54 protein-coding genes and 4 pseudogenes (1 of these 58 running past the window's edge) are annotated in these 56,145 nt (G+C 55.8%); 27 read left to right on the top strand and 31 right to left on the bottom strand.

Annotated features, from left to right (window positions below; genetic code table 11):
* From mreC to ACEWZM_RS05080, 5 genes are all read right to left on the bottom strand, one after another.
* Positions 1–649, bottom strand: the 5' portion of a protein-coding gene (gene mreC / locus ACEWZM_RS05100) for a rod shape-determining protein MreC (protein WP_414005409.1). Its footprint begins 290 nt before the window's first position; only the first 649 of its 939 coding nucleotides appear in the window; the start codon lies at positions 647–649; the stop codon falls past the left edge of the window.
* 52 nt (positions 650–701) lie between these two features.
* Complete coding sequence (locus tag ACEWZM_RS05095; protein ID WP_414005408.1) at positions 702–1,748, bottom strand: rod shape-determining protein; 1,047 nt, start codon at positions 1,746–1,748, stop codon at positions 702–704.
* Positions 1,749–2,327: 579 nt separating this feature from the next.
* Positions 2,328–3,395 (bottom strand): tricarballylate utilization 4Fe-4S protein TcuB, encoded by a 1,068-nt coding sequence (gene tcuB / locus ACEWZM_RS05090; RefSeq protein ID WP_414005407.1) that lies wholly within the window; start codon positions 3,393–3,395, stop codon positions 2,328–2,330.
* On the bottom strand, positions 3,379–4,773 hold the full coding sequence (gene tcuA, locus ACEWZM_RS05085) for an FAD-dependent tricarballylate dehydrogenase TcuA (RefSeq protein ID WP_414005406.1): 1,395 nt from the start codon (positions 4,771–4,773) through the stop codon (positions 3,379–3,381). Before tcuA ends, tcuB begins: the two co-directional genes overlap by 17 nt.
* Positions 4,770–5,453 carry a GntR family transcriptional regulator gene (locus tag ACEWZM_RS05080; RefSeq protein WP_414005405.1) on the bottom strand — a complete coding sequence of 228 codons (684 nt, stop codon included), beginning with the start codon at positions 5,451–5,453 and terminating at the stop codon, positions 4,770–4,772. Before ACEWZM_RS05080 ends, tcuA begins: the two co-directional genes overlap by 4 nt.
* A 77-nt stretch (positions 5,454–5,530) precedes the next feature.
* On the opposite strand from ACEWZM_RS05080, the gene ACEWZM_RS05075 reads away from it, so the two are divergent.
* Entirely contained in the window at positions 5,531–6,583 is a 1,053-nt protein-coding gene (locus ACEWZM_RS05075; protein WP_414005404.1) for an AbrB family transcriptional regulator, read from the top strand.
* Here ACEWZM_RS05075 and ACEWZM_RS05070 read toward each other — a convergent pair.
* From ACEWZM_RS05070 to ACEWZM_RS05050, 5 genes are all read right to left on the bottom strand, one after another.
* Positions 6,558–7,532 carry a D-2-hydroxyacid dehydrogenase family protein gene (locus ACEWZM_RS05070; RefSeq protein ID WP_414005403.1) on the bottom strand — a complete coding sequence of 325 codons (975 nt, stop codon included), beginning with the start codon at positions 7,530–7,532 and terminating at the stop codon, positions 6,558–6,560. The genes ACEWZM_RS05075 and ACEWZM_RS05070 overlap by 26 nt on opposite strands.
* Positions 7,533–7,682: 150 nt before the next feature.
* Positions 7,683–8,498: a universal stress protein gene (locus ACEWZM_RS05065; protein WP_414005402.1), complete on the bottom strand. Its 816-nt coding sequence runs from the start codon at positions 8,496–8,498 to the stop codon at positions 7,683–7,685.
* 1 nt (position 8,499) lies between these two features.
* On the bottom strand, positions 8,500–9,588 hold the full coding sequence (locus tag ACEWZM_RS05060) for a 4-oxalomesaconate tautomerase (protein ID WP_414005401.1): 1,089 nt from the start codon (positions 9,586–9,588) through the stop codon (positions 8,500–8,502).
* Positions 9,589–9,620: 32 nt separating this feature from the next.
* Positions 9,621–11,651, bottom strand: a complete 2,031-nt coding sequence (locus ACEWZM_RS05055) for a tripartite tricarboxylate transporter permease (protein WP_414005400.1) — start codon at positions 11,649–11,651, stop codon at positions 9,621–9,623.
* Between the two features lie 92 nt (positions 11,652–11,743).
* Positions 11,744–12,820: a tricarboxylate transporter gene (locus ACEWZM_RS05050; protein ID WP_414005399.1), complete on the bottom strand. Its 1,077-nt coding sequence runs from the start codon at positions 12,818–12,820 to the stop codon at positions 11,744–11,746.
* Positions 12,821–12,969: 149 nt separating this feature from the next.
* On the opposite strand from ACEWZM_RS05050, the gene ACEWZM_RS05045 reads away from it, so the two are divergent.
* From ACEWZM_RS05045 to ACEWZM_RS05035, 3 genes are all read left to right on the top strand, one after another.
* Positions 12,970–13,641, top strand: a complete 672-nt coding sequence (locus tag ACEWZM_RS05045) for a response regulator (RefSeq protein WP_414005398.1) — start codon at positions 12,970–12,972, stop codon at positions 13,639–13,641.
* Positions 13,638–15,023: an ATP-binding protein gene (locus ACEWZM_RS05040; RefSeq protein ID WP_414005397.1), complete on the top strand. Its 1,386-nt coding sequence runs from the start codon at positions 13,638–13,640 to the stop codon at positions 15,021–15,023. The genes ACEWZM_RS05045 and ACEWZM_RS05040 overlap by 4 nt, the downstream gene beginning before the upstream one ends.
* Before the next feature lie 234 nt (positions 15,024–15,257).
* Entirely contained in the window at positions 15,258–16,217 is a 960-nt protein-coding gene (locus ACEWZM_RS05035) for a bifunctional helix-turn-helix transcriptional regulator/GNAT family N-acetyltransferase (RefSeq protein WP_414005396.1), read from the top strand.
* Between the two features lie 5 nt (positions 16,218–16,222).
* On the opposite strand, the gene ACEWZM_RS05030 is transcribed toward ACEWZM_RS05035, so the two are convergent.
* Both ACEWZM_RS05030 and ACEWZM_RS05025 read right to left on the bottom strand, forming a co-directional pair.
* Positions 16,223–16,510 (bottom strand): hypothetical protein, encoded by a 288-nt coding sequence (locus ACEWZM_RS05030; protein ID WP_414005395.1) that lies wholly within the window; start codon positions 16,508–16,510, stop codon positions 16,223–16,225.
* Positions 16,503–16,757, bottom strand: coding sequence for a hypothetical protein (locus ACEWZM_RS05025; protein WP_414008084.1), 255 nt, complete (start codon positions 16,755–16,757; stop codon positions 16,503–16,505). Before ACEWZM_RS05025 ends, ACEWZM_RS05030 begins: the two co-directional genes overlap by 8 nt.
* On the opposite strand from ACEWZM_RS05025, the pseudogene ACEWZM_RS05020 reads away from it, so the two are divergent.
* The 8 genes and pseudogenes from ACEWZM_RS05020 (at position 16,698) to ACEWZM_RS04985 (ending at position 20,783) form a co-directional block, all read left to right on the top strand.
* Positions 16,698–17,027, top strand: a pseudogene (locus ACEWZM_RS05020) (hypothetical protein). The gene ACEWZM_RS05025 and the pseudogene ACEWZM_RS05020 overlap by 60 nt on opposite strands.
* The gene (locus ACEWZM_RS05015; RefSeq protein WP_414007959.1) at positions 17,018–17,212 is read left to right on the top strand and encodes a hypothetical protein; all 195 of its coding nucleotides are present in this window, start codon (positions 17,018–17,020) and stop codon (positions 17,210–17,212) included. Before ACEWZM_RS05020 ends, ACEWZM_RS05015 begins: the two are co-directional and overlap by 10 nt.
* On the top strand, positions 17,212–17,778 hold the full coding sequence (locus tag ACEWZM_RS05010) for a TRAP transporter small permease (RefSeq protein WP_414005394.1): 567 nt from the start codon (positions 17,212–17,214) through the stop codon (positions 17,776–17,778). The genes ACEWZM_RS05015 and ACEWZM_RS05010 overlap by 1 nt, the downstream gene beginning before the upstream one ends.
* An 11-nt stretch (positions 17,779–17,789) precedes the next feature.
* Positions 17,790–17,939 (top strand): annotated as a pseudogene (locus ACEWZM_RS05005) (TRAP transporter large permease); the annotation flags it as partial.
* A gap of 97 nt (positions 17,940–18,036) precedes the next feature.
* Positions 18,037–18,609, top strand: a complete 573-nt coding sequence (locus ACEWZM_RS05000) for a TRAP transporter large permease subunit (RefSeq protein ID WP_414005393.1) — start codon at positions 18,037–18,039, stop codon at positions 18,607–18,609.
* Between the two features lie 11 nt (positions 18,610–18,620).
* Positions 18,621–18,806 carry a TRAP transporter large permease subunit gene (locus ACEWZM_RS04995; protein ID WP_414007958.1) on the top strand — a complete coding sequence of 62 codons (186 nt, stop codon included), beginning with the start codon at positions 18,621–18,623 and terminating at the stop codon, positions 18,804–18,806.
* Positions 18,807–18,839: 33 nt separating this feature from the next.
* Positions 18,840–19,917 (top strand): annotated as a pseudogene (locus ACEWZM_RS04990) (IS3 family transposase).
* A gap of 68 nt (positions 19,918–19,985) precedes the next feature.
* The gene (locus tag ACEWZM_RS04985) at positions 19,986–20,783 is read left to right on the top strand and encodes a 23S rRNA (adenine(2030)-N(6))-methyltransferase RlmJ (RefSeq protein WP_414005392.1); all 798 of its coding nucleotides are present in this window, start codon (positions 19,986–19,988) and stop codon (positions 20,781–20,783) included.
* Positions 20,784–20,922: 139 nt separating this feature from the next.
* Here ACEWZM_RS04985 and ACEWZM_RS04980 read toward each other — a convergent pair whose 3' ends face one another.
* The 3 genes from ACEWZM_RS04980 to ACEWZM_RS04970 all read right to left on the bottom strand — a co-directional run bounded on the left by ACEWZM_RS04980 (position 20,923) and on the right by ACEWZM_RS04970 (position 25,214).
* Positions 20,923–21,255, bottom strand: a complete 333-nt coding sequence (locus ACEWZM_RS04980) for a sulfotransferase (protein WP_414007957.1) — start codon at positions 21,253–21,255, stop codon at positions 20,923–20,925.
* 456 nt (positions 21,256–21,711) lie between these two features.
* Positions 21,712–23,283 carry a 2-isopropylmalate synthase gene (locus tag ACEWZM_RS04975; protein ID WP_414005391.1) on the bottom strand — a complete coding sequence of 524 codons (1,572 nt, stop codon included), beginning with the start codon at positions 23,281–23,283 and terminating at the stop codon, positions 21,712–21,714.
* A gap of 461 nt (positions 23,284–23,744) precedes the next feature.
* Entirely contained in the window at positions 23,745–25,214 is a 1,470-nt protein-coding gene (locus tag ACEWZM_RS04970; protein WP_414005390.1) for an MORN repeat-containing protein, read from the bottom strand.
* Positions 25,215–25,384: 170 nt separating this feature from the next.
* Between ACEWZM_RS04970 and ACEWZM_RS04965 the strand changes: the two genes are divergently transcribed.
* A complete protein-coding gene (locus tag ACEWZM_RS04965) occupies positions 25,385–27,043 on the top strand; it encodes an NAD+ synthase (RefSeq protein ID WP_414005389.1) in 1,659 nt (552 codons plus the stop codon).
* 72 nt (positions 27,044–27,115) lie between these two features.
* Here ACEWZM_RS04965 and ACEWZM_RS04960 read toward each other — a convergent pair whose 3' ends face one another.
* Positions 27,116–28,633, bottom strand: a complete 1,518-nt coding sequence (locus tag ACEWZM_RS04960) for a diguanylate cyclase (RefSeq protein ID WP_414005388.1) — start codon at positions 28,631–28,633, stop codon at positions 27,116–27,118.
* Positions 28,634–28,828: 195 nt separating this feature from the next.
* On the opposite strand from ACEWZM_RS04960, the gene gltX reads away from it, so the two are divergent.
* A complete protein-coding gene (gene gltX / locus ACEWZM_RS04955; RefSeq protein WP_414005387.1) occupies positions 28,829–30,154 on the top strand; it encodes a glutamate--tRNA ligase in 1,326 nt (441 codons plus the stop codon).
* Positions 30,155–30,318: 164 nt separating this feature from the next.
* Here the strand turns inward: gltX and ACEWZM_RS04950 are convergent, their stop codons facing one another.
* Positions 30,319–30,906, bottom strand: coding sequence for a gamma-glutamylcyclotransferase family protein (locus ACEWZM_RS04950; protein WP_414005386.1), 588 nt, complete (start codon positions 30,904–30,906; stop codon positions 30,319–30,321).
* A gap of 175 nt (positions 30,907–31,081) precedes the next feature.
* On the opposite strand from ACEWZM_RS04950, the gene ACEWZM_RS04945 reads away from it, so the two are divergent.
* Positions 31,082–31,546 carry an RrF2 family transcriptional regulator gene (locus tag ACEWZM_RS04945; RefSeq protein ID WP_414005385.1) on the top strand — a complete coding sequence of 155 codons (465 nt, stop codon included), beginning with the start codon at positions 31,082–31,084 and terminating at the stop codon, positions 31,544–31,546.
* Between the two features lie 123 nt (positions 31,547–31,669).
* On the opposite strand, the gene ACEWZM_RS04940 is transcribed toward ACEWZM_RS04945, so the two are convergent.
* Positions 31,670–34,195, bottom strand: coding sequence for an ABC transporter permease (locus tag ACEWZM_RS04940; protein ID WP_414005384.1), 2,526 nt, complete (start codon positions 34,193–34,195; stop codon positions 31,670–31,672).
* Positions 34,192–34,908: an ABC transporter ATP-binding protein gene (locus ACEWZM_RS04935; protein WP_414005383.1), complete on the bottom strand. Its 717-nt coding sequence runs from the start codon at positions 34,906–34,908 to the stop codon at positions 34,192–34,194. The genes ACEWZM_RS04940 and ACEWZM_RS04935 overlap by 4 nt, the downstream gene beginning before the upstream one ends.
* A 51-nt stretch (positions 34,909–34,959) precedes the next feature.
* Here ACEWZM_RS04935 and ACEWZM_RS04930 point away from each other — a divergent pair, with 51 nt between their 5' ends.
* Positions 34,960–35,601, top strand: a complete 642-nt coding sequence (locus ACEWZM_RS04930; protein ID WP_414005382.1) for an arylesterase — start codon at positions 34,960–34,962, stop codon at positions 35,599–35,601.
* A gap of 79 nt (positions 35,602–35,680) precedes the next feature.
* Here ACEWZM_RS04930 and ACEWZM_RS04925 read toward each other — a convergent pair whose 3' ends face one another.
* A complete protein-coding gene (locus ACEWZM_RS04925; protein ID WP_414005381.1) occupies positions 35,681–35,887 on the bottom strand; it encodes a cold-shock protein in 207 nt (68 codons plus the stop codon).
* Positions 35,888–36,170: 283 nt separating this feature from the next.
* A complete protein-coding gene (locus ACEWZM_RS04920; protein WP_414005380.1) occupies positions 36,171–36,722 on the bottom strand; it encodes a L,D-transpeptidase in 552 nt (183 codons plus the stop codon).
* 422 nt (positions 36,723–37,144) lie between these two features.
* Here ACEWZM_RS04920 and ACEWZM_RS04915 point away from each other — a divergent pair, with 422 nt between their 5' ends.
* Both ACEWZM_RS04915 and trxC read left to right on the top strand, forming a co-directional pair.
* Positions 37,145–38,356, top strand: a complete 1,212-nt coding sequence (locus ACEWZM_RS04915) for a hypothetical protein (RefSeq protein ID WP_414005379.1) — start codon at positions 37,145–37,147, stop codon at positions 38,354–38,356.
* An 86-nt stretch (positions 38,357–38,442) separates the two neighbouring features.
* Entirely contained in the window at positions 38,443–38,868 is a 426-nt protein-coding gene (gene trxC, locus ACEWZM_RS04910; protein WP_414005378.1) for a thioredoxin TrxC, read from the top strand.
* A gap of 77 nt (positions 38,869–38,945) precedes the next feature.
* Here the strand turns inward: trxC and ACEWZM_RS04905 are convergent, their stop codons facing one another.
* The 5 genes from ACEWZM_RS04905 to ACEWZM_RS04885 form a co-directional block, all read right to left on the bottom strand.
* Complete coding sequence (locus ACEWZM_RS04905; protein WP_414005377.1) at positions 38,946–39,164, bottom strand: hypothetical protein; 219 nt, start codon at positions 39,162–39,164, stop codon at positions 38,946–38,948.
* Positions 39,165–39,382: 218 nt separating this feature from the next.
* Positions 39,383–39,562 (bottom strand): hypothetical protein, encoded by a 180-nt coding sequence (locus ACEWZM_RS04900; RefSeq protein ID WP_414005376.1) that lies wholly within the window; start codon positions 39,560–39,562, stop codon positions 39,383–39,385.
* Positions 39,563–39,757: 195 nt separating this feature from the next.
* On the bottom strand, positions 39,758–40,009 hold the full coding sequence (locus tag ACEWZM_RS04895) for a hypothetical protein (RefSeq protein WP_414005375.1): 252 nt from the start codon (positions 40,007–40,009) through the stop codon (positions 39,758–39,760).
* A 199-nt stretch (positions 40,010–40,208) separates the two neighbouring features.
* Positions 40,209–41,876, bottom strand: a complete 1,668-nt coding sequence (gene ettA, locus ACEWZM_RS04890) for an energy-dependent translational throttle protein EttA (RefSeq protein ID WP_414005374.1) — start codon at positions 41,874–41,876, stop codon at positions 40,209–40,211.
* Between the two features lie 67 nt (positions 41,877–41,943).
* Positions 41,944–43,248 carry a reverse transcriptase family protein gene (locus ACEWZM_RS04885; protein WP_414005373.1) on the bottom strand — a complete coding sequence of 435 codons (1,305 nt, stop codon included), beginning with the start codon at positions 43,246–43,248 and terminating at the stop codon, positions 41,944–41,946.
* A 331-nt stretch (positions 43,249–43,579) separates the two neighbouring features.
* Here ACEWZM_RS04885 and ACEWZM_RS04880 point away from each other — a divergent pair, with 331 nt between their 5' ends.
* Positions 43,580–44,194: a nicotinate-nucleotide adenylyltransferase gene (locus ACEWZM_RS04880; protein ID WP_414005372.1), complete on the top strand. Its 615-nt coding sequence runs from the start codon at positions 43,580–43,582 to the stop codon at positions 44,192–44,194.
* Here the strand turns inward: ACEWZM_RS04880 and ACEWZM_RS04875 are convergent.
* Positions 44,174–44,980, bottom strand: coding sequence for a DMT family transporter (locus ACEWZM_RS04875; protein WP_414007956.1), 807 nt, complete (start codon positions 44,978–44,980; stop codon positions 44,174–44,176). The genes ACEWZM_RS04880 and ACEWZM_RS04875 overlap by 21 nt on opposite strands.
* Before the next feature lie 142 nt (positions 44,981–45,122).
* On the opposite strand from ACEWZM_RS04875, the gene dacB reads away from it, so the two are divergent.
* A complete protein-coding gene (dacB, locus tag ACEWZM_RS04870; protein ID WP_414005371.1) occupies positions 45,123–46,607 on the top strand; it encodes a D-alanyl-D-alanine carboxypeptidase/D-alanyl-D-alanine endopeptidase in 1,485 nt (494 codons plus the stop codon).
* A 237-nt stretch (positions 46,608–46,844) separates the two neighbouring features.
* Positions 46,845–47,249: pseudogene (gene fosX / locus ACEWZM_RS04865) on the top strand (FosX/FosE/FosI family fosfomycin resistance hydrolase).
* Between the two features lie 101 nt (positions 47,250–47,350).
* Here fosX and ACEWZM_RS04860 read toward each other — a convergent pair.
* Both ACEWZM_RS04860 and ACEWZM_RS04855 read right to left on the bottom strand, forming a co-directional pair.
* Positions 47,351–47,641, bottom strand: coding sequence for a DUF1330 domain-containing protein (locus ACEWZM_RS04860; RefSeq protein ID WP_414005370.1), 291 nt, complete (start codon positions 47,639–47,641; stop codon positions 47,351–47,353).
* A 229-nt stretch (positions 47,642–47,870) separates the two neighbouring features.
* Positions 47,871–48,293, bottom strand: coding sequence for a tellurite resistance TerB family protein (locus ACEWZM_RS04855; RefSeq protein ID WP_414005369.1), 423 nt, complete (start codon positions 48,291–48,293; stop codon positions 47,871–47,873).
* Positions 48,294–48,679: 386 nt separating this feature from the next.
* Between ACEWZM_RS04855 and ACEWZM_RS04850 the strand changes: the two genes are divergently transcribed.
* The 3 genes from ACEWZM_RS04850 to ACEWZM_RS04840 all read left to right on the top strand — a co-directional run bounded on the left by ACEWZM_RS04850 (position 48,680) and on the right by ACEWZM_RS04840 (position 53,337).
* Positions 48,680–50,323 carry a lysine--tRNA ligase gene (locus ACEWZM_RS04850; protein WP_414005368.1) on the top strand — a complete coding sequence of 548 codons (1,644 nt, stop codon included), beginning with the start codon at positions 48,680–48,682 and terminating at the stop codon, positions 50,321–50,323.
* Positions 50,324–50,489: 166 nt separating this feature from the next.
* On the top strand, positions 50,490–50,903 hold the full coding sequence (locus ACEWZM_RS04845) for a DUF4864 domain-containing protein (protein WP_414005367.1): 414 nt from the start codon (positions 50,490–50,492) through the stop codon (positions 50,901–50,903).
* 148 nt (positions 50,904–51,051) lie between these two features.
* The gene (locus ACEWZM_RS04840; protein WP_414005366.1) at positions 51,052–53,337 is read left to right on the top strand and encodes a glycosyl hydrolase family 28-related protein; all 2,286 of its coding nucleotides are present in this window, start codon (positions 51,052–51,054) and stop codon (positions 53,335–53,337) included.
* A gap of 27 nt (positions 53,338–53,364) precedes the next feature.
* Here ACEWZM_RS04840 and ACEWZM_RS04835 read toward each other — a convergent pair whose 3' ends face one another.
* Positions 53,365–54,012, bottom strand: coding sequence for a hypothetical protein (locus tag ACEWZM_RS04835; RefSeq protein WP_414005365.1), 648 nt, complete (start codon positions 54,010–54,012; stop codon positions 53,365–53,367).
* Positions 54,013–54,249: 237 nt separating this feature from the next.
* On the opposite strand from ACEWZM_RS04835, the gene ACEWZM_RS04830 reads away from it, so the two are divergent.
* From ACEWZM_RS04830 to ACEWZM_RS04820, 3 genes are all read left to right on the top strand, one after another.
* Positions 54,250–54,567 carry an antibiotic biosynthesis monooxygenase family protein gene (locus ACEWZM_RS04830; RefSeq protein WP_414005364.1) on the top strand — a complete coding sequence of 106 codons (318 nt, stop codon included), beginning with the start codon at positions 54,250–54,252 and terminating at the stop codon, positions 54,565–54,567.
* Positions 54,568–54,665: 98 nt separating this feature from the next.
* Positions 54,666–55,073, top strand: coding sequence for a universal stress protein (locus tag ACEWZM_RS04825; protein ID WP_414005363.1), 408 nt, complete (start codon positions 54,666–54,668; stop codon positions 55,071–55,073).
* A 108-nt stretch (positions 55,074–55,181) separates the two neighbouring features.
* Positions 55,182–55,448, top strand: coding sequence for a TFIIB-type zinc ribbon-containing protein (locus ACEWZM_RS04820; protein ID WP_414005362.1), 267 nt, complete (start codon positions 55,182–55,184; stop codon positions 55,446–55,448).
* Between the two features lie 153 nt (positions 55,449–55,601).
* Here ACEWZM_RS04820 and ACEWZM_RS04815 read toward each other — a convergent pair whose 3' ends face one another.
* The gene (locus ACEWZM_RS04815) at positions 55,602–55,778 is read right to left on the bottom strand and encodes a PLD nuclease N-terminal domain-containing protein (RefSeq protein WP_414005361.1); all 177 of its coding nucleotides are present in this window, start codon (positions 55,776–55,778) and stop codon (positions 55,602–55,604) included.
* Positions 55,779–56,145: the final 367 nt, after the last annotated feature.

Genomic DNA, 56,145 nt, shown 5'->3' with positions numbered 1-56,145 from the left:
CAGGGTTTTCAAGGAAGTCGATAACAGGCGTTGGGCTGTTATCGCCGGCCACAAGTGTGCTTTGCCCGGAGGGTTGAATGAGAGCAGGTACGGCGCTTGCGGCATCGGTCAACAGGATCACGCGCGCGGTATCCCGCCCGGTGCCGGAGATCCGGCCCACAAGTCCGATGCCATCCATAGTTGCCCACCCGTCACGTACACCGTCACGCGCACCGACGTTCAGGATTACTGACTGGCGGAACGGCGATCCACTGTCGGCCATCACGACGCCGGTTACATAGGTGAGACGTGGATCTAGTCGCACATTGTTGAGATCCAGAAGGCGGGCGTTTTCCTGTTCTAGCTGCAAGGCCGCCTCTTTCCAGGCGCGCATCTGGCGCAACTCACTGCGCAGCTCGCGGTTCTGTTCGGCAAGACGCTGGTAGCTTTGAAAATCGCGGAACAGATTTATTGCGCCTTCGACCGGGATCATGGCCCAGTCCATACTGGGTACAACGGCATCCACGACTTGAGCCCGGAACCGTTCAACTCTCGGGCTGTCGATACGCCATACAAGGAAAACACCCAGAAGGCATAGGCAGATGACCCCGGTCAGCAGGCGTCGCAGCGGGGCGGCGTAATCATCTCGCTGGGACCGATCTTTGGCCAAGGTATTCCTTCCCGGCGCTGAACGTCGGCCATCTTAGGGACGGCCCGACGGCTCAGCTGTCGTAGTCGATGGCGTGTGCCAGCTGTTTTTCGTATTCCAGCGCCTTGCCGGTGCCAAGGGCCACACAGTTCAGGCTCTCATCCGCGATGGAGACGGCCAGCCCTGTCTGCTCGCGCAGTGCCAGATCCAGATCGCCAAGAAGAGCCCCGCCGCCGGTCAGCATCACGCCCCGGTCGACAATATCGGCCGCAAGATCCGGCGGAGTGGTTTCCAGCGCGGTCATCACAGCTTCGCAAATTTGCTGAACTGGCTCCGCCAACGCTTCAGCCACTTGGGCTTGGCTGACTTCGATTTCTTTGGGGACACCATTTAGCAGGTCGCGACCCCGGATTTGCATGGACTGTCCACGGCCGTCATCGGGCATCCGCGCGGTGCCGATGGAGGTTTTAACACGCTCTGCGGTAGATTCCCCGATCAACAGGTTTTGCTGGCGACGCAGGTAGCTGATGATCGCCTCATCCATACGGTCGCCGCCGACCCGAACAGAGCGCGCATAAACAATGTCGCCAAGCGACAGGACTGCAACTTCGGTGGTGCCGCCACCGATGTCGACAACCATGTTGCCAGTTGGGTCGGTGATAGGCATGCCTGCCCCGATTGCCGCAGCAATTGGTTCCGCAATCAGACCGGCACGGCGGGCTCCGGCAGAGAGAACGGACTGACGGATCGCTCGTTTTTCAACAGGGGTCGCACCATGAGGCACGCAAACAATGATCTTGGGTTTGGAGAAGGTGGAGCGTTTGTGAACCTTGCGGATGAAATGTTTGATCATTTCTTCGGCGGTATCAAAATCGGCGATCACCCCTTCACGCATGGGGCGGATAGCTTCAATGGAGCCGGGCGTCCGACCCAGCATCAGCTTAGCGTCTTCGCCGACTGCGAGGACTTTTTTCACGCCGTCTTTGACGTGGTAGGCCACAACCGAAGGTTCCGACAGGATGACACCGCGACCCTTAACATAGACCAGCGTATTCGCCGTGCCGAGATCGATTGCCATGTCAGACGTGAACAACCCGCCGAGATTTCCGAAGATCGACATATATTAGGACCCTGTAAAACTGCCACCTGTCCCGCGACTCTGCCGAGAGCGGGCTTTATGTCTTATAAGCAGCGCTGAGAGGTGGCGAAAGAGCGTATTCGGATCCAAGGGCGCCTTTTCGCCGCCTAACGCGGGTATCGTTGCGCAATTGATTGGGCGGTTTCTCTTTAGTCAGAGCCGGGGGCTGTCGACTTAATGTGACAAGCGGATCGTACGCAGGAAACGCACACGGGCGCAACGGATGAGTATGTCGTGCCCAAATCACCCAATGCCGGGGGCTATGCTAGTAGACTATTTCTCCGAGGCCATTCGGTTTCCATCGTGGTCTGCAAAACAAAGGCTCTTAAGCCCCGTCTTTGTCATGCAATATCCTTGAAGTTACGGATCCATGCTTTTCGCACCCTCGGTAGGCCGCGTTGGGATTGGAAAGCACAATAGTGTTTGCCCGGCACTACGGCCATTCGATTCAGCTTAGTTATTGCTCGGTTTATGAACGTCGCCTGTGGAAGCTGAACTGCAGGTCTGATGATTTTCGTGATGAACGGAAGGGGGAGCCGTACGGCCTCTCCATGGCCCTGTTTAGGGTGATCGTTGCGCATCCGCTGCAAGAGCGGCCAGCCTGTAGAACCCGTGCGCCATTTTTGTAAAGGGTGTTAGCATAAAGAACGCCAGCACCGCCCCCAGATGGAGGACCAGCATCAATGGCATCATCGCGGACTGACCGAGCGTATAAAGGGCGAGACCGCTAAGACCGATGAACCCCAGAAGGCCAACAAAAGCCAATTCACCACCAAATGCTGACGAGGCCCCCAACTTGCGGTCAGAGCACAGCTTGAGCCAAATCATAATGAAGCAGCCGATAACGAGTAAGAGCCCCCCAGAGATGCCGAATAGTTTCGGGAGGGAAAGCAGCCCGTATGGCGCAGGCAGGTCGAACACATAGTGCATCATGGTGGCAACGCTGGTGGACGCAAAGCACAGCAATAAGCCGTACATTACAGCCTGATGAGCCACACGTCGGGCGTGTGTAAACCGGTCTTCATCTTCGAAATTGCAGCCGTCACTATGGCCGCCCTTGAGGTTTTTCATATTCGCAGCCTGCCGTAGAGCCTGTGTCAGATGTGCTATCTTCAATGGCTTTGCGCCGATCTTGCGCCAATAGCAGCGCAGGCTGATACCGATACTGAACAATGGAAACAGGAAGGCGGGCAGGAAGATGGCTACCATCGCATTGTGCGACAATACCGCATAAAAACCATCGCCGCCTGATGAGGCCAGCGCCCGTGCTGCCCAAAACAGTAGTGCGAAACCAACCGCGGTGGCCACAGCGATCAGTACGCCATTCTTTTGGAACGCCCTGCCTGCCGAGCGTGGAACGGCGAGATCTTCCCAGCTGTCCTGCCGGACATTGGCCAGTGCTTGTGGCAGGTTCAGATCAAATTCATGTGGAGCGGTGTATTGACAGGCGTAGTAGCAGCCCCGGCAGTTGTGGCAAAGGTTGGCCAGTTGCGTCAGATCACCATCTGAGAATGCGCGCTGTGCATGGAGTGCCGGAAAGACGGTACAATAGCCCTCGCAATAGCGGCAGGCGTTGCAGATTTCGGCTTGGCGGCGGGCTTCGTTCAGAAGATCAGTTTGCATTGGCATAAGCAGCGGCCTCCTTGCCTGCGATGCGTCCATAGACGGTTCCGATGGTCATGCCGAACCCGGCTAGATAGCCTTGGCCCAGAATGGACCCGGCCATGGTTTCTCCCGCCGCCCAGAGATTTCTGACGGGGCGATTGCCACGGGAACACTGAGCACGCTCGTCGACTTTCAATCCGAGATAGGTGAAGGTCACGCCGGTGCGCAGCGAATAGCCATAGAATGGTGGCTCAGTAATTGGGCGTGCCCAGTTTGTCTTTGGCGGAGTGAGCCCAGTTGTTGATACCGCATCCAGTTCCGTGGGATGGAAATTAGATGTGTCCCCGCAGGCGGTGTTGAATTCGTCAACTGTTTGCAGCAGTGTATCCGCTGGCAGGTCTAACTTTCCCGCCAGTTCTTCTAGTGTGTTTGCCTTGATGGGGGGGAATACTGAGGGCATGAACAGGTTCAACGACTTGGCGTCGATGATAACATAGCCGATCTGGTCGGGCTGTGCGGCCACCAGTCGGCCCCAGATGGCGTAGCGCTTGGGCCAAACGTCTTCGCCCTCGTCATAGAACCGTAGCGCGTTTTTGTTGACGACTATCGAGAACGGAACGCAGTCAAGCCGAGTGACGATACCACCGTCAAATTTTGGTGCGCGACCATCGATTGCTACGGCATGGCATTGGGTTGGATCGCCGACTTGTTCGATCCCTTGCTCCAGCAAATCCGCCAAGACTACTCCGCGGTTATAGGGCGTGCCGCGGATGAGAAAGTTTTTCGCAGCGGGACCCCAGGCACGGGCGAGCCACTCGGTATCTGCTTGAAAGCCGCCAGATGCCACGACCACGGATTTTGGCGCGACCCGATGGGTCTGTCCCTTCTGCGAGTATTCGACAAAGGCCACGTTGTCGTCACTCATCTTTATGCGTGTAACAGCCGCGTCGTATTCCACCTGAACGCCAAGGCGCTCTGCAGTGCGGTAATAGGCGTTGACCAAGCTTTTGCCTCCGCCAAGGAAAAATGCATTGGTCCGAGCCAGAGACAAAGTGCCTGACAGGGGCGGTTGGAATCGCACTCCGTGCTCCTCCATCCAAGGCAGGCACTCTTCAGACGCCCGAATGGCGAGCCGCGCCAGCCGCTCGTCGGTCTTGCCGTCCGTTACTTTCATAAGATCGGCGAGGTATTCTTCCTCGGTATAGCTGTCGACAAGCGGTCCAAGTGGACCACGGTGCATGCAGCGAAAGTTGCGGGTATGCCGGGAGTTGCCGCCCCGATAGGGTTTGGGCGCAGTTTCCAAGATCAGAACGCGTGCGCCTTCCTCGGCGGCAGTGATCGCGGCACAGAGCGCGGCATTGCCACCGCCGATGACGGTAATATCCGGGCGATCGGCAGTCAAATGAGATCCCCATCGTAATTGATGGGTTGGTCGGGCCGGGCGCGAAGCGCGCGTACGCGAACACGCTGTGCCGCTTCGATATGGGCGCGCATTGCTGCCTCGGCGAGCAATCCATCCCGTGCTTTTATGGCGTCGAGCACGCCAAAATGTTCTTCTACAGCCTTACCGCCGCGATCGGGTTGGGTCAGCGTGGTCGGCCCGAGGATCATCAACGCCTTTTGAAGGGCGTGGATTGATCGGGCGAGGAAGCGATTCTTGGCCGCGTCCAGAAGTCCTGCATGAAATTGGCGATTTAGGATGAACGCCTCCGGAACGTTTCCAAGTGTTGCCATCTGCTGGTTCATCTCGTAGAGCTCTTCGATTTCGATGTAGGAGGCGGCCCGTGCGGCCAGCCGCGCGGCGGTGCCTTCGAGCACAGCCCGCATCTCGTAGAGCTCCATAACTTCGGCATAACCAAGCGTACGGATGCTGGCGCCCTGACGCGGCACATGGGTGACGATCCCATCAGCCTCCAGCTGGCGGATTGCCTCGCGTACTGGAGTGCGTGACATGCCGAGGCGCTCCGCAAGGTCTGTTTCGCGCAGGCGATCACCGGGATTGAGCCGTCCCTCGCGCAGTTCAGTCAGCAATCGCGCATAGGCACTATTGCCCTGTGGTGTGCTGTCGTCATCGCTGGTCATGGTCTCTCCAGAATCTACTTGTATACACTTGGATACAAGAGTATTCATTGAGACGTCAAGACAGTCAGGAGACCGGTTTGCACAATTTTCTTTCTCATTCTCTAGCGTGCCGTGCCCTGACGTTTGTACTAGCAAGCGTCGGAACGTTGCTGTTTTGGATGCTGGATCTGCCATTGGCTTTCTTGTTCGGCCCCATGACCTTTTGCCTCGTGGGAGCATTGCTGCATTTTCCGCTGAAGGGGTTTGGCCAGGTGTCAATCGCCGCGCGCACGATACTTGGGGTGGCGGTTGGGGCGTCGATCACGCCGGAGGTCATAGCCGAACTGCCGCGCATGGCACTGTCGATGACGCTGATCCCTGTGTTTATTGCCGTGATCGCCTTTGTAGGGGTGCCGTTCTTTCGCCGGCTCTGGGGGTTTGACGCGGCCACTGCTTATTATGCGGCCATGCCAGGGGGGCTGCAGGATATGGTGATTTTTGGCACCGAAGCAGGCGGCGACGCACGTGCCTTGTCATTGGTTCATGCAACACGTGTCTTGATCATTGTAACGCTTGCGCCCTTCTTCCTGAGCCATTTCTACGGTTCGGCCCTGACCAACCCGATCGGTGCACCGGTGTCGGATCTGCCGCTGCATGAAATCCTGATCATGGTTGCGGCGGCGGTGGTTGGTTGGAAGGGTGGCGAGCGTCTGGGCCTGTTCGGGGCATCAATCCTTGGCCCAATGATCATAACCGCAGCGCTGTCACTTGCGGGTGTGATCCATTTCCGTCCACCAGCCGAAGCGCTGCTTATCGCGCAGTTCTTTATCGGTTGTGGGATCGGCATCCACTTTCTTGGCGTGACCGCAAGAGAGCTGACTCGCATTGTCGCTGCAGGCGTAGCTTATGTTCTGGTCCTGATGGTGCTGGCGGCTGGATTCACGGGGTTGGTAACCGGGCTCGGTCTTGGCGATCCGGTGGCGGTATTTCTTGCCTTTGCCCCGGCCGGGCAGGCCGAGATGACAGTGTTAGCCATCGTCACTGGTGCGGACTTAGGGTTTGTGATTACCCATCATTTGACCCGTATCGTTATTGTGATCGTTGGGGCGCCAGTTGTGGCAGGGTTTATTGCCCGAAGACGAGCGGGTTGACCATGTGGATCGGATGGCCGTTGGCATAGGCAGTCACCTGTTCGAAGATATCCGCAAACTGCTTGTCGAATTCGTCCTCGGTGACAAAGCCGATATGCGGCGTAGCGATCAGGTTAGGATGTGCCAGCAACGGATCAGTTGGGTCCATCAGTGGTTCGCTATCGAACACATCAACGGCGGCCATTCCGGGGCGGCCGGCATCCAGCGATGATAGCAGCGCGCCGGGCTCGATTAACCCGGCACGAGAAGTGTTCACGAGCAGTGAGCGAGGCCTCATCAACGCCAGGTCCTGCGCGGTAACGATCCCGGATGTCTCAGGCGTTAGCCGCATATGTAGAGATACGACGTCGCTTTCGGCAAAGAACGCAGTGCGGCTCTCGGCCAACTGCTTGCCGTCCGCTATCGCGCGTGCGCGACCTGCGTCAGAGGACCACCAGATGACTTCCATGCCAAATGCACGAGCGTAGTCCGCAACAGCACGCCCGATGCGACCATATCCGTAGAGGCCCAAACGCCGCCCACGCAGTGTGCGGCCCACACCCATCTGCCAACCCCCCGTCTTAATGCTGGCCATCTGTTGGGGCAGTTGCCGCATGGCGGATAAGATCAGTGCGAAGGTCAGCTCGGCTGCGGCGTAGTTCGCGCCATCCGCACCCTTGTTTGAGCACAGCAATACGCCGCGATCGGTGCAGGCCCCCACGTCCACGTGTGGCCACGCTCCTCGCTGAGAGATCAATCGTAGATTCGGTAGCCGCTCAAGCAGGCTATGCGTTACCAGTGTCCGCTCGCGGAATAAGACCACGCAGTCGGCATCGGCAAGACGCGCAGCTAGGGCATTCTCATCGGCTTCGTGATCGGTCCAGACTGTGACGTCGTGCTCATTCAGCAGGTTAAAGCAGGGCAAACCCCGCAGTGTGTCGAACCAGTCATCGAGAATATGAACCTTCATGATCACCTCCGCAGAGTCAGCTATGATACGGCCACGCCTTGGATGCCGGGTTGCGCGTTCACGCAAGTTAGCCAGGCCTGCCTGAGTCACGTCAGGGTCGCTGTGTGCGTGTTGAGGCCTTCGCTACCGGACACAAGGCCTCAACCGACGTTAGTGGGACAAGAGCACTGGGATCTTGGTTCGGGACAGGATTTCGGAGGTTACACCGCCAAAAAAATCTTCGCGAAACTTCGAATGCTCATAGGCACCGAGCACCAAGAGCGAGGGATCGTGTTTGCCGCACCACGTCAGGATGGTATCAGCTACGGGATGGGTAAGAGGCCAATCCTCGTGGATTGGTTCCACACCATGCCGTTCAAGATGGAGCATCAGATCTTCGATGGGCCACTGCGCGCGGGGGCCAACTGTCAGCACGCTGACACGGCCTTCGTCCTCGAGCAGGCGCAGGCTGTCGGACAGCGCACGAGCAGCGGCGCGCCCTCCGTCCCAAGCTAGTGCAGCATGGTTGTGGTCGGCACCTGCGTCATATCCTGCCGGGACCACTATCACGGGGCGTCCGGACATCAGCGCTATGCGATCAGGGTGCAGGGTGACGTGTTCGTCATCGCTGTCAGAGTGGGTCCCGACAATCATGATGTCGTAGTGGCGCGCGGCTTCAGCCAGTACTGTATCGACGCGGCCCGTGACCTCCTTCAGTTGCAGGGAATTGGCAAGGTCCAGGGCGGCGCGCTCTGCCTCGAACCTGACCTCAATCTCCTGCAAAACAACGGTGTTGGCGGCCTCCAGTAAGGCGCGCGCCTCTTTCGGGATCCAACGCGAACGGCGATCGATCACCTCGTGACCTGATTGAGCCAGAAGAGCCGTGACATGGGCATCAAAGCGTTTCGCCAGGGCGGCGGCGTAGCGTAGCGCGGCCACGGAACCCTCCGACCCGTTGAACGCCACCAGCAAATTCATCATCGGCATATCAGTGACCTTTCCAGACACTTTGGGGCACGTAAACCCGGCCATCCGCTAGCTTGCGGGCTGTCCGCAAAAGGCCAGCGGAATTCAGGCTGAAACCATTGTTCATCTCAAAATCCACCAGCACCTCGATTGTGCCAGAGGCATGTTCCAGTACCACATTGGCAGGGCTCTCACTGGGACGCTTCAACAGACCGTCGGCCACAGTGCCGGGGGTCAGCGCACAGGATGCGAGGCATTGTGCGCCGGTCACCGCCATTGAGGGATGTGTGTTCCAGGGCATGAAATAACGGGTGCAGATGGTGCCGCCGTCTTTTGCTGGTGCCAGGAGGCCGAACTTGGGCGTAACGGATTTCGACACATCCCCCATGCCCATCGCCGCGCCGGCCTGAAGCCGTATGGATTCCATACGGTCAAAGAAGTCTTTATGATTGTTCAGTTCCTGCACCGTCTCATAGCCCGTGAGGCCAAAGTCGGCGGCTCGTGCGATGGCCATGGGCATCGCCACGTCCATGCAGGTGACCTCGATCCCATCAAAACTGTCGCGCAAGTTGTCTGTCGGCAGGAAAGCCCCGGTGGAAGACCCCACCACACCCATAAAGTTCAACGCAATGGGCGCGGCGGTCCCCGGCACGCCAGCAATTTCTGTTAGGCCATCATATTGCATGGCACCCCCGGGCGTCTGGACCCGCGCCAAAACCTGTGCTCCGGTATTGACTGAGCGAATCTTGATCTCAGTCTCGTCACCTCTGGGCTTTACCAGCCCCATCTCGATTGCCGCCGGGCCGACGCCAGACAGGATGTTACCGCATGTGGGCTTGAAATCTACCAGCCTGTCCTCGACCGAGACCTGTGCGAAGAAATAGTCCACATCTGCCCAGTCATCGTCGGATAGCGACAGCATGGCGACCTTGGTGGTTACAGCCACGCCGCCGCCGATGCCATCTATATTGATTGGATGACCAGACCCGAGGGCGGTCAGCAAGACCGCGGCAAGGGTCTCTTGTTCTGCGGGCAGGTCGGCTCGGTTGAAATACGGCCCGCGTGAGGTGCCGCCGCGCATGAAGACATAGGGTATGCCTGTCTGTGTCATGTCATTGTCTCCTGGGAATTACGTCAGCGGCTTCATTTCAGGGGCCATGGTAGATCGACGGCGTCTTGAAGAAGACCCGGAGGGAAGTCGCGGTTCAACGCGCCGGCCATGACGCACATCAGGGCAATACCAGCGGCGGCCAGGATCAGAGTTTTTGGCCATGGGGCTTGGGCACGAACCCGAAGGAACGAGATCAGGAAACCGCAAAGTGCAAGGATGAAGCCCAGAAAATACGTCGTTACGATCAGGCCCACGAACCAGGCCAAGGTGCTCCAGAGGCCATAAGGCGCGTCTGCGTCCTCGCCCGCCAGTTCCTTGTCGGCAAAGATTGCATCGGTTTCAGGGCGTAGGATCATCTGTACAAGCAGGATCAGAAGGGCAGCAAGCGTAATGCCTCCGATCACCAATGGCACAATCTTGTCGGTCATATTGTACTCTGGGATCATGTTTGCGTTGATCAGAGCCGCGACGACATAGGCCGAGATCACCAACAGGAAAATCAACGGCGCACGCTTGGATCCGGATTGTACGTCACCCTCAGCCATAATCGATTTCGCCTGACGCAGACCCAGAACCACGGAAACGAGAGTCACGACCAGCAGTACGATCACTATGGGGGAGAACAGATAGTCCATTCCCTCTTCAAAGGATTTGCGAAAGCGGAACGATGCGATCTGGAATGCCTGGTTAGAGAATTTCTCAACCGGGTTGGACAGAACAAAGCCAATTAGGAAAGCCGGGCGAGACCAGTCAAAACGGCGCAAGAAAATGCCGATCAAGCCAATCACGAACAGCGCGAGGATGTCCTCGAAGTTCTGACCTGACTGGAACGCCGCAAAGCTGATCAGCATAAAGAGAAAGGGTGCGAGGTAGGTGAAGCGTATCGTTGTCAGTTTTGCGATACCGCCCGACGCCGCGATGCACAAAAGCGTACCAACAACATTCGCAAGCGCCAGCAGCCAAACGATGGAATAGGTGATATCCAGATTGTCACGCAGCATAGAAGGGCCGACTTCGATGTCGCCCGAACCCAAGAGCGCAATCGCACCGATGAAGATCGCCATCGATCCGGAGCCGGGGATGCCGAACAGCAATGTCGGCACCAGCCCGCCGCCTTCTTTGGCGTTGTTAGAGCTTTCCGGACCAACTACACCACGGATCTCGCCTTTGCCGAAGTTTGATTTGTCCTTGGTTGTCTGCACCGCGTGGCCATAGGCGATCCAGTCCACAACTGAGCCACCAAGGCCGGGGATTACACCAACCACAACGCCGATCAGGGAACAGCGCAGAGAGAGCCATTTATTTGCGAACCAATCGCGTACGCCATCACCCCAGCCCGCGCCCAGGGTGGCGTCCTTTGCGATTGCGCGGTCCTGTCGCAGCAGCGAGATGATTTCCGGCACGGCAAAGATGCCGAGGCCCACGATCACCAGTTTCAACCCGTCTGTAAGGTATGGGATATCATAGGAGGCCATGCGCAAACTGCCACCGGCATCGGCCTCACCAATGGTGCCAATCAGCATGCCGAGACCGGCCGCCGCCAGACCTTTCAGCGCCACACGCCCGGCCAAAACGGCCACCATCGATAGGCCGAGAACCGAAATCATCAACATTTCCGGCAGGCCAAAGGCCAGCACCAGCGGCCGTGCCACCACGATGAACATCGTAAGGAATGCTGCGCCGACCAAGCCGCCGAATAGCGAAGATGTAAACGCCGCCGACAGCGCTCGTGCTGCTTGCCCCTTTTTCGCTAGTGGAAAGCCATCCAGCACCGTCGCCTGTGATGCTGACGATCCGGGGATACCCATCAGCACCGATGCAAAAGTGTCGGATGTTGGTACAACGGCCACCATCCCGACCATCAGGGCAAGGCCCAGCACCGGATCCATGCCAAACATGAACGGCAACAGCAACGAAAGGCCCGCGATGCCGCCGAGGCCGGGGAATACACCAACAGCCAGCCCCATCACGACCCCAAGCACGAGGTACCCTAGGACAGAAGGTTGCAAAATCATGGCCCATGCCTGGCCAAGCGCAGGTAGGGCGGTGGCGAATAGGTCCATCGCACCGGCTTTCGTAAGAGTAGATTTTCAGAAGGATAAGCTGCGGCCCCAGCGCCGTATTAGGTTCGGGGCAGGGCCGCTATGTAAGGCGCTTACTTCAGCGATACGCCATATGCATCCTGCAACCAGCTGGTCACAAATGCTTTGGCTTCGGATGACACGGTTGTGCCAGTCGTTGTCGCGTTTTTGGCACCGTTGCCGACAAACACTTCGTATTTCCCTACGCGTTTGGCGGCGATTTCTGGAAAATCTTCGCGCTTGCGTACAGCATCAAAAGCGCTCGCAAAGGTGTCGCGGACATCATCTGGGGTGCCTGCAGGCAGGAATGCAATTTTCTGAACTGGGAAGCCTGCGACGAAGAATGCTTTCCAAGCGTCCCAGGCTTCACCGGAGGTATCACAACCGTCGGTCGCTTCACAGACTTCTTTAAAGGTCGGGATGTCGGGGAAAGTCGGGTCGCGCATGATGTTGCCATCAGTATCTAAAGCGCCCCAAGTCATCATGGGCACAGCCTTGCCTTGCGCGACCAGATCAGCAGAAGATCCGAGATAGCCAGAGGAGGTTTGATAGTCGATCGTTGCTTCGCCGCGTTCGAACATCAGGCGGCCGTCTCCACGCCCTTTGATCCCGAATACGGGCTCCACGTTCATACCCAGCATTTCCCAGGCAAGCAGCGGCACCAGATCAAGACGGGTGGCTCCTTGCGAACCGTAGATGAAATCTACCTCCTTGAGGCCGTTCGCGGAACCGTCGAACTTCGCGCCGTCATCTGGATTTAGATATGCGACACCACCGGTGCCCGAGGCCATAACCGGGGTCCAGTCAGTGTATTCGTAGCGCACACGTGGGTCACCCAGCAAATAGGGGAACTGAGTTGAACCCGAGGTTCCAAAGAGCAGCGTTCCATCTTCATGTTCTTGTTCTTGAAACCAATTGGCTCCTTTGGTTGATCCAGCACCGGGCATAAACTTCACCACAACAGTGGGGTTGCCGGGCAGCTCTTCGGATAACAGTGGCGCAAAGAAGTTGGCCCACTTTGCGGATCCGCCGGTTTCCGAAAATGGAATGATCCATTCGATTGTCTTACCGGACATATCGACGTCTGCCAGTGCAGGTGAGGCCAGAAGTGCGGCTGCTGCAACCGAAGTTGCAAGTTGCTTGATGGTCATTGGTTTCCTCCCGTAGACCTGAAACGCCAGGCCGTCGGCCCAATGTTCCATCTATTCTTAACTAAAGGGATGTGATTCCCTCCTCCAACATCAGCACCTTGCTCTCTCAACCTTGCGTGAAACTTGCGAACTATGACAAAGAAGTAGCCATGCGTATCGCCGTAGTCGAAGACAACACAGCATTGGCCCACGGAATTGCCTTCCGTCTGCGGGATCGCGGCCATGCGGTTGACCTGTTGCATGATGGAGCGGAGGCGGACCATTTTTTGGCACAGGAAGGCGCGGATCTGGTGGTGCTGGATCTGAACTTGCCGGGTATGGACGGGATTGAAGTCTTGCGTGCCCTGCGCAGGCGCGGTGATGGGACACCGGTGATCTTGCTCACGGCGCGATCCGACACTGCTGAACGCGTGACCGGGTTGGACGCTGGGGCAGATGACTACCTGACGAAACCTTTCGAGATGGACGAGTTGGAGGCGCGTTTGCGTGCCATGGCCCGTCGCAAAAACCTTGAACTTAATGCGCGCGACACACTCGGCTCACTGGTTTTTGACCGCACGTCGCGCCAATTGCTGCAAGACGAACAGCCGCTTGATATCCCGCGCAAGGAAGTCGCCACACTGGAGTGTCTTCTGGAACGGCGCGGGCGAATTGTTTCAAAGGCGCAGCTTATTACTCATGTCTATGGCACCGGGTCCGACGCAGAGGAGAGCGCGATCGAGCCACATGTCTCACGCCTGCGCAAACGGCTCACGCCCTTTGGTATCAAGATCAAGACAGCGCGTGGCCTTGGCTACATGCTTGAGGTTTCCACCCCATGAAATCCATGTCGCTACGCCTGCGGCTATTTCTGGTGATATTGCCGCCTTTGTTGGTGGTCTCAGTGCTGTTAGGTCTTTGGCGATTTGAAGTGGCGCAGCGCACGTCCGAAGAACTCTTTGATCGTAGCTTGTTGTCTGCCGCCTTGGCGATTTCGCGCGATGTCGCGATCTCCGATGGTGATGCGCTGTCGCCAAGTACGCGACGCTTCATCTCCAATGCGGGCGAGGGAGAGGTATTTTATCACGTCACTGGTCCAGGTGGTATCTATATCACCGGATACGCCTATCCACCGCGCCCTGATACCGCCGTTGAACGCGATGTGCCGTTCTATTATGCGGCGAACTATCGCAGCGAAGAGGTGCGCGTTTTGCGCATGATCGAAAGCCGCACGATTGGCAATCTTTCTGGCGACTCGGTTGTAACCGTCTGGCAACGTGTGAGTGATCGCCGTGCCTTTGCTCACGTATTAGCCCTACGTGCCGCCGCTTTGATGGCAGCGCTAATGGCGGCGCTCGCATTGGTGGTCTGGTTTGGGGTGCAGATCGGCCTCAGGCCGCTGAATGACTTGCAAGACGCCATCCGGAAACGCTCTCCGGAAGATTTGGGAGCGATCCAGCGACCTGTTCCCAATGAGGTCGCGGGCATCGTTTCGACCCTCAACCGGCTGCTGGCTCAGGTGCAGAACAGCATTGAGGCACATCAGGCGTTTATATCCGATGCCGCGCACCAGCTCCGGAATCCGGCGTCAGCAGTGTTGGCTCTTGCGGAAACCTTGCCGGACGTAAGGGATTCAGCAGATCGCGATGCCCGCCAGATAGAGTTGATTGAAGCTGCCCGGACCTCTGCACGTTTGTCTGAACAGCTCCTTTCTCTGGAGCGACTACGCTACGAAGATGATAGCCTGCAGTCGTGCTTTGAACTCAACCAGGTGGTTGAGGAGGCCTGCCGCAATTTCGCACCAAAGGCTTTATCACGGGATCTGGATTTTGTGTTGAGCCCCGAAACTGGGACTTTGTGGGTAAATGGCAATCCTATTCTCATTGGCGAGGCGCTGACCAACTTACTGGAAAATGCGCTACTTCACGGTGGGAGTGAGATGACATCGATCACAGTGCATACCTGCCTTGATGATAGTTTGGCCCTTGTCACGGTACAGGATGACGGTCGTGGCATTCCCCTTGATCAGACTGAGACAGCGTTTCGTCGGTTTTCGCAGCTGGAAAATGGTGAGGGCACGGGCCTTGGCCTCGCGATTGTTGAGCAGGTCATGCAGCGGCACGATGGAGGGGTTGTATTAGAGAAGATTGAACACGGCACGAGCGTGCGCCTTCACTTGCCGCTCGCAACAGGTGACAAAAACTTTGACCCTATGAGTCTATAGAAAAACCTGACTACAAATCGCACTGCTAGGTCGTTTTTCGTGAGCAACCCACGCGCATACCGCTGTCCTATTCGCGTGCCCACCATCCCGTCTGCTGTGCCGGAATCATGTTCTGCGCTCGCGGGAGCTGAATCCGAACCTCTGACATCAACATCCGTTACAAACCCTATGAAGACAGGTTAAGAGCCGCACTTATCTGTAGCTTGGCTAGAAATTAAGTTGTATGATACAACTATGAATCGCACTATCCCCACACCGCGCATCGACGGAATGAGATCATCTGCACGCGCCATTGTGCGCGAACTTGGCTTTATGCAAAAGGGTTTGGCAGGCACCGAACTGTCTCCATCGGCCGTGCACGCCATTATTGAACTAGGGTATGGGACTGTTACGACAGCCACAGATCTGGGCGATCTATTGCATCTCGAAAAATCATCCGTCAGCCGTCTTGTGCAGAAACTCGCACAGGATGGTTTGATTGCGATTACAATGGATCTTTCTGACAAGCGATCCCGTCGACTGGCATTGACGATCGACGGGCAAAGGTTGCTGCGCGAGATTGAAAATTTTGGGCGGCAGCAGTTGAGATCCGCCTGTGATCAGCTCGTCGACAGTGACCTAGCCCAGATCGAAACGGGTTTAGTCTTGTTTGCAAAGGCACTGCGTGCTCAACGCCAGACAGCTGCAACCTCTGCGGCCAACGTCGAGGTTAGGCAGGGCTATTATCCCGGTGTCATAGCCTCGGTCGCATATCTGCATGCGTCTTACTACTCGGCAAATTACGGATTTGGTGCCGTCTTTGAGCGGAAGGTTGCAACAGAGATGTCAGAATTTATGAGTCGTATCGACAGGCCAATGAACACTACGTTTTCAGCCTATCGAGGTGATGAACCACTCGGCTCAGTTTCGCTTGACGGCGAAGATTTAGGCGAGGATGTCTGCCACTTGCGATGGTTCATCGTAAATCCCGCAGCACAAGGGTTGGGGATTGGTAATCTTCTGCTTCAGAGCGCTAGTTCTTTCGTGGATGAGCACAAATTTGAGAGTACTCGCCTTTGGACTTTTAAGGGCTTGGATGCAGCACGGCATCTTTATGAAAAGAATGGTTTTTCGCTGATACATGAGGCCGCAGGTAAGCAATGGGGCACTGAAGTGGTCGAGCAGGAGTTTGCCCGGCCACGAGGGTATTCATAATATTTTCAGATTTCACAGCCGACGCAATGGGTTGGAAATTCCGGCACAAAATGGTCGATCACAATTTTCTCACGGTGGCGTGTCAGCTGAGGAAGAATCTCTGGAAGATATTCTGCTTCACTGCGTAATTCGATGTGCCATCCCATCTTTTCAACGGCAGCGAGGGTTGCAGGCCATGCATCATAGTCGAACGCTGAGGCGGTGCGTACAAGGTTTAGCCTGACACCGATGATTCCCTTCCGATCCGGCTCTTGCAGCCAGCCGAGGTCTACTCGTGCCGTAGGATCAAGCACGGGCCACGCCTTTGAGGGTGACTGCCCTGTTAGATGCATAGTCTTCAAGCACCTGTAGCAAGTATCTATTGTTCAGTCCAAGAAGGCTGGGCTGAACCAACAAAGCACCATCAAGGCTGAATTTCTTTGAGAAGAAGAGATAGACCTGCCTTGGCTGTTCTCGGGTCGGGATCATGTCCGTCGGACCATGGCCACTGGTCTTGAAGACGCCATCCGTGATCGCATCGAAGACGTCGGCAATGTTCATGTCATCGGCGTCTACGAAAATGGCTTCCGCTATGTCATCAACACTCAGCGTTCTGTTTAGGAACCTTTTGATCTGAAAGGTCTGAAGATCAGAATTTCTGGCGGTAAGTCCCGTCAGGGCGTGTCCCAGCAGATGGGCGCGACACCGCAGAAAATGTCTTGGGGGAACCCTTTACAGCGCTTCAGTTTGGCGTGGCCGATGGGGCAGAAGCAGCCACGTATGGCTTCTAAGACCAGAAGCATTTCGAGGTCGCCAAGTACCTGTCTCTGACCTGTCATGTCCATACACCATCCTTCCTGCTCGCCTCACAGACCTTCATAGATAGCCTAACCGACGAGCAACGAGCGGTGTTCTCCGAGGTGGGCCGGGCCATCACCGATCAGGCCTATGAGACCTATGTCGACAGTCAGGGAGATGACTACCTCGCCATCGTTCGCGGTACAGCGAGTAATTGATGCTACGTTTCGTCGACAGAATTGCCGAGGCACTGGCGGTGCTCACCTTCACGGTGTCCTTGGCGTCTATCTTCCTGAATGCCCTCAACCGCTATCTGGTGCTGGGTCTTCTCAGGGACTGGGCGAAAGAGAATGAGAGCTTTCGCCCGACCTATTTCGTCATCCGTGATGCCCTTGGCAGCATTGTTGTCACCGCTGACGAAGTCCCCGGCCTTTGGCTGGTCCGGGTGGCCTTTCTTGGAGCCTATATTGCCAGGCGCAAAGAAGGCCATATCGCCTTTGATATGTTCGTTGACGCACTGTCGCAAAAACGGCGCAGATTTGATGAAGAGCTCAACACCGTCATTATTGCCGGTTTTCGGGTGCTGCTGTTCTGGCCGTCCATACGAATGATCCGCGTATCTGGCGCTACGGAGATCGAGACCGCAGAGATTTTCCTGGGCTGGTTTATGCTCATCTTGCCGATCGCCGCCATTCTGCAGTGCACCGCAGCGTTGAGCTGGTTCCTAAAGCAGCCGGAGGGTCGGTGGTGGCCCGGCTTGTTGTTTTTGTTCTGTTCGCTCTGATCTGCTTCGGAATGCCCATCGGTTTTGCACTGATGATCTCGGCGACAATTGCCATGGTCTTCTCCAGGACTGATCTGATCATGGCTCCGATCCAACTGTTCTCCGGTGTGAACAAAGTGGTGCTGCTCGCGATCCCTCTCTTCATCTTCATGGGAGAATTGATGGCGGCGACTTCGATTCCAGATCGGATCATAGGACTGGCACGTGCCTTGGTAGGATGCGCGGTGAGCTCTCGCGCATGTAAACGTTGTGACCTCGATGTTCATGGCGGAAATGTCAGGATCTGCCGTTTCCGATGTTGCTGTGATGTTGAAGATCTTCGTCCCGTCGATGGAGAAACAGGGCTATCCACGCATGTTTTCGGCGTCCGTGAGGGCGACGAGCGCGACATTGGGGATCATCATTCCACCGTCTATTCCAATGGTCCTCTATGGTATGACCACCAATACGTTGATCAAGGATTTATTCCTGGCCGGCATTGTCCCAGGGGTGTTTCTGGGCGGCGTATTCGTGATTACTAGCTACATTTTTGCCCACAAAATGGGGCACGCCGTTGATGAGCGGTTTGAAGTCGCGCGTCTGGGCGCAGCATTTTATGGGGCTACCGTTACATTGCTTATTCCGGTTCTGGTCGTTGGTGGTCTGATCGGGGGTTTTGTCACCCCCACAGAAGCCGCGACTTTGGGTGTGGTTGCAGCACCTATTTATGGCTGGCCAATCCGTCGGGATCTGGACGTGCAGAAGGTCTATTCACTGGCGTCGGCCACGGTCCGTCGAATTTCTGTCGTTATGATGATTATTGCCGACTCTGCAGTTCTTGGGCAGTTTTAGCGAATGAGCAACTGCCTCAGAAAATCGCAAGTGGTCTAGGTAGGCTGACAGGCAACTACATCCTGCGAATGTTGTTGATCGATATCTTCCTTCTCTTCCTAGGGATGTTTTTGCACGCTTTGGCCGCGATTATCGTTGTCGTACCTATGCTACTGCCACTGGCGTTGACATGCTCCCCTGAAAAGTCCGCGATTTGAAGTTAGCCTGTTCTCCAAGCGAGGAGACAGGCGATGCGGAAAATCCGTTTCAGCGAAGAGCCGATTATTGGCATCCTTAAGGAGCACCAAGCCGGAATGGGGGCGAAGGAACTGTGCCGGAAGCACGGCTCAGCGATGGCACTTTCTACACATGGCGTTCGAAGTATGGCGGCATGGAAGTGTCCGAGGCCAAGCGGCTGAAGGCTCTGGAGGTCGAGAACGCCAAGCTCAGGAAGATGTTGGCCGAGCAGATGCTTGATGTGGCAACGCTGAAAGAGATCCGGTGTAAGGCGGAGAGCCGTGGACTGGGCCATGACAGAGAAGAACGACAACCAGCGGCGGGCCTGTGCCCTGGCCGGGATCGATCCGCGCGTCTATCGGCGTGGATCAACCAGGCCTGCGGACGCCGAGTTGCGAGAGAGGCCGAGGGAGGTGTCCAGCGAACGGCGGCGGCGTCGGCTGCACCTGCTGCTCGGCCGCGAGGGCTGGCAGGTGAACTGGAAGAAGCCCTACCGGATCTACCACGAAGAGGGGCTGAGCCTGCGCAAGCGCGGCGGGCGAAACCGCGCCATTGGGACGCGTGCGACCATGGCGATCCCGCAAGGGCCGAACCAGAGATGGTCGCTGGACTTCGTCGCGGACAGTTTGTCTGATGGCCGCCGTTTCCGGGTGCTCTGCGTCATTGACGACTTCAGTCGGGACTGCCTGGCTGCGGTCGTGGACACCTCACTTCTCCGGCCAGCGGGTTGCCCGTGAGCTCGACAATATCGCTCGAACGCGTGGCTATCCCTGCATGGTGGTCAGCGATAATGGGACCGAACTGACGTCGAATGCCATTCTAAAATGGCAGGAAGATCGGAAGGTGGAGTGGCATTACATCGCGCCAGGCAAGCCAATGCAGAACGGCTTTGTAGAAAGCGTCAACGGCCGCCTCCGGGACGCGTGCCTCAACGAGCACTTGTTCGCCAACCTGCGCCACGCCCGAGAGCTGATCGCGGCCTGGCGTGACGATGACAATCACCATCGCCCACATACGAGCCTCGACGGGCTCACCCCGTGGGAGTATCATCAACGGTCAGTAGAGGACCAAACCCTGAACAGAGCGAACTAATAACCGAGGACGCTGCGGGCAGCACGTCAGGGCTTTTGTCTGTTAGTTTTTGCCGCTAGAGGGCTGGGATGCTGTCATACCAACATATCTACCACGCCGGTAATTTAGCTGATGTTCAGAAACACGCGCTTCTGGCGCGTATGCTGGAGTATCTGACCCGCAAGGACAAACCGCTCAGCTATATTGAGACGCATGCCGGGCGCGGGCTCTATCAGTTGGATGCTGCGGAGGCAGTTAAAACAGGTGAGGCCGAGGCCGGTATCAACCGGCTTCTGGATCAGGCTATGTTGGTAGAAGGGCACCCACTGGCGGTTGCTATTGCCAAGACACGCGAGGCACATGGTGCCGCGGCCTATCCCGGATCTCCGCTGATCGCCGCACATTTGTTGCGTGGGGATGACAGCCTGCACTTTGCCGAATTGCACCCACAGGAAAACATGGCTCTGCGTCAAGCCTTGCGGTCCCAAGGCGCGAATGTGCATCAGCAGGATGGGTTTGAGCTGGCGCAATCATTGGCTCCACCTACGCCCCGAAGAGGGATGCTGCTGATTGATCCCAGTTATGAGGTGAAGCGTGACTACGCACAGATTCCCGGCCATATCGCTAAGCTGCACCGCAAGTGGAACGTGGGTGTCATTGCGCTTTGGTATCCGATCCTGACCGACGGCCCGCATAAGACCATGCTGTCGGCCTTGGAGGCGCAAGACCTACCGGGTGCATTGCGCCATGAGGTCCGCTTTCCACCCGCCCGCAAGGGGCACCGAATGGTTGGATCCGGTATGTTTGTAGTGAACGCCCCTTATGGGACCAAGGAAGAGGCGGATCGGATAGATCAGATATTTCATAATTTAGAAAACGCGAACTAATCGCCTCACGATCTGTCTCGTATCTCCCATCCACCTAAGGCTTCGATCAGGGGAGCAAGTTGATTCTCAAAGTGACGCCACTTGCCCAGCCCCGCTTTGTTTATTCCATCTCTCACTTGTATAGCCGATGCTGTTTGAATTAATCCTTCCGCGGCCTCCGTGCGGAGGCGTTCTCTAGATCAAGGTTGGACAAGATCGTTCTCAATTCGTCTTCGGGGGCGTCAACGAGTTTGCGGTAGGATTGTACATGCAGTCTCGGGCCAAGTTTGAGCGTGTAGTCATCGAGACAGGCAAAGCTCGCTCTTATTATGTGCCCGATCCATTCATGGCGGTTGATATAGTAATGGCCTGAGCTGAAATTATTGGAGAACAGCGACAGTCCCACATCAAGCGCGTGGCGCGTCTGGAATATGAACTTGGCTTCAGGTAGGATCGTGCGTGCAAAGCCCGTTTCGAATAGGTTCTGCGGCAGTGAGTTTTTTCTCCGAGTTGTAAATAACGGGAACCAAGTTTACCCCATGCGGTTGGGACTTCCGGCTAAGTTTCTGTGACCGCCTTAAGAACCTGGGCATCTTTATCTGGTTCTTCCAAGCCAAAATAGCAGTCGGCAACCAAGTCAAGTAGTTCAGCGTTTGGATCACTGGGTGATATCAGTGGTCGCAGAGAAATCAGCAAATCCTTATAACGACCGGATTTTAGATGCGATTGAAAGATGGCTCTGCAAGATTGCTTGGTCAAATAAGTCTGAGAACCGTGCCGGATGGTCATGTGGCACCAATCAGTTGATACGGTTCTAAAGGTTTTAAAATATCATTATGCAGTCTGAAATTGAAATAAGTGTGAACTAAATTCCAAAAGCCTAAGGTGAAAATAAAAAGGGCCCGCGACTTATCAAAGCTGCAGGCCCTTTTTTAAATATATTTAGCGCTCAGGTGATGTCCTTATAGGAAATCTCACGCGTGTCAGCGCCTGCGCCCATCTTGTCGCGGCGGACAATCAGCCGGTTCAGTGCGCCAACGTAGGCAGCGGCTGAGGCCACCACCGTATCGGTGTTGGCACTCTCACCTGTCGCGATTACGCCGTTCTCCTCCAACCGGACAGATACTGTGGCCTGCGCGTCGGTACCTTCGGTCACTGCATGTACTTGATATAGTTGCAGATGTGCTGAGTTCGGGTGGATCTTGCGGATTGCCTTAAAGGCGGCATCAACTGGGCCGTCACCCTCGGCGGTCTCGCTCACGTCCTGACCGTCGACTTCCATCTCGATGGTCGCCTCAGCCGGGCCGCCAGTGCCGCAGACCACTTTCATCGACACGAGCTTTAGATGGTCATCGTCATCACCACTGGCACGCATCAGCGCGATGATGTCGTCGTCAAACACCTCTTTCTTGCGGTCAGCCAGTTCTTTGAACCGTACAAACAGATCCTTGAGCTGGTTGTCGCCCACCTCAAACCCGAGCTGGCCCAGCTTGTCACGCAAAGCGGCGCGGCCAGAGTGTTTCCCGAGGGGCAGGGAGGTGCCAGATAGACCTACGTCTTCGGGACGCATGATTTCAAAGGTCTCTTTGTTCTTCAGCATTCCATCCTGATGGATCCCACTTTCGTGGGCAAAGGCGTTTTTGCCGACGATTGCCTTGTTGAACTGCACGTTGAACCCGGAAACCGTGGCGACCCGACGCGAGATATGCATGATCTTCTTGGTGTCGATATTGGTCGACCACGGCATTATGTCATTGCGCACCTTCAGCGCCATGACGACCTCTTCCAGTGCGGTGTTGCCTGCACGCTCGCCAAGTCCGTTGATCGTGCACTCAATCTGGCGTGCGCCGCCCGCGACCGCGGCCAGTGAGTTCGCGGTCGCCATGCCAAGGTCGTTGTGACAATGGGTGGCAAAAATTACGTCATCTGCACCGGGCACGGTTTCAATCAGCCGCTTGATCAGATCTGCGCTTTCCATTGGTGCGGTATAACCAACAGTATCGGGAATATTGATGGTCGTGGCACCAGCCTTGATGGCGATCTCGATCACCCGGCAGAGATAGTCCCATTCCGTCCGGGTGGCATCCATTGGTGACCATTGCACATTGTCCACCAGATTACGGGCATGGGTGACCGTCTCGTGGATCTTATCGGCCATCTCATCCATTGTGAGATTCGGGATAGCGCGATGCAGTGGCGAGGTGCCAATAAAGGTGTGAATGCGCGGCTGGGCGGCTTTCTTCACCGCTTCGGCGCAGCGATCAATGTCTTTGAAATTGGCCCGTGCAAGACCGCAGATCACAGATTTACGCGAGCGCTCGGCGATCTCGCTTACCGCTTTGAAATCACCTTCAGAGGCGATCGGAAAGCCCGCTTCGATGATATCGACGCCCATATCGTCAAGCAGCTCGGCGATTTCCAGCTTTTCATCATGGGTCATGGTTGCGCCGGGGCTCTGTTCGCCATCACGCAAAGTGGTGTCGAAGATCCATACGCGATCTTTGTCAGGTGCAGCTGTCATGTTGGTATCTTTCTTGTCTGTCCTAAAATCCAATCCTTGGCGCGCAAGCTTTCCCCTCTGAGCGGGCGCACCGGATGGCACGCTCAGAGGCGGATTAGGATCAGTAGGGCGCGCAGATCTGCACCGCGCTGGGCGGTGGCAAAGCAAGGGATATCTGCGCGCAAAGTCATAGTGCAGTTTTATACAGAGCCAAAGGCGAATGGAAAGACAGAAAGTGACGAGAAAGGAGTAAAGCCTGTGACTGTCGCCGATTGGTCCTTATCAAACACAGGGCAACGCGAGATCAAACACTGGGCAACGCCAGAAGTGATAAGCCTAGAAACGCGCACACAAAAAGAGCGCGACCTCAGTCGAGGCGCGCGCTCTGGTTGGTTTGTCTGATTAGCAAGCACTCGCAATCGCGCTGAGGTCTTAGGACATTGACATTGCAATCAATGGTGATCGCGGGCGATTGCTGTAAATCAGTTACTGGCGCTGTCGCCATCTGTCGTCGATACATCACCACTGTCTTGGTTCGTCGCTCCAGTGGTTTTCAAGGCACCATTCTCCCAAGTGCCCTCGGCACTTTGTCCGCTGGCGTATCGCATAACGCCGGGGCCTTGACGTTTGGAGTTGAGGAAACTGCCTTCGTAGACATCGCCATTGGCATATGTTGCAACACCCTCGCCACTGATTTTCCCCTCGGTCCAGTCTCCTTCGTAGCTGAACCCGTCGGTCATGGCGATTTTCCCGGTTCCATGTCGCTGGCTATCGGCAAAGTTGCCAGTATAGATCGATCCATCGGGGTAGGTGACAACCGCGTCACCGTCGCGTTGACCGTTTTTCCAGCCGCCTTCATAGCGGTATCCGTCAGGATAGGTCATGACGCCCTGGCCGTGGTTTTTGGCATTCTGAAATTCACCGATATACACCAGCCCATTGGGGTAGGTCGTGGTACCTTTACCCTCGATCACACCAGCAACCCAATCGCCCTCGTAGGTCGAACCATCGGGGTAGGTGATTTTGCCAACACCATCGGCGAGGTCATCGCGGAATTGACCTTCGTAGACGGAGCCATCCGGATAGGTCACGCGGCCCTTGCCCTCGATCTGACCAGATAGCCATTCGCCTGAGTAGACATAGCCATCAGTCTTGGTGAATGTGCCTTCGCCGTGGCGAAGGTCATCCTCGAAATTGCCGATGTAAACGTCGCCATTGGCGTGGATCTGTTTGCCTTCACCCTGACGACGGCCGGCGACCAGCGGACCTTCATATATGTCACCATTGGGTTGGGTCAGAACGCCGGACCCATCCATTTGGTTGGCAGCCCAGTCACCTTCATAAACCAGCCCGTCTGGCATGATCAGCGTGCCGCTGCCGTCCAGCTGGCCATTGCGAACATCACCCTCGTAGGTCGCGCCATCGGGATAGGTGATCTTGCCTATGCCTTCTTTGCGACCGTCTACCCAGTCGCCGTCAAATTCATACCCACCGGGATTGCGCATTATGCCCTTGCCGTGATGCTTCGCATCACGAAAACCGCCCTCATAGCGCGCTCCATTGGCATAGACTGCAATACCCTGGCCATTGATTACGCCCTCAGACCATTCACCCTCATAGGTGCCTCCGTCGGCAAATGTGATCTTGCCCGCCCCTTCAGGCTTGCCCTTGGTGAATTCGCCCTCATAGACGGAGCCGTTGGGGAAACGCGCAACACCGCGGCCGCGGACTTCTCCATCGACCCAATCGCCGGTATATTCATAACCATTAGGTAGTTTGTATGTACCGGTTCCATGCTGCAAACCACCACGAAAGGTGCCTTCGTAGATGCCGCCGATTTCATCCTGCGTGGTCAGCACCTTGCCATCTTGGGCCAGTGCAGGGCTGCCAACCCCGGCAGCGCCAAGTGTCAGAGCAGAGGTCAGTAGAGCGGCGGTCGTGAAACGGGTCATGAAGAATCTGCTTGCCATAAGGAGAGCCAGAGTGTGGGCTTGTTGATCGGTTTGACAGGAAACTATGCCACAGCCGCCGCCGTCGCAATGTCTTTTGCCGTCATGGTCTTTCCCTCGGCGCATGATCTGTTTAATGGCAAGGGGCAGGAATATCGAAGGACGCAAGCAGGATGGCTGATCGTTTTCGCGTGACACTGGCCCAGTTGAACCCCACCGTCGGGGATCTGTTGGGCAATGCAAACAAGGCCCGCGAGGCTTGGGCTGCGGGTCGTGGTTCAGGCGCTGATCTGGTTGCGCTGCCTGAGATGTTTATTACGGGCTACAACACTCAGGATCTGGTGCTAAAGCCGGGTTTTTACCATGCCGCCATAGCCGAGGTTGAGCGATTGGCCGCCGATTGTGCCGATGGGCCTGCGCTGGCTATTGGATCTCCCTGGTTTGACGACGGCAAATTGTACAATGCCTATCTGATCCTCAAAGCGGGCAAGATCACCACACAGGTGCTGAAACACCATCTCCCCAATGCCACCGTTTTTGATGAGGTGCGGATTTTTGACGCCGGGCCATTGGGTGGTCCTTATGCCGTCGGCAACACCCGTATTGGTAGCCCGATCTGCGAGGATGGTTGGTATGAGGATGTGGCTGAAACCTTGGCCGAGACGGGCGCTGAATTTCTGCTGATCCCCAATGGCTCGCCTTATTTCCGCAACAAGATGGATGTGCGGTTCAATCACATGGTGGCTCGCGCGGTTGAGACCGATCTGCCGGTCATCTACCTCAATATGGTAGGGGGGCAGGACGATCAGGTTTTTGATGGCGGATCATTTGTGCTGAACCCCGGCGGTGCGCTTGCGGTGCAAATGCCGTTGCTGCAAGAAGATATCTGCCATCTGGATCTGGAACGCACCCCAGAGGGCTGGCGCGCTGTCGAAGGTCCAAAAGCAACGCTGCCCAATGAATGGGAGCAGGATTATCATGTGATGACCCTCTCTCTGCGCGACTACATGCGAAAGACCGGGTTCAAGAAAGTGCTGCTTGGTCTCTCCGGCGGCGTCGATTCTGCGATAGTTGCAACAATCGCCGTGGATGCGCTCGGGGCCGAAAATGTGCGCTGCGTGATGTTGCCATCGGAATTTACCTCGCAGGACTCGCTTGATGATGCCGAAGCAGTCGCCAAGGCGCTGGGCGTCCGCTACGACTATGTCCCAATTGCCGAAGGCCGCGCTGCGATCACCAATACGCTGGCACCGCTATTCGCAGGCACCGAACCGGGGTTGACCGAAGAAAACATCCAGTCCCGCCTGCGCGGGCTTTTGTTGATGGCGATGTCTAACAAATTTGGTGAGATGCTGCTGACCACTGGCAACAAATCAGAGGTCGCGGTGGGGTATGCCACAATCTACGGTGATATGGCCGGTGGCTATAACCCGATCAAGGATCTTTACAAAACCCGCGTGTTTGAAACATGCCGTTGGCGCAATGCGAACCATCGCGACTGGATGATGGGGCCGGAGGGCGAGGTTATTCGCACGACAGTTATTGATAAGCCACCAAGCGCCGAGCTGCGCGATGACCAGAAAGATAGCGACAGCTTGCCGGACTACCCCGAATTGGATGCGATTCTGGAGATCTTGGTGGATCAGGACGGCTCTATCGCTGATTGCGTTGCGGTTGGCTTCTCACGGGAAAACGCCCAACGTGTAGAGCACCTGCTTTACATCAGTGAATACAAACGGTTCCAATCGGCCCCAGGTGCACGGCTTACGCCACGTGCGTTCTGGCTGGATCGTCGCTATCCTATTGTAAACCGTTGGCGTGACCCAAGCTGATCCGGGAAGTGAGTTGGGGTTTCTGTGCATGAAAGCGTAGTGCCACGCGATATGCCTAACACTCAGCGGCTGCTATTTGCTGGAGAATGGGCCGCCTGCGGGGTCGGCCTCGCCGCAATCTACCACGCAGTTACGGCCGGCATTCTTGGCTGCATAGAGCGCGTGGTCCGCAGCATGCATGAGGTCCTGCGGCAGCAGGCCATCTTCGGGAAAGCTGGCAACCCCGATGGAGATCGTAACGCGCGGAAGCGTTCCTGAACCATACCGCAGGGTGATATCTTCAATCGCTCCGCGCAGGGCTTCACCCACTTCCATAGTCTGCTCTTTGTCGGTGTCAGGCAAGAAGATGGCAAATTCTTCGCCGCCCATCCGGCAGCAGACCTCACCGTTGTGAAACAGATCTTTCAGAGTGTCGCCAATCGCGCGCAGAACCATGTCACCGGCATCATGGCCGTGGGTGTCGTTGAAGGTTTTGAAACGGTCCGCATCAAAGCTGAGTATCCCAAGTTGGCTGGCCTTCCGGTCCGCCAGGGCTACTGCATTTCGCAGCTCTCCCAAGAAGTGTCGCCGATTATAGACACCGGTCAGAGGGTCACGGGTCGATTGGTCATGTAACTCGTCCCTTAGCCGCACATTTGCGATAGCAAGCGAGATGTGCTCGCCACAGCGTAGAGCGAGCCGATGTAGCGAAACTTTGCGCTTCGGGTCAGATTCGGGAGGAAACTTTACGTGCAACAAGCCGACGGTATTTCCATGGGCAACCACAGGAAAACACACATAATCCTCATGCGCATCGCTTTCGGGCTGGTCGTCGACATGGGAGCAGGCGAAAGCGATTTTATCCGCCGAATAGAGGTACTGCCGACCACGGCGTAGTGACCAACAGGAATCTGGGAAGATGTGATCATGCACATTGGCTCCGCCCCAGTGACATTTACCATCAAGCACGTCGCGCGAGTTGGAGTAGATATAGAGCTCTCCCTGCGAATGGGGAAACAGCCGCGCCATGAAGGTGCTGACAATACGAAACAACTCATCCTGCGATTTGCAGGAATGCAGCCATTCGTCCAGTTCCGATAACAGCTTGGCCTCTTCGCGCCAGGATTGCTCTGCCGCTAGTGTTTTGAGTGCTGTCAGTTCGGCCTCTTCGGCGGCCTGACGCGCTTTTGTCAGATCCCTTGCAGTGCGTTCGACTTGGGTTACATCCGTATAGCAGGTGACAAAACCGCCAGTAGATAACCGCCGGGTATCAATCTGCAACCGTCGGCCCGACGGCATTTTACGGGTGGCGGAAAACCGTTCTTTGTCAGAGTTGAAATCCTGCTCTGCCTGAGCGGCGCTATCTTCCGTTACATGGTTCAGTTTGACAGCGGTCGCAAAAAAATCTGCACGCGAGTAGCCTGGGTAGATGTCACCGTTCTGGAGCTCCAGAAGGGTGAGTAAACGCTCGTTGAATACCTGACAGTGCCCATCCTCGGTCCAGACCATTACGCCTTGGTCAAGTTTGTTCAGCACATCCATGAGGCGCGAATGCGACGGTTCGGATAGGTTCTCGGCCGATGATACTTGGCTTGGGATCATCTTATTCATGGGAGATCCCATTGTTTCGTACCAATTCAATTTTTTCTGATGCGACAGGCTGACACAGGAAGTCTGAATGAAATCTAAGTTCGCCAAGGAAAAACATGGACAGTTTGAAATGATTTTGGATTGATTGTGCGGGCCGCTCCACAACTGGACAAAACGCCGCCTATGTGAGATGGGCAGGGCAACAGGAGACTTGTGATGACAACCACCCGATTTGCCCCGTCGCCGACGGGTTATATCCACGTAGGCAACCTGCGTACCGCGCTGATGAACTATCTGATCGCCCGCAAGGCTGGCGGTAGTTTCATCCTGCGTATCGATGATACCGACCCAGAACGGTCGAAGGAAGTGTATGTCGATGCAATCAAGCAGGATCTTGAATGGCTGGGTTTGACTTGGGACCGGGTCGAGCGCCAGTCCGAGCGTCTGGACCGGTATGTTGCCGCAGCGGACAAACTGCGTGAGATCGACCGGTTCTATGAAGCGTTTGAAACTCCGGTTGAACTGGATCTGAAACGCAAGAAACAACTCAATATGGGTAAGCCGCCTGTCTATGACCGAGCCGCACTGGCGTTGTCTAATGACGAGAAAATAGCCCTGCGCGATGAACGTGGCAATGGTGTGTGGCGGTTTAAGCTAGACCACCAGCGGATTGAATGGACCGACGGCGTACTTGGCGATATTTCCATCGATGCGGCATCTGTATCAGATCCGGTGCTGATCCGGGGCGATGGGCAGTTTCTATATACATTGGCGTCGGTTGTGGACGACACAGAAATGGGCGTAACCCATGTTGTGCGCGGTTCCGACCACGTGACCAATACGGCGACACAGATTCAGATCATTGAGGCGCTGGGCGGCACGGTTCCGTCTTTTGCGCACCACTCGCTATTGACTGGACCACAGGGCGAGGCGCTGTCGAAACGCCTTGGCACGTTGGCCCTGCGCGATCTACGTGAAGCGGGTGTACAGCCGATGGCACTGCTTAGCCTGATGGCCCGGCTCGGCTCATCTGATCCGGTTGAGTTGCGTACAGAGATGTCTGAGCTGATCGAGGGATTTGACATCAATCGGTTTGGGGCTGCTCCGACCAAATTCGACGTCGAAGATCTCTATCCGCTGACCGCTCGTTACCTGCAGTCGCTGACGTTGGCGGATGTACAAAGCCATTTGGATACGCTAGACGTGCCTGCTGCCAAACAGGCTGCTTTCTGGGATATGGCCAAGGAAAACATCACCACGCTTAAGGATCTGGCTGGTTGGTGGGCTCTGTGCCGCGATGGTGCTGAGCCGTTGATCGCGGATGAGGACAAGGATTTCATCGCCGAGGCTATGGCTCTGCTACCCGACGGTCGCTATGACAGCGAGAGCTGGGGTAAATGGACTGCTGAGGTGAAGGCCAAGACCGGGCGCAAGGGCAAGGGGCTCTTCATGCCGTTGCGCAAAGCTGTGACGGGCATGGAACGTGGCCCGGATATGTCTGCGCTTCTGGCGTTGATGGAGGTCGTTCGTGCTCGTGGATGAGCGCGGAACCTTCTGCTGACACGGCGACGCCATGGCCGATTACTTGAGGCCGAGCCAATGAGATGCGGGCATTTAGGCAGATGAATAGACAAAGGCGGCCTCTCAACGAGGTCGCTTTTTTCTTTGCAATAAGGGCCGAAACAGACAGGAGTGTCTGTCCCAGATCACTGGCCGTCCGCGACCACAGATGCCCCTAGCCTGTCCAGATGATGATCTACCAGATCAGTTTCAGATTGGTTCAGGTTTTGGGCGCGCGGATAGCGTGGGACGTCGCGGTCATTCAGGATTGGTGCATCCCAGCCGTCGGTTGTTCGGATAAATGCATCAACACCGTCGGGGCCAAAGATATCCAAATAGCCTTGAATAACGACGTCCAGATAGCTTAGCAGGATAGGGTGACGGGGGCTCGCGACGTGTTGGCTTTCTGGCGGTACCGCATAAACGGCGATTTCGGTCTCTGATGGAAGATCGTGTTGCACCGTACCCTGGGCTGGCAGGCGATCATATGCAAACTCGCGGTCATCAAGCGCTGCCCAGTCTGCTCCTGGTACCTCGGCAATCAATCCGTCAATCGCGCTCTTGGTACAGGGTATAGCACTGAGAAAGGCAACAGGGCGCAGGTCGGTGTGTACCCAAGCCCGACGCCAGCCGCTTAGCCGGGCAGGGCGCGCCTGACCATACGTATGGGTACGGGTGTTGACTAGGCTGCCATAGCCAAAGAAAAAGGGGCCAGAGGTATTGGGGCCGGGCATTCAAGTCTCCTGTCTGGCTGTACCTACAGTCCATAATATGTGACCGGGCTGATGTATCAGAACCGGTTTTGGGGCATCGGTCGGTCCAGACCTATCGCGGCTTTGATGCATGTCAAAGTGCCCTTTGCCTGCTCGTGTCATGATTTTTCGATCAATGCACCTCAGAGGGGCGATCATGCGGATTACAAAACGGACCAATATAGCAGTGCGATTGTTGATGTACTGCGCAGCCCATCCCGCCCAACGGGTTACCAAATCGGAAGTTGCGGTGCGCTGCAATATCTCGGAAAACCATTTGGCACAGGTGATCAACCAATTGGCCCAGTTGGGATATCTGCATACGCTGCGCGGGCGAAATGGAGGGCTGTCGTTGGGCCGGTCAGCCGAGACAATCAGCATCGGCGATGTATACCGCGATGTCGAGGGTGGCGTACCGGTTGTTGAGTGCTTTGCCGACGTCGATAACACTTGTCCGCTGGTGTCAGCCTGTCGGTTGCGGTTGGCGCTTTCTGATGCGGCGCAGGCGTTTTATCGGTCGCTCGACGCTATAACCCTGCAGTCGCTGGTATGCAAAAATGATGAGTTGTTGGCCCTGTTCCAGCTTCCCGCCTTCGCCAGTTGTGCTGATCGCCTTAGCTGACCTCTCAGCGCTATGTGCAAAAAGATCAGCCTTAGTTTGGCAAGCGCATGGCCAGTATGCTGATGGCGGATGGGCCGCGCAAAGGTCACGTGCCGCCATCAGGTTGGTGGAGGTCTCCTCAGACTAATCTCTGGCGCGAAGGATCCTTGCAGGGCGTACTTGTAGGGGCCGCCAAGCAAAGATCAGACCGGCCAGCAGCGTGGTCAGAATGCCACCGCTGATAATCGCCAGCGCATTGCCCCAGATCACCTGATAGTCGCTTTCAAACACATATGTGTTGATCGCCCAGGCGCCTGTCATCCCGGCGACCAGCGCAACCAGCCCGGCTCCAGCCCCCAGAACCACAGACCGTAGGGCAAAACTGACAAGGATCTGCTTGCGCGGTGCACCCAGAGTTTTCAGCACGGCGGCCTCGTAGCGGCGAGCAGGTTCACCTGCAGCGGCGGTACCGATCAGCACCATGAAGCCTGTAAGTAGCGTTGCTGCAGCACCATATGCTGTAGCAGATGCCAGTTGCCGCAAGATGTCCGAAACCCGATCCAATGCATCGCGCACCCGTATCGCTGTGATATTGGGCATCGCGCGTGCCAAATCTCGCAGGATCTGCGCCTCGGCTTGTTGCTCGGCATAGACCGTTGCGATATAGCTGTGCGGGGCCCCGGCCAGAGCGCTCTCATTCAGAACCATCACAAAGCCCATGCCGGCAGTGGAAAAATCGACTTCGCGCAGGCTGGTGAGTGTAGCTTCGATATCGCGACCAAGAACATTAATTGTCAGCGTGTCGCCGACGCCCAGACCCAGCTCCTCAGCCTCTTCGCGGGCAAAGCTGACTTGGGGCGCGCCGGTGTAGTTTTGGGGCCACCATTCCCCCGCCACGATCTGTGTGGTTTTCGGCTGCTCGGCGGCATAGGTGATACCACGATCTCCGCGCACCACCCAGTGATCGCCTGCCACTTCTGTTGCAGGTCGGCCATTGATCGTAGTGAGAACACCTCGCAGCATAGGGGCACTCTGCACCCGATCTACAGCGGGATCTTCTTCTACGCGGGCCAGAAAATCGGGCATCTGGTCGCGTTGGATATCAACAAAGAAATAGGAGGGGGCCACATCCGGCAGATTGCCCTCAATTGCGCGGCGCATATTGCCATCAACTTGTCCGATCGCTGCAAGAACCGTCAGACCAAGCCCCAGCGCCAACACCGTAGGGACTGCGCCATCGCGAGAAGTGCCGATGGCGGACAGCGCCCAGCGAAGTGCGGGGGTGCCACGGGCAAAGGGCGCGCTGCGGCGAGCAATCCAGCCCAAGACAAGCGCTGCCAGCAGCAATACGGCAAGCGCGCCGATCAGACCACCTGCGGTCCACAGCGTCAGTTCTACTGCGCCGCTGAACATCGCCGCTGTGCCAACCAACATGGCGACTGCGAATGCTGTGGCTACAATATAGCGGGGGGCGGGCCAGTGGCTGCGGCTGTCCAGCGCATCACGAAACAGGGCGGCTGCCCGGATCCGCTCGGCACGGGCCAACGGCCAAAGCGCAAAGATAAATGCCGTCAGCAGGCCATAGAGTGCCGCTTCGCTTAGCGCCGGGACAGAGATGCCAAAGATTGCCGGGAACGGCAGTTGCGCCGAAATCAACGGCCCCAACAGCACTGGAGCGAGCCCGCCGATGAGCAGGCCTATCGCAATGCCAAATAGCGCCAGCGCTCCTATTTGCAGAAAGTAAGTCAGAAAGATCGTCCTGCGGTCTGCGCCAAGCGTGCGCAGTGTGGCAATCGTCGCGGTCTTACCCGCAAGATAAGCACGCACAGCTGCCGATACACCAATACCGCCAACGGCCAGCCCTGACAGGCCAACCAGAACCAGGAACCCAGCAAGCCGTTCGACAAAGGCTGCAATCCCAGGCGCGCCGTTGCGGGCATCTGTCCAGCGCATACCGCTGTTATCAAAAGCCGTTTCGGCGCGGGTTTTCAACTTCTCCAGATCTGTGCCTGTAGGCAGTATCAGGCGATATTTGCTGGAGAACAATGTACCGGGCTGCAATAGGCCGGATTGCGCTAGGCCGTCGGTCTGAACAATGGTGCGTGGCCCCAGAGTAAAGCCTGCGCTAGCTGCGTCTGGTTCATTTTCCAATACGGCCGTCAGCACAAATCGTTGGGTGCCAAGGGCAAAGTTATCGCCAATGGAGAGCCCCAATCGGTCCGCCAAGACCCGTTGCATGACACCGCCGGGCAGCCCGTCTGTTCCGGCCAGCGCCTCATCCAACGGCAGGTCAGGTGACAATTGTATTGTGCCAACGAGCGGATAGGCATCATCCACTGCCTTGACCTGCGTCAGGGCGCGTTCGTCGCCAACGACCGCCATAGAACGGAAATCAATGATTTCTGACCGCGCAATTGCGGTATCGTCCATCCAGCGTTGTTCTTCCTCGCTGGCGCGGCGATAGGTGAAACCAAGTTCAGCGTCGCCACCCAGCAGCACTGCACCCTCTTCATTCAGGCCCGTTTCGATGGCTGACCGCAATGAACCTATTCCAGCAATTACAGCGACCCCTAGTGCGAGGCAGATCAGAAAGACGCGAAAACCATACAAGCCACCGCGCAACTCACGCGCGGCAAAACGTGTTGCCAGCGACAGCGCGCCAGTGCTCATTCTGCGGCCTCGCGCGTCGCGTCCTGATCCAGTCGCCCGTCACGCAACCGGATCACCCGGTCGCAGCGTGCCGCCAGTTCGGGTGCATGGGTGACCATAACCAGCGTCGCACCGTAGCGGTCGCGCAGGTCAAACAGCAGATCCATAATTGCATCGCCATTGGTTGCATCAAGATTGCCTGTCGGTTCATCCGCGAGCAAAATGCGTGGACGGGTCACCAGCGCGCGCGCCAGTGCCACCCGCTGCTGCTCTCCGCCGGACATTTGCGCCGGGAAATGGCCTGCACGATGGCCCAGACCAACCGCTTCCAATTCGGCTTGGGCACGATCAAAGGCGTCTCTGTGACCCGCCAGCTCCAGCGGAGTGGCGACATTTTCCAGTGCTGTCATCGTCGGGATAAGGTGGAAGCTCTGGAAAACAACGCCCATATTGTCACGGCGAAACCGTGCCAGCGCGTCTTCATCCATCGCCGTCAGATCTTGGCCCAGTGCAGATACGGATCCGCCAGTGGCTTGCTCCAGGCCGCCCATAACCATCAACAACGATGACTTCCCAGACCCTGAAGGGCCGATCAGGCCCAATGTCTCGCCGGTCTGTACGTCAAGCGAGATATCATGCAGAATTTCGACCGGTCCGGTATTGCCAACCAGCGACAAAGACGCATGTTGGAGGGTGAGAATGGGGTCTGATTGGGAGATCGTGCTCGACTGCATGTGAAACCGCGCCTGTTTTGGGACATCTCTCGATATGGAGCCTTTAAACCAATGCGCAAGATGATTGCAGGATTGATTTTTATATTTACTGCGGCAGTGGCGCAGGCTGAGCCCGTCCGAGTGGCTGCGCTTGGTGATAGTCTGGTACAGGGTTACGGGCTGCCGCAGGGGCAGGGGTGGGTCCCACAGTTGCAGCGCTGGCTCGGTGAAAAAGGCGCTGAGGCTCGGCTGATCAATGCTGGTGTGTCCGGCGATACCACGGCAGGTGGCGCTGCTCGGATCGACTGGACACTGGCAGATAAACCTGATGCATTGATTGTAGCGCTCGGCGGCAACGATCTGTTGCGCGGTATTGCACCGGCTGAAAGCCGTGCCAATCTTATCCACATCCTAGAGACGTCTAAGACGATCGGAGTGCCGGTTTTGCTCGTCGGCATTCAAGCGCCCGGGAACTACGGAGCGGATTTTAAGCTGGAATTCGATGCGATATTCCCGGAATTGTCTGCCGAATATGGCACGCTGCTACACGTAGATAGCCTTGCCGGGATCCGTGCTGTCACTGGGAATGATCCGCAGGCGGCTGGGAAGTATTTGCAGGACGACGGTATTCACCCCAACGCAGAGGGCGTGGCGCTGAATGTGGCAGCTATCGGCCCCAAGGTGCTAGATTTGGTCGCGCAGGCTGCACAATAGAGAGGCGGCAGGTGGCAGGGGCCAAACGAAAGACGGCCCCGAAAGGGGGCCGACAGCTGATCATATTTTCGGTTGGCGGTCAGGCCAGTGCGATATCCACTGCAGACTCGCGGCCGTCACGACCCGGTTGCAGCTCATAGGTCACTTTCTGATTGTCCGCGAGGCCGGTTAGGCCAGATCGCTCAACAGCGGAAATATGTACAAATACATCGCTGCCACCCGAATCGGGTGCAATAAAACCGTAACCTTTAGTGGTGTTGAACCATTTGACGGTGCCTGTGGCCATCGTCTTCTTCTCCCAGTCTTTACTCAATATCCCTGTCCGCGACATGCGACAGCACGGCAATGTCAGTGCGTTTTCATGACCGAGCCACCTAGGACAGCAATGAGTTCTGCGCAACCTTGCGGTAACGATCTTGTCGCCAATGTCCTTTCGGCGCAAGTGTTATAGCTAGGTGTGCCTCCCGGTTGGGCGGTGCGGGTGTCCCATAGGCAAGCTTGGCGTAGTTTGTAGGCGGACTGATGCGCCGCGTAAGCCAGAAACGGCCACGTAGGGCCAAGAGCCGGTATCAGAGTACAGTCACCGTCGTTCCCAAGGGTACCCGTTGATACAGATCGACCACATGTTCGTTCAGCATGCGGATGCAGCCGTTGGATACCGAATGGCCGATGGTCTGAGGCTGGTTGGTGCCATGGATGCGGAAATAGGTGTCCACGCCGTTTTGAAAAAGATAAAGCGCACGAGCGCCCAATGGGTTATCTGCGCCGCCGGGTTGCACATATTTATTGTCAACAAATCGCGCATAGGCCCGAGGGTCGCGTTCGATCATCTCGTTTGTCGGGCGCCATGTCGGCCATTCCTTTTTGACTTGGATCAACGCCGTGCCGGTAAATTCCAGCCCCGCCCGGCCTACGCCGACACCATAGCGGCGCGCACGTCGCGGCTCGGTCACGTAGTACAGATAGTAGGAGCGTGGCAGCACCAGAATTTGCCCGGGCGCGAATTCCTTCTTGATGCGGACCTCCTGCGGAGTGGGGTCAAAGGCGGTTTGGGCTGACCCGGTTTGGGGCCAGAGCGTGGTTGCAGCGGAGCTTGCCAGAAAGGCGCGGCGTGACAACATGCGGGGCTCTTTCGGTTTTGGAACAGATGCAAACAGTCTGCGGCGGAGTGTCGATCCGGTCAATAGCCTGCCTGGGCGGGATCACCGAGCGTGAGGCCTGCGCAACAACCACGATGATATCCCCCTTCGGGGGCGGGGCGGGCCAACTTCGTGAAATCACGAATATGTGATAGTATGTGAGTGGGTCGCGTTTCCGACCCACTGTCAAACTCTACGGATTTCTCCATGGAGAAATTACTTTTGACGATGCTGCGCGGGCAGTTTCGTGAAGCCAGATTTCATGACTTCGGGACGTGTTGTACTCGGGTCAACTGTGGCCAAGGAGGAAACCGGATGGGGGCTGCCCACACCTCGGGCAGGCGGTATTGTGGTACTATTCTGGAGTAACGATTGTGATTGTTTCATTTGCGAGGCGCGCAGGTTTGACTGCGCTGTTTACTGTTGTGAGTTTGGTAGGTGCAAAGAGTGGGGGCGCGCAGGAGCGCGGTGGATTTTTAGCAACTTCGCTGAGCTATTCCGAACGCATGCTGGACCGGCAGGAGGATGTGACCAATAAGGTCGCCATCGCCCTGCGCGCCCGCCATTCCGGACAGCTTGGCAGCAATCGTGTCACATTTGGCGGGCGGTTTCTTGGCGCTGTCATCCACGAGACGACCAACACGCCGGGCAAATTCCCGATCCTGTCACGACTGCCGCCCACGCACACCAGCGGCACCTCGGATACCTATAGCGTGATCAATGATATCACGTTGATGGCCACCGCCACTACACCATTGCTGATGGCGCTGGTGCAGGGTGAATATACTGAGGTTGAATATCCGGGCCAAAATGACATTCAGCTGCGTAAGGCCTGGCTCGCGGTTGGTGATCTTGTCCGCTCACCTTTCTACATTGCGGTTGGACGCAAGTCTGTGAATTTCGGGAACTTTGCTAGTTATGCGCCGTTCACTCATACCCATAACAGCCATTATTTCTGGTCCCAATCCAAGGACCCGCTGATAGAGATCGGCTATATCACCGATCGGACCGAGCTTGCGCTGACGATCATTCGCAACCATCGTGGCAATCGGGTGATTAGTAGCCCCAAGAACGATGGACGCTACACAAACTACGCCTTGAATGCGACGCATCGCTTGACCCTGGCCAATGGTATGGCGTTGAAGCTTGGGGCGGGTTTCCTGCGGGGTACGATCTATGACAGCGTCATTGCACATCATCCGCCGGGCACTGGTATTGACCGTGGTTGGAATGGGGCATGGGATGTGAACGCGACACTCAGCGGTGAGCGGTTTGATCTTATGGCCGAGTTTGCCCAAACCACGGATCGCTGGCCTGCTACCGATCACCGTGTCAGCGCGCTTACTGTGCAAGGGCGGTACCGTGGGGCGTTCCTTGATCGTCCGGCTGTCTATTCGTTATCCGCCAGTCAGGGGCGTCAAGGCGGATCAGGCACAGAATGGGAGGTGATGTCACAGGTCATTCTGGGGATGGAGGTTGCAGTGGCGAAGAATGTCAGATTAGGGGCGGAGTATCTCTTTAATGATGGGTTTGTGCCGCTGATCCTGCCCCGTCGCACAGGGGATGCAAGTGTCCGGTCGCATAGCGTTATTCTGGGAGCCAAGCTCACCTTTTAGAGACGGCACTTGTTCGGCCTGTTTTGTCCCGTATATCAGGGCAGGACCTTATGAGTAGACGACCGACAATTAGGAGAGACTTCGATATGGGCGCAAAGACCCTGACCTGCCTCAGCTGCGCGCAGCTCAACCGGGTACCGGATGACCGCATCGCAGCCAATCCGAAATGCGGCACATGTGGAGCGGCGCTGATACCAACCGCGCCTGTCGATGTTGATCCTGCTACGTTGCAAAAGGCTGCTGCGCAGGATGATCTGCCGTTGGTGGTAGATTTCTGGGCGCCATGGTGTGGCCCCTGCAAGATGATGGCGCCTGATTTTTCCAAAGCGGCTAAATCGCTGAAAGGACAGGTGCGTTTGGTTAAATTGAATACCCAAACCCATCAATCCACGGGCGCCCGGTATCGGATCAAGGGGATCCCGACGTTGGTCCGTTTCACACGCGGTAAGGAACAGAAACGACAAGCAGGCGCCATGCGGGCCGGTCAGATTGTCAGTTGGGCGAAGGGTTGAGGCACTCTGATGCGTTCGGAGTTGGGTATTCACCTGCCGGTGAGACTGATCTCTGTGTAACGCTGGCAGATTGGTATTCAGGCAGTGCGCCGACGCTCGTCAGAGTTGGTTTGGTGCATTCGGCGCAGGCTGGGAGGCAGTTGCATCATGATAAAAATCGTCACAATCGCTCCTGTGGTTCCAACAGTCGGATAGAGTAAAAGGCTATACCATAGAGGTAGGGCATACAGGGTATAGGCGGCCACAGCAGAGAACATCCCTGCGAAAGTACCGACAATGATCCCGATCCATGCCATCTTCTTCCCTCTTGGGTTGAGTTGAATTTAATCTACAAATTTTTACACAGATCGCAATAGGCCTGTAGGGATCGGAATATCTCAAATTGTCTTTATAATTGGTTAAGCTTGTGATCTGGCAGAGCGCTCAGCTCCATGAATTTTATCGTAAGATTTTGTAAAATAAGAAATATATGTAAATTATGTGCCGAGATCTAAAATATCGAAATTGTCTAATTTTATGAATTTTGAGGTGGTGTCTTGCGCGAGAACCCGCCGTCTTTCACCATCAGTACCAGTGTAAGCACCAATCCGAGAGCACCACCAAGGCCTGAGTAGATCAATAGAAGGCCCCATATCGGAACGGAGTAGGCTACATGGCCTACCACGGTGATCAGCATCATTACTGCCGCACTCATCAACATCGCCAACCACGCCATAGGATCCTCACTAAATATATGAAGAACCTGACCGATAGTCGGTGGTGCAATCAATAGCCTTTTGGGCAGCCTGATGACTGCATTGGAATATGTTTGAGAATTGAGGCGTGCAACAGGGGGCTCTGGGCGGCGCTGTAACTCATCGCGTGTGCAATGCGATTCGAGATCTGAGGATCAAGCCTGGGCCGGTTCGGATGCGAGCGCTTTATGTGTAGGGTGGCCAGGAGCGTTGTGCGAAGACTTTGCCACAGCATTGCGGGTGGCTTTGTGAACCCAGAGCAGCAATATCGCCAATATTGCAGAAGGTACCCCAAACAGCGGATACAGCAGCAGGCTCATCCCGAAAGACAATCCGATCAAAGTGTAGCCCAACAGGGCGGCGTTCAGCCCGCCAATAACACCCACCAAAATTCCGATCCCTGCCATGCTCTGCCCTTTCTATGGCCAGTGCTAAAGGCGGTTCCCGCCGGGTGCACCGTTAGAGTATGGTTAAAGTTTACGGATAATTTTGTTCAAATTATGCCACGGCGATGGCGACTGCGGGGGAGTGTCTAAAGTAACTTAAGTTTCGCTACTTTTCCTGAAGTGAACAGGCGAGAAAACACCCGCCTGTTCAGACAGTAACTTACCGCACAAATTTCTTGTGCTTCAAGCGTTTGGGCTCCAGTGCATCGGCTCCCAAGCGGCGTTTTTTGTCTTCTTCGTAGTCTTCGAAGTTTCCTTCGAACCATTCCACATGGGCGTCGCCTTCAAAGGCCAGCATGTGGGTACAGATCCGGTCGAGGAAGAAACGGTCGTGCGAGATCACCACCGCGCAGCCGGCGAAATCGACCAGCGCGTCTTCCAAAGCCCGCAAGGTTTCGACGTCCAGATCGTTGGTCGGTTCATCGAGCAGCAGCACGTTGCCGCCCTCTTTCAGCAGGCGCGCCATGTGTACACGGTTGCGCTCACCGCCGGACAACAGGTTCAGTGGTTTTTGCTGATCACCGCCCTTGAAATTGAACGAAGAACAATATGCGCGGGAATTGACTTGCGCATCGCCCAGTTCGATGATCTCAGCACCGCCGGAGATTGCCTCCCAAACGGTTTCGTTGTCCTTCAGGTCATCGCGTGACTGGTCCACATAGGACAGCTTCACGGTGTCACCATAGGAGACCGTGCCGGTATCAGGCTGTTCCTGACCAGTCAGCATGCGGAAGAGAGTGGATTTACCAGCGCCGTTGGGGCCAATCACACCGACAATGCCTCCGGGCGGCAGATCAAACGATAGATTCTCGACCAGCTGCTTGTCGCCATAGTGTTTTGAAATGTCTTCAACCTCGATCACTTTGGAGCCGAGACGAGGACCATTGGGGATGACGATCTGCGCGCGGGTCAGCTTCTCACGCTCTGACTGTTCGGCCAGATCGTTATAGGCGTTGATCCGGGCTTTGGATTTGGCCTGACGGGCCTTGGCCCCTTGACGCATCCATTCAAGTTCACGCTGCAACGTCTGTTGCTTGGATTTGTCCTCGCGGGCTTCCTGCTCCAGACGCTTGGCCTTTTGCTCCAGCCAGGCGGAATAGTTCCCCTCGTAAGGGATACCTTTGCCGCGATCCAGTTCAAGGATCCAGCTGGTGATGTCATCCAGGAAATAGCGGTCGTGAGTGACGCAGAGGATGGTGCCTTTGTAGTCGATCAGGTGCTGTTGCAACCAGGCGATGGTCTCTGCGTCAAGGTGGTTTGTCGGTTCGTCGAGTAGCAGCATATCTGGTGCTTCGAGCAGCAGTTTGCACAGGGCAACCCGGCGTTTTTCACCGCCCGATAGGTTGGCGATTTCCGCATCATCGGGGGGACAGCGCAGGGCCTCCATCGAGATGTCGATCTGGCTGTCCAGATCCCAGAGGTTTTCCGCATCAATGCTGTCCTGCAGTGAGGTCATCTCTTCCATCAGCTCGTCGGTGTAGTTCTCGGCCATTTCAACAGCGATCTGGTTGAAACGGTCGACTTTGTCTTTCTTTTCTTTGACGCCGAGCATGACATTTTCACGCACGTTCAGAGTTTCGTCCAGTTTTGGCTCCTGCGGCAGATAGCCAACTTTGGCACCTTCAGCAGCCCAGGCCTCACCGGTGAAGTCCTTGTCGAGACCCGCCATGATCTTCATCAGTGTCGATTTACCGGCACCGTTGACACCGACAACGCCGATTTTTACGCCGGGGAGGAAGGACAGGTGGATGTTTTCAAAGCATTTCTTGCCACCGGGATAGGTCTTGGAGACCCCCTGCATGTGGTAGACGTATTGATAGGCAGCCATGAGACAGCTCCATTAAAGGGGGTAATTTGCTGGCTGGTGTGATAGCGGATGGCGAGGGCCGGGGCAATCACGGATGCGGTGATGTGGTAACAGCAAGTGCTGCGTCAAACCGTCTACGCAGTATTGCGCCTTTTGCAGGGTTAAGGTTCTCAACCCAACTGATACGGCCGCAAAGTGCATTGAGGATTGCAGGTATGTTTCTATCCGCGTTCTGGGGGTCGCTAAGTCGGTGAATAGCTGCCTTCAGAAGATCATAGTCGCGGCGCGGGATGTTGATTTTCTCGTTCACGGTTATGCCGGTGCAGACTTGCGACTGGTGCCGGTAGGCGACACGAGTCTTCTCAGTGTTCAGATGGAACCGCTCATCACCGACTATATCAGGAACTGCGTGCCGCAGGGTTGTGACAATATGGCGATCACCGGAAAAGGCCAGATCATCAGCATAGCGCGTAAAATTGGCATCCAGACTGCGTGCCAATGCTGCAAGTCGTTTGTCCATGTTGAAACAGCACAGATTCGCCAGAGCTGGTGATGTCGGTGCGCCTTGGGGCAGATGTCGCTGGGCCAACCGGTGCGCTTCCATCGGGACCTTAGACCGGATGTGGCGTGGGGTTTCCAATGTGCAAAGTCCAGCCAGCGTCCGTGCGACCGGTTCCGGGTAGCCAAGGCATCGAAACAACCCGGTAATCCGCGGTATCCGGATCGACGGAAAAAACAGTTTGAGGTCGAAACAAACCAATACATCTTCGCCAGCATGTTGTGCGGCCGCCCGGATACAGTTGCGTCCAGGAACGAACCCGTAGGAAGATGGGCTGGGAGGGACCGAGTTCAAAATACCTTGTAAGACCCGCCTTTGCAGTTTTTTGAGTAATGGTTTTGGCTCTTCAATCAGACGCTGTGTACCGTCTCTCTTTCGATGCATTTGGAACCGATAATGCGGGGCAAACGCGTTGTCCGTAGCATTTGACAGCCCGCGCAGATCGGCAAAACGAACCAGCTCGTGTGGATCCAGCGCCAGCCATTCAGCCAACGCATCTGTGTTGTCGAGGGGAGGGATGGAGAGATCTTCGAAGACGGGCAGAGGCGTAAAGCGGTTTGGTTCAACATACTGATCTGGCCAGTCACCATGTTGCTGCACATACTCAAATAGCCTTTGAACCGCCCTCAGAGGCTTAAGCGTTTCTGCGATGCTAGGCGGTGATGGGGCGTAGGCTTTCGGGTGCGCATTGATCAAACTGGCGGCTATTTTTGCCGCCGCATGGCGATGGGGTTGAGGGAGGCGCAGGAGCAGGTGCTGTTCCAGATCTTTTGCAGTCCAACGCTGCGCGTGGAGCGATGTCGCCAGCGTGATGGTGAAGTCTTTGAACGTCATGACAACTCCAACTGGGGCGTTGGGCCGCCGCCAACCTGACGCCGTCTTGCATAACCCGGCCTTGCTGAAGGCAAGTGCAGGTTATGCGCCGAATGTTCAAGGTCACGAACTTACCCATGGGGAAGCCCCATGGCGCGGTTTCCCGCAGTCTTGGAACAGCGGCCCAACTTGATTGGATAGAAGCAGACGAGGCCGTTAGGGTCAATTCGTCAAGGAACCCAATGGGCTTATCGCTGCCGGTGCTTGTTGTAGCTGCGATTGCATACCGTGAATGACTATGTGTTCTACTTACAATTGATCTCCTCTCCAAACTATGTTCATCAAGGCACTTATGACGCATCGCCTGCCACATATTTCACCCGGAACCACAGTGGGTCTTTTGGGCGGGTCCTTTGATCCGCCGCATGAGGGGCATCGTGCGATTTCTCTGGCTGCGCTGAAACGTTTCGGGCTGGACCAGTTAGTCTGGCTTGTTTCTCCTGGTAATCCACTGAAGGCGCATCCTCCGGCGCCTTTGGATCGACGCATTGCGGTAGCACAGGCGTTGATGGATCACCCACGGGTTCAGATCAGCGGGATCGAGGCCAAGATCGGAACGCGCTACACGGCTGAAACGCTGCGGGTCCTATGCAAGCTGCACCCCGGTGTGCGGTTTGTTTGGCTGATGGGGGCGGATAACCTTGCGGATTTTCATCACTGGAAGGATTGGCGACAAATCCTTGGAACCGTGCCCGTCGGGGTGTTGGCCCGGCCGGGTGATCGGATCTCAGCACGGCTTTCTCCTGCAGCACGGCTTTATGCGCCCTACCGTTTGAAAGGCGGCCAAAGCCGTCTTCTGGCACGGGCTACTACACCGGCTTGGTGTTTTGTGAATGTTCCGATGGTCAATGCCAGTTCGAGCGAGATTCGCGCGCGAGGGGATTGGTCAACCGCGGAGCCGCGCTGACGCCAGACCCGCACTGATCACGACACCAAGGCCTGCCCATGTCAGTGCATCAGGCCATTGATCAAAGGCCCACCACCCGAGAGATACTGCGGCTATCAACTGAAAATACACCAATGGAGCCAGTCTCGAAGCCGGCGCACTTGTGTATGCAAAGAGCAGTAGCAGATTACCCAGCATTGAGAACATCGCGCTGCCCATGGTGAGTGCGGCAGTCGAGAAACTGGGTGCAGGCAGAGTGGCAAGCCCCAGCGGAAGCGTTAGCAATGCGCTGATCGCCAACTGTGTCAGACTCAACTGCAACGGTGTGCCAAGATGGGATAGCCAACGGGATGTGGTTAGGAAACCACCATAGCACATCCCCGCCAGTACCGCCCAGATCAGATTGGCTGAGCCACCAAGGCCGGGCCGCACCACTAACAGAACGCCGCAAAAACCTATTGCCATCAACAGGCTACGTAGAATAGTGGCCGGCTCGCGCAGCAGCAGTACGGACAGGATATAGCTGGCAATGGGGCCAACAAAGAAGGCGGCAAAGACATTGGCCAAAGGTTCTGTTTGTAACGCGATCTGGATTGACAGGATGCCACCGCTCAGAAGTGTGGCTCGCATCCACAATCGCCAATCCGCGAACAAGGGCAACGCCTTGCCTCCCGCAAATGGCAGCACCAGTGCAGTGCCGATTGCGAACCGTGACCACGCCACAAACCCCGGTGTTGCCAGACCACTCGATGTGAGCAGTTTACCACAAAGGTCCCCGGCCGGGATCATTGACATGGCGACAAACATGATCATGACTGCCCGTACCATTGTGCCAGCGGTAGCAGGCGGGCATGGCGAATAACAGCGGTCATTCACCTGCCAGCCTACGTCACAATAACGTGTGGCAGGTTTGTAGAATTATAAGGGTTTTGAGTAGACTATTGCTGACATGATTTCGCGACGTTTTTTTCTGACAAGCGGCCTTGCCTCACTGGCGGCCAATAGCGCCCTGGCAAATGCGCCTGCAGTATCCTTGCGCCCAGTTGCGCGGGACCCGGCCAGGCTGATTAGTGCTGGGGGCGGATTAAAAGGGTTATTGTCCCGTGCCGGTCTATCGGGTGAAGTTGCCTGTGCGGTTGCCGATGTTAAGACAGGCCTGCGGCTTGAGGCCGAGGGTGCGCGCTCAGGTCTGCCACCAGCCAGCGTCGCCAAGGCACTGACAGCGCTTTATGCATTGGATGCATTGGGAGCTGACCACCGGTTCACCACGCAGATCGTCGCTACGGGCGGCATCATGGGCGGTGTGGTTAAGGGAGATCTGGTGCTGGTGGGCGGCGGCGACCCCATGCTGAACACAGATAATCTGGCGCAGCTGGCCAAAGCCCTGAAAACTGCTGGCATCCGCGAAGTGCGCGGCGCCTTTCGGGTCTGGGATGGGGCCTTGCCACGGATCAAAACGATTGACCCCGGCCAGCCTGACCATGTTGGATATAGCCCGGCAATTTCGGGTCTCGCGCTGAACTACAACCGGGTGCATTTCGAGTGGAAACGTGCGGGCCAGAGCTGGTCTGTCACTATGGACGCCCGTACCAAGAAATACCGCCCGGAGGTGGCAATTGCGACGATGAAAATCGCTCAGCGCAGCCTGCCGGTCTACAGCTATTCTGAACGCAACAATGCCGACCATTGGACCGTTGCCAGTAAGGCGCTGGGCAAAGGCGGCGCGCGTTGGTTGCCAGTACGCCACCCAGGTGCCTATGCGGCAGATGTGTTCCGCACCATGGCGCGGTCCAATGGCATAAAGCTCGGCGCTCCCAAAAACGCCAAATCTCGCCCCTCGGGGCAGGTGGTGGCCCATCACAACAGCCCGCCGCTGGACCTGATGTTGCGCGCAACCCTGAAGTATTCCAACAATCTGATGGCAGAGATGATCGGTCTGGCAGCTACCCAGGCAAGCGGTGGACGCCCGCGCTCGCTGAAAGATTCCGCGGCGGCCATGAACCGCTGGGCAGAGGCGACCTATGGGATGGCCAATACTCGGCTGGTGGATCATTCCGGCCTTGGCGAGGACTCGCGGGTTACGCCTGATGACATGGTCAGCGCGCTGGTGGCTGCATATCGCGACGGACGTCTGCAGCCGCTTTTGAAATCCTTTCCGATGCGGGATAGCAAAGGTCGCGTCCAGAAGGGACATCCGATCAAAGTGGTGGCCAAAACCGGTACATTGAATTTCGTGTCTGGCCTGGGCGGATTTATGACCGCAACGGATGGCACGGTACTGGCCTTCGCCATCTTTAGTGCCGATAAAAAGGCGCGTTCACGCATTTCAAGGGCAGAACGTGAACGACCGCAAGGGGCGAGCGGTTGGAACCGTCGCGCCAAACAAGTACAGCAAAAGCTGATCGAACGATGGGGCAGGGTCTACGGCAGCTGAGCAGGCCGGATAAAGCACACTGGAATTATCGATATGCGGAATGCCGACATGCCTAACTCGAAACACTGGTTGTATTTTCTTATTCAGCGTCTTGTGTGACAGAAGCTTGACCCGAATGCCGGATACTTCGGCACCGATATTAATGCGTCTAAGGATTTGGTCGAGGTCAAGCTGACCTCGCTGACAATGGTAGAAAGACTGCTAAGTCCCGGACAAAGAAAACCGGTAGGCAAGGCCATGATCGAAGGTTTGAGCCATATAACGTTTATAGTGAGCAATCTCGACAAGATGGAAGAGATGCTCACAACTGTTTTTGATGCGCAGAAAATATACGATAGCGGTGAGAACACATTCTCACTTTCCAAATAACGGTTTTTCGACATTGGCGGCATTTGGATTGCAACGATGGAGGGCGATCCCTTGCCGGACAAGACTTACAACCACGTAGCCTTCAAAATGGCACCTGATGAGTACGATGATAGGTTGCAACGTATCCGGTCATTGGGCCTAGAGGTTCGAGAACGTCGCTCACGCGTTGAAGGCGAGGGTCACTCAATTTATTTCTATGACTATGACAACCATATGTTTGAGTTGCATAGTGGCACGCTTGAAGAACGCTTGCGGCGATATACTCAGAAGTAATTCTAAATTGTGGTCGTAGCGCTGAAGTGCGGGTTTGGCAGACAGCGCCCAACAACGATGTATCTAGCATACTCTATGGACCGCTGGTGCTGATGATAACCTCAACTGACCACACAAACGTCATATCGGCTAAATGCCAAATCCTTGACCTGTTCCAGAGAGCGGTAGTCAGGGTGGTCAAAGACCATTCGTATCGCCTGGTCATTGGGATATTCGATAATTGAAACATAATGTGGCGGCTCTGAACCGCATAAGGTCTCCGTGACCTCATAGCGGCTGATTAATCTCGCGCCAGCCGCCTCCATAAGGCCCCCAACAATAAACAGGTACTGTTCAAGCGCCTTGCTGCCACCAACCTTCATAGATGTCATTGCTAAGACAGTTTTTGTCATTGTCGATCGGCCTTTTCTTCTCGCGCAAGAACAATCGCGGAATTGGCACGCTCACGCACCGCGAATACCAATAGCTTGCTCGTGTTTGGTCGCTCAAGAGCGGCCGTTGCACCAAACTCTAAGCTACGCAAGCGCTGGAGCACTCTACGGGTTTCGGCCTCCAGTCACACAGCAGAAAACAGACACAAAGGCTGCCTTCAGTGATTGGTTCCGTACCGAAGGGAAACACTTAGACCATATGGCGCGCGCGGGCTCCACGTTCGATGCCTGCGGCGTGCAGCCGGTCGATATTCAGCTCGTAGCGGATTTCTTCCAGCAGGCGCAGTTCAGATTCAGCCAAACTGCCATCGGCGGCAGCTACATCGCAGGCCAGTGCATAGGCGGTTTCAAACAGGCGCTCAGGCAAATCTTCACGGATTAGACCAAACAGCGCATCCAACCCGTCTTCTTGCTCAAACAGATCAAAGACCGTCTGCGAGGTGCGGTTGACCCTGTCAATATCATAATCGGCGAACACTGGCAGCATGTTCACGGCAGACTGAATTTTGACCAACTCAGCTGTACGGATGTTCTCATCCGAGGCCGACACCGCCACCATCAGTGCAACGAGGCAGTCCTGCGGGGTAAGAGGGTGAGCGGTTTGGGTGTTCATATGTGTTTCCAGTAATTGGCATGCGGTTTGATATGAGAATAGGCATCGTACCCAGCCCAATCAACGGGTCATTGCGTCACTGTGCAAAATCCGCTCATCGCTCGCCTATCCCTTGTTTTTCAGACCGCCGACCCTTGAGACGCAGGCTAAAGCCTCTTGGTATCTTGGCAATTGCACTGATTGGCGCATATTTTATGGTGCTTGTTGGCTGTCAAGGGTCGCTGTTTCTTGACTCATTATGTCCCCGTCACCATAGGTGAGGCCGACCGGGTGCATGGGGTGCCCGGCAGTGGTTTGCCGCCTGCAATCATTGGTGCCAAAGAGGCACTGGCAGGGGCGCCTAGAAGTCCAACCGGGACATTATCCGGTTGCCGATGGAGAATATGATGTCTGATCTGCGCGAAGAAGCTCTGAAGAGCAAAGCCTGGCCGTTTGAAGAGGCCCGCAGGGTTCTCAAACGTTATGCCAAGGGCGCGCCGGAAAAGGGTTATGTTCTGTTTGAAACCGGCTACGGCCCGTCGGGCTTGCCGCATATCGGTACCTTTGGTGAGGTCGCGCGGACCACAATGATCAAAACCGCGTTTGAGCTGATCTCAGATATTCCGACCAAACTCATCTGCTTCTCAGATGACCTGGACGGTATGCGCAAGGTTCCGGGTAATGTGCCCAACTCCGAAAGCCTGCATGAACACCTGCAAAAGCCGCTGACATCGGTGCCGGATCCGTTTGGTACGCATGAGAGCTTTGGTCATCACAACAACGCCATGCTACGCCGTTTCCTTGATACCTTTGGTTTCGAGTATGAATTCTACTCGGCACAGGAATTCTATAAATCCGGTCAGTTTGACGAGGTCCTGAAACGCGCCGTCGACAAATACGATGACGTCATGGCGATCATGCTAAAGAGCCTGCGCGAAGAGCGTCGCCAGACCTATTCGATTTTCCTGCCAATCCATCCGGAAACCGGCCGCGTGTTGTATGTGCCGATGAAAAAGGTTTGTGCTGAGACCTATACAGTCACCTTTGATGATGAGGACGGCAAGGAGTGGACGCTGCCTGTGACAGGCGGCAATGTGAAACTGCAGTGGAAACCGGACTTCGGCGCCCGTTGGGCGGCGCTGGGCGTTGATTTCGAGATGTATGGCAAGGATCACTCCACCAATACGCCGATCTATGATGGCATCTGCCGGGTATTGGGTCAGCGCGCACCTGAGCATTTCACATATGAGCTGTTCCTGGATGCTAATGGTCAGAAGATCTCGAAGACCTCGGGTAATGGCATTTCGATCGACGAATGGCTGACCTATGCCTCGACCGAGAGCCTAGCCTATTTCATGTACCAAAAGCCCAAGACCGCGAAGCGGATGCATTTTGATGTGATCCCGAAGGCGGTAGATGAATATCACCAGCAGTTGCGCGCCTATGCGACCCAGGATCTGAAAGCTCAGCTGAACAATCCGGTCTGGCACATCCATGCTGGTGACGTACCGAAGTCCGATATGGTGGTGCCCTTCTCTATGCTGCTGAACCTTGCGAGTGTCTCCAGCGCCGAAGACAAAGCGACCATGTGGGGGTTTATCAACAAATACGCACCGGATGCCACGCCAGAGAGCAATCCTGCGATGGATCAGGCAGCGGGCTTTGCGGTTGCCTATTTCAACGATTTTGTGAAACCTGAAAAGACCTACCGCTTGCCCACCGATCAGGAGCGCGTGGCCCTTCAGGATCTGGCTGATGCACTGAAATCACCCGAGGCGGCACTGACGGCAATCGCGAAGAAAAACGAACTTGTTGGCAATGAAGATCCGCTGCCAGAGGCCAATTTTACGGATGAGGAATTCCTGCAGTCAGTTGTCTTTGCCATCGGTAAAATCCATGGATTTGAGCCGCTGCGCGCTTGGTTCTCTGCGATCTACGAAGTGCTTCTGGGTGCATCCCAAGGTCCGCGTTTCGGCGGTTTCATTGCGCTCTACGGTGTTGAGGAGACCATCACATTGATCGATCAGGCCCTTGCAGGCGATCTGCTCTGAGCAACCAATAGCTCCCGAAACAATCAGCAACGGGCGCCTTAGTGGCGCTCGTTTTTCTTTGCACGGATACCTGCTTTTCCATCACCAGTTTACGCAAGCCTTCCTGACGCAGATTGACCGTTGCCTGCTTTGGTCTACTTAAATTGTGCAACAGATGGGGATGGTAATGCGTAAGTTGATGTTGATGAGTGTCTGTATCGCCATGATGGCGCTGCCCATTTCTGCGACTTCTGAGGCGCGCGATGATGCGATAACCGGTGTAATTGACGATCAGATCGCAGCTTTCCTGCGGCGCGATGCCGAGGCCGCCTTTGCCTACGCTTCTCCTTTGATCCAGGGGGTGTTTGGCAGCCCTGACCGATTTGCCGAGATGGTCCAGTCCGGTTACCCAATGGTCTGGCAACCGGTTGAAGTCCGTTATCTCGCGCTGCGAACTGTTGCTGGAAGCCTGTGGCAACGAGTGATGATCACCGATCCTGAAGGACGCGTACATTTGCTGGATTATCAGATGGTTGAGACAGCAATGGGATGGAAGATCAACGCAGTTCAGTTGCTAACTGATGACGCGCCGACAACGTGATCTGACTGTCTGATTTGCCCGCTGTGATGCGTACCCGGCGCACGCCCCTCTGATGGGGCGTTAAATCCCATGATCTACAACCCTTTCCTTGATTAAACCGGGCTTCGGCCTGATCAGCCGGAAACGGCGGTTTTAGAAAGGGTGACTGATGAACATAGCGATCACTGATGGCGTAGAGCTGCTGCCGCCGGCGTTTGAGCAGGGGCTGAATAATTGGTCCAGTGGGAATGGAACACCGGGATCGGACACCTATCAGGGCGCAGCCAACGCGGCCTTTGTTGCCGCTGATGCAGATTTCGGCGGCTGCCTGGAACTGCAAAAAAATACTTCAGTGCAGAAGTTGCGCAATACGACCCGCACCATGTTGAGCCCGGGTTGCTATTTGCAGATCACAGCGCGGGTGAAGGCGATCAGCGGCGCGCTGCCGACCGTTCGCATTGCCGCTTGGGCCGGACAGTCTGGCGGCAGCCATCTGGGTGGCGTGGTGGAGGCTGGTCCCGGCACCAACCTGTCGACCTATGGTCAGGTGGTTGAAGTTTCGGCCATCGTTGGTACTGGCAGCCGCAACGGTGTTGATATGGCCTGGGGCCGTGCTGGGCGGTTTGCGCATGTGGGGCTGGATTTGATCGGACCGAACGGCGGCGTAGTACGTATCGATGATATCGAGGTGCGTGATGTCACCGGCGTGTTCCTGCGCGATATGATCAGCCTAGTGGATGTTACGGACTACGGTGCCATTGGTGACGGCAATACCGACAACACAGCCGCGTTTGAGGCGGCAGATGCCGCCGCCGCTGGCCGTCGGGTTTTGGTTCCGGCGGGAGAGTATTATCTTGGAAGCACGGTGTCGATGAACCATGAGGTGCAATTTGAGGGTACGGTCAAAATGCCGACCAACCGCATGTTGCTCTTGACCCGAAATTTCGATTTTCCCAGTTACGCTGCGGCTTTCGGGAACGAGGAGCTGGGCTTTAAAAAGGCGTTTCAGGCCCTATTGAACAACGTCGATCATGAATCTCTGGATCTTTGTGGGCGCAAGGTCACCCTGCGCGGCCCGGTTGATATGCAGGCAGCGGTGCCAAATAAGACCAGCTACGCCACCCGCAGGGTGATCCGCAACGGCCAGCTTGAGGCCGCCTCAAACGCCGCTTGGGCGACGGATACGGTAACTGCGCAGGCGACTTATAGTACCAGCGATACACGTAAGCTGACCAATGTGGCCAATATCGCAAATATCCCTGTTGGCGCGTTGGTCGAAGGCAGTGGAGTAGGGCGCGAGATCTACGTGCGGGCGAAAAACGTCGGTGCACGTGAGCTGACCCTGACTGCACCACTCTATGATGCGGTCGGCACGCAACAGTTTACCTTTCGCGATTTCAAATACATGTTGGATTTTGGCGGTTTCAGCGCGCTCAGCAAGTTTGGCATGACGGAAGTAGAAGTTCAGTGCGAAGGGCGCTGTAGCGGTATCCGGCTGGCACCCGCTGGCAAGGTGTTCAGTCTGGATCATTGTTTTATTTCGCGACCACGGGATCGCGGCATTACGTCTATTGGCAGTGGCTGTCAGGGGATCCTGATTGACAACTGCCAGTTCCTCTCAAATGAGGAGCCGTTGAATGTCGCTGCCCGGCAGTCCATTGCTTTGAACGTCAATGCCAATGACGCCAAACTACGCAACAACCGCGCGACAAAGTTCCGCCATTTTGCGCTCCTTGGCGGGCAAAATCAGACAGTGACCGGTAATCACTTCTTTCAGGGTGATACTGTGGCTGATGGGAGCCGGACTGCAGGCCTTATCCTGACCAGCACCAACTGCGCATCAACTGTGTCCGACAACTATATCGACAACTGCTTTGTTGAATGGACCAACGAACGTGACGCGCGGCCAGATTTTACCGATGGGTTTTCCTTCAGTGCGCTATCAATCACTGACAATGTGTTCTTGTCCGGCGATGTTGCGCCATGGTTCAGCTATATCGTGGTAAAACCATACGGAACTGGGCATTTTCTGAACGGGATGACGGTATCTGGCAATAAATTCCGCTCTATCAATGGCTCCATAGATCGCGCTGAGCGGGTGGATACCAGTTTTGCCAATCTCGATTTTAGCCGATCCAAAAGTATCTTTTACGAGGGGAACACCTATCACAACGTTTCTACCGCCGTGGCTAACCCGTTGCGGATTGAACATGTGCAGGGCAGTGCAGCCAGGACCTGGACCGTGGATACAGATGATGCGTTGCCGTTTCGTGGACAGGCGCGGGGGGTTGATAGTGTCATCGCCGTTGGCCCGGTAGAGCTCAGCGGGGGTGCCGATCGACATGCTATGCCACACGCAAAGCTACGCGTGGGCAGCCGTCGGGATCAGGTGCAGCTGATCTGGCCAGAGGCTGTGCGCGGTACCGTTCAGGTGACTGTGCGCGTGGACAAGTGATGCAATATGATTTGCGTTCGTTGCGAGTCAAAACCTGTGCCAAAGCGCTAATTTGATCCCAAGTGACTGCGTATCGGCGCGCTTGTGCTGGAGACCTATCACCAGTTCAGGCGCGCTGCTCCCAAAGTGCCTATCCAGTGGAACCCGCAAACTGGAGGTTGTTGTCAAGGACAGTGGTAATCCTGCTGTCTTGCTGGTTTCGATCTGCAACAACGGCGCTATTTTTCCTGGGCGGTCCAATCCAATTGTCATGTCCAGTTTCCAGGTCTGCTCCAGTCCTTTGCTGCGCCATTCATGCGCTATATCCAGCGCGATCCATCCCGATAGCCGACTGTCTCTAGGTTGGGTTTCAAAGCTGCGACCGTAGGATAGGGTCAAACGCTGCATCGGGGCCCAGATTTCGCTGCTCTGGTTCATTCCCAACGCCAGCTCAACCGAAGTCTGTGCACGCCCCAGCTGGGACAGAGGGTGGCGGGCGAATATCAGTGCATGGGCAGAACTCCTTTTGCTGACGTTCAGGTCGACGCCAACGGTCCAGCGTGGGTGAAGCCCAAACTCACCATAAAACCCGAGCTCAGTTGGCATACGCATGCCATCGCCGTTCCCCTGCAGCGCAACAAGATCCTGTCGTAGCGTCAGGCTGGTGGAGGTGAAACCCTGGTTCTCTTGTTGCAACCACGCCCCGGCTGATACCGGGAGCATTGGCATCAGGCACAAGTAGGCTAGGGTCAGGAGGTGCGTGAACCAGTGACACATATAAACACTTTAAAGTTGTTTTTTATTTTGTCTATTCCCTTTATATATGTAAATCGGGTGCCCGTCGGCAGGTGATATTTTGGGCAGGGGACGACAAAAATCACTGCCGGAACTTGCCAAACCGGCGTAGGCTAAAGATGGAAAACGGAGGAAGCCATGCCGACGATAGCGACCAATACCGAAACCCAAACCGTAATCACGACATTTGAGATGACGCCAGGCACTTGTCAGGATCTGCTGGATGCCCTTACCGCCGCTTACGCCGAGTTCATTTCCCATCAGCCAGGGTTTATTTCGGCGGGGCTGCATGTGAACGATGCGCAGACGCGGATTGCCAATTATTCGCAGTGGCGTCGTCGCGAGGATTTCATGGCGATGCTACGCAGCCCTGAAATGCGTAAGCGCAATCGAGAGATAAATGAACTATGTCGCAGCTTTGAGCCGGTGATGTATGAGGTCGCTGCAACCTTCTGATCTGTGATGCGTTTCCTGAGCGGCTGCGGCTGATCTCGATCAAGGCGGCCCAATGTGAACTGCCTTATCGAGAGGTGCGCCGATAGAGGAGGCCGCAAATGTACAATAATATTCTTGTCCCGATTTCATTTGATCCCGACCGTGATGTCAGTGGACCGCTGAAGCTGGCGGCTTTGCTTGCCACGCCTGATGCAAAGATCAACCTTTTGCATGTCGTTGAGCAGGTGCCCACCTATGCAATCTCCTATATGCCGGTTGATTACCTTGAGGCGGCACGAAAGGCGTTGCAGACAGAGCTCGACGGATTGGCCAAGACGCTACCCAATGCTACCGGCGTGTTGATTGATGGCCATTCGGGACGGGCTATCCTGGACTGGGCAGGGGACAATTCATCGGACCTGATCATTATCGCGTCACATCGTCCGGGAATGCAGGATTTACTCCTGGGATCTACCGCCACCCAAGTCGTGCGTCACGCCGCCTGTGCGGTGCATGTGGTACGATAAGCCGTTCGATTTGGTATTGCCCCAATCAGCAATTTTACGCCCTTAGGGTTGTTCAAAACGGGTTTCGACCCCACTTGCATTGCAATGTTGTTTTGTGAGGAGAAAACGATGCAATGTCCAATTGATGGCACCCAGCTTGTAATGACTGACCGCGCGGGGGTGGAAATCGATTATTGTCCGCAGTGTCGGGGCGTTTGGCTGGATCGCGGTGAGTTGGACAAGATCATCGAACGGTCCGTTCAGCCAGCGCAACAACAGCAGCCAGCGCAACGAGACAGCTATCGCCCAGAGAAACGCGATTCAGATCATCGTTATTCTGAAAAACGTTACAAGAAAAAACGTGGCGGTTTTCTTGAGGACCTATTTGATTTTTAGAATAGGCGAGGTCGACTCGCGCCACGGTGATTTCAAAACCCATAGGGTGGTCGACCGCCGTAGAGCCAGGCTTCTCGCTTTTGTGGGAAAACAACGTCGCGATGCCATAGAACTGGCGTCGCGCATGCTCTCTGCAAGTCTATGTGTTATATCTTACCTTCCACCTCGCGGGCCCGCAATTATCCACGCTATCAGGCCGACGACAGGTAGGAATATGATGACCAAAGCCCAGATCACCTTGGCACCGGTGGAGGCACCGGACGTAAGGATTTGATAGATTGCGTAAAGGCCAGCTATGAGAATAAGCAAACCGAGAAGACTGTAACCCATTTTATCTCTCCATTACTTGTATTCTGTTCTTTCAACTGGGCAGTATTGCCGTAGATTTCGATATCGGTTTTTTGCACCAATTACGCGTTTCGTTGGTATTACTTCCGTCTCATCGTTGAAGACGCAGTGCCATCGGGAAAAACCGCATCTTGAAAACATTAGTTTAGGTTGTTCTAGGCGTAGTTGGCAGTATTATCATCTTTGGCGATGGCATTTACATGGCTGATTTCAATCGGGCTAGAATAGCCGGTCATTTGTTAGCTAGTGCTCACCCGCGTTTTCTATTCATTTAGGTCCTCTGTCCGAGAGTCCGGTAGAAGCCCGTTGATGATAGTTGCGGACCGATGACGCACGCGGCCCGCGGCTA

Origin of the sequence: Phaeobacter cretensis, assembly GCF_047372505.1 — a bacterium.
GTDB classification, from domain to species: Bacteria; Pseudomonadota; Alphaproteobacteria; order Rhodobacterales; family Rhodobacteraceae; genus Phaeobacter; species Phaeobacter cretensis.
The sequence above is the reverse complement of the archived record's forward strand: the minus strand, read 5'-3'. Positions and strand labels throughout refer to the sequence as shown.

Coding starts and splice junctions, on each gene's coding strand:
- ACEWZM_RS04975 (WP_414005391.1), bottom strand. CDS start 23,283: ATGACAGCTGCACCTGACAAAGATCGCGTATGGATCTTCGACACCACT.
- ACEWZM_RS04935 (WP_414005383.1), bottom strand. CDS start 34,908: ATGCAGTCGAGCACGATCTCCCAATCAGACCCCATTCTCACCCTCCAA.
- ACEWZM_RS04875 (WP_414007956.1), bottom strand. CDS start 44,980: ATGTTTGTCGCCATGTCAATGATCCCGGCCGGGGACCTTTGTGGTAAA.
- ACEWZM_RS04905 (WP_414005377.1), bottom strand. CDS start 39,164: ATGGCATGGATCGGGATCATTGTCGGTACTTTCGCAGGGATGTTCTCT.
- ACEWZM_RS05035 (WP_414005396.1), top strand. CDS start 15,258: ATGAATCGCACTATCCCCACACCGCGCATCGACGGAATGAGATCATCT.
- ACEWZM_RS04850 (WP_414005368.1), top strand. CDS start 48,680: ATGTCTGATCTGCGCGAAGAAGCTCTGAAGAGCAAAGCCTGGCCGTTT.
- ACEWZM_RS04945 (WP_414005385.1), top strand. CDS start 31,082: ATGCGGATTACAAAACGGACCAATATAGCAGTGCGATTGTTGATGTAC.
- ACEWZM_RS04920 (WP_414005380.1), bottom strand. CDS start 36,722: ATGTTGTCACGCCGCGCCTTTCTGGCAAGCTCCGCTGCAACCACGCTC.
- dacB (WP_414005371.1), top strand. CDS start 45,123: ATGATTTCGCGACGTTTTTTTCTGACAAGCGGCCTTGCCTCACTGGCG.
- ACEWZM_RS05040 (WP_414005397.1), top strand. CDS start 13,638: ATGAAATCCATGTCGCTACGCCTGCGGCTATTTCTGGTGATATTGCCG.
- ACEWZM_RS05045 (WP_414005398.1), top strand. CDS start 12,970: ATGCGTATCGCCGTAGTCGAAGACAACACAGCATTGGCCCACGGAATT.
- ACEWZM_RS04895 (WP_414005375.1), bottom strand. CDS start 40,009: ATGGCAGGGATCGGAATTTTGGTGGGTGTTATTGGCGGGCTGAACGCC.
- ACEWZM_RS05070 (WP_414005403.1), bottom strand. CDS start 7,532: ATGAAGGTTCATATTCTCGATGACTGGTTCGACACACTGCGGGGTTTG.
- ACEWZM_RS04985 (WP_414005392.1), top strand. CDS start 19,986: ATGCTGTCATACCAACATATCTACCACGCCGGTAATTTAGCTGATGTT.
- ACEWZM_RS05060 (WP_414005401.1), bottom strand. CDS start 9,588: ATGACACAGACAGGCATACCCTATGTCTTCATGCGCGGCGGCACCTCA.
- gltX (WP_414005387.1), top strand. CDS start 28,829: ATGACAACCACCCGATTTGCCCCGTCGCCGACGGGTTATATCCACGTA.
- ACEWZM_RS04925 (WP_414005381.1), bottom strand. CDS start 35,887: ATGGCCACAGGCACCGTCAAATGGTTCAACACCACTAAAGGTTACGGT.
- ACEWZM_RS04830 (WP_414005364.1), top strand. CDS start 54,250: ATGCCGACGATAGCGACCAATACCGAAACCCAAACCGTAATCACGACA.
- ACEWZM_RS04930 (WP_414005382.1), top strand. CDS start 34,960: ATGCGCAAGATGATTGCAGGATTGATTTTTATATTTACTGCGGCAGTG.
- ACEWZM_RS04900 (WP_414005376.1), bottom strand. CDS start 39,562: ATGAGTGCGGCAGTAATGATGCTGATCACCGTGGTAGGCCATGTAGCC.
- ACEWZM_RS04940 (WP_414005384.1), bottom strand. CDS start 34,195: ATGAGCACTGGCGCGCTGTCGCTGGCAACACGTTTTGCCGCGCGTGAG.
- tcuB (WP_414005407.1), bottom strand. CDS start 3,395: ATGCCAATGCAAACTGATCTTCTGAACGAAGCCCGCCGCCAAGCCGAA.
- ACEWZM_RS05065 (WP_414005402.1), bottom strand. CDS start 8,498: ATGCCGATGATGAATTTGCTGGTGGCGTTCAACGGGTCGGAGGGTTCC.
- ACEWZM_RS04825 (WP_414005363.1), top strand. CDS start 54,666: ATGTACAATAATATTCTTGTCCCGATTTCATTTGATCCCGACCGTGAT.
- ACEWZM_RS05055 (WP_414005400.1), bottom strand. CDS start 11,651: ATGGACCTATTCGCCACCGCCCTACCTGCGCTTGGCCAGGCATGGGCC.
- ACEWZM_RS05000 (WP_414005393.1), top strand. CDS start 18,037: ATGTTCATGGCGGAAATGTCAGGATCTGCCGTTTCCGATGTTGCTGTG.
- ACEWZM_RS04820 (WP_414005362.1), top strand. CDS start 55,182: ATGCAATGTCCAATTGATGGCACCCAGCTTGTAATGACTGACCGCGCG.
- ACEWZM_RS04950 (WP_414005386.1), bottom strand. CDS start 30,906: ATGCCCGGCCCCAATACCTCTGGCCCCTTTTTCTTTGGCTATGGCAGC.
- ACEWZM_RS05095 (WP_414005408.1), bottom strand. CDS start 1,748: ATGTCGATCTTCGGAAATCTCGGCGGGTTGTTCACGTCTGACATGGCA.
- ACEWZM_RS05080 (WP_414005405.1), bottom strand. CDS start 5,453: ATGACCAGCGATGACGACAGCACACCACAGGGCAATAGTGCCTATGCG.
- ettA (WP_414005374.1), bottom strand. CDS start 41,876: ATGGCTGCCTATCAATACGTCTACCACATGCAGGGGGTCTCCAAGACC.
- ACEWZM_RS04970 (WP_414005390.1), bottom strand. CDS start 25,214: ATGACCCGTTTCACGACCGCCGCTCTACTGACCTCTGCTCTGACACTT.
- ACEWZM_RS04960 (WP_414005388.1), bottom strand. CDS start 28,633: ATGAATAAGATGATCCCAAGCCAAGTATCATCGGCCGAGAACCTATCC.
- ACEWZM_RS05025 (WP_414008084.1), bottom strand. CDS start 16,757: ATGAACATTGCCGACGTCTTCGATGCGATCACGGATGGCGTCTTCAAG.
- ACEWZM_RS04845 (WP_414005367.1), top strand. CDS start 50,490: ATGCGTAAGTTGATGTTGATGAGTGTCTGTATCGCCATGATGGCGCTG.
- ACEWZM_RS04815 (WP_414005361.1), bottom strand. CDS start 55,778: ATGGGTTACAGTCTTCTCGGTTTGCTTATTCTCATAGCTGGCCTTTAC.
- ACEWZM_RS04860 (WP_414005370.1), bottom strand. CDS start 47,641: ATGACAAAAACTGTCTTAGCAATGACATCTATGAAGGTTGGTGGCAGC.
- trxC (WP_414005378.1), top strand. CDS start 38,443: ATGGGCGCAAAGACCCTGACCTGCCTCAGCTGCGCGCAGCTCAACCGG.
- ACEWZM_RS05010 (WP_414005394.1), top strand. CDS start 17,212: ATGCTACGTTTCGTCGACAGAATTGCCGAGGCACTGGCGGTGCTCACC.
- ACEWZM_RS04840 (WP_414005366.1), top strand. CDS start 51,052: ATGAACATAGCGATCACTGATGGCGTAGAGCTGCTGCCGCCGGCGTTT.
- ACEWZM_RS04880 (WP_414005372.1), top strand. CDS start 43,580: ATGACGCATCGCCTGCCACATATTTCACCCGGAACCACAGTGGGTCTT.
- ACEWZM_RS04855 (WP_414005369.1), bottom strand. CDS start 48,293: ATGAACACCCAAACCGCTCACCCTCTTACCCCGCAGGACTGCCTCGTT.
- ACEWZM_RS05050 (WP_414005399.1), bottom strand. CDS start 12,820: ATGACCATCAAGCAACTTGCAACTTCGGTTGCAGCAGCCGCACTTCTG.
- ACEWZM_RS04965 (WP_414005389.1), top strand. CDS start 25,385: ATGGCTGATCGTTTTCGCGTGACACTGGCCCAGTTGAACCCCACCGTC.
- ACEWZM_RS04885 (WP_414005373.1), bottom strand. CDS start 43,248: ATGACGTTCAAAGACTTCACCATCACGCTGGCGACATCGCTCCACGCG.